Source organism: Methylobacterium sp. E-065 (assembly GCF_022829605.1).
Lineage (GTDB): Bacteria > Pseudomonadota > Alphaproteobacteria > Rhizobiales > Beijerinckiaceae > Methylobacterium.
In genome coordinates this window covers 1-47,566 of record NZ_JAKSYD010000290.1, presented here as the reverse complement: position 1 = coordinate 47,566, position 47,566 = coordinate 1, and the positions used below count along the sequence as shown (strand labels likewise).

The 47,566-nt window shown below is 67.7% G+C and carries 44 protein-coding genes and 1 pseudogene; 27 read left to right on the top strand and 18 right to left on the bottom strand.

Annotation, left to right across the window (positions count from 1 at the left end; all coding sequences use genetic code 11):
* The first annotated feature begins 642 nt into the window (after nucleotides 1-642).
* From MKK84_RS33180 to MKK84_RS33165, 4 genes are all read left to right on the top strand, one after another.
* Complete coding sequence (locus tag MKK84_RS33180; RefSeq protein ID WP_243926966.1) at nucleotides 643-1,320, top strand: response regulator transcription factor; 678 nt, start codon at nucleotides 643-645, stop codon at nucleotides 1,318-1,320.
* Nucleotides 1,313-2,677 carry an ATP-binding protein gene (locus tag MKK84_RS33175; protein ID WP_243926965.1) on the top strand — a complete coding sequence of 455 codons (1,365 nt, stop codon included), beginning with the start codon at nucleotides 1,313-1,315 and terminating at the stop codon, nucleotides 2,675-2,677. The genes MKK84_RS33180 and MKK84_RS33175 overlap by 8 nt, the downstream gene beginning before the upstream one ends.
* A gap of 231 nt (nucleotides 2,678-2,908) precedes the next feature.
* Nucleotides 2,909-3,694, top strand: coding sequence for a YfdX family protein (locus MKK84_RS33170; RefSeq protein WP_243926963.1), 786 nt, complete (start codon nucleotides 2,909-2,911; stop codon nucleotides 3,692-3,694).
* Nucleotides 3,695-3,794: 100 nt separating this feature from the next.
* On the top strand, nucleotides 3,795-3,998 hold the full coding sequence (locus MKK84_RS33165) for a hypothetical protein (protein WP_243926961.1): 204 nt from the start codon (nucleotides 3,795-3,797) through the stop codon (nucleotides 3,996-3,998).
* Nucleotides 3,999-4,089: 91 nt separating this feature from the next.
* On the opposite strand, the gene MKK84_RS33160 is transcribed toward MKK84_RS33165, so the two are convergent.
* Genes MKK84_RS33160 through MKK84_RS33115 form a run of 10 tightly spaced genes read right to left on the bottom strand, consistent with a single transcriptional unit; the run spans nucleotide 4,090 to nucleotide 12,854 of the window.
* On the bottom strand, nucleotides 4,090-4,434 hold the full coding sequence (locus tag MKK84_RS33160) for a RidA family protein (protein WP_243926958.1): 345 nt from the start codon (nucleotides 4,432-4,434) through the stop codon (nucleotides 4,090-4,092).
* 26 nt (nucleotides 4,435-4,460) lie between these two features.
* Nucleotides 4,461-5,621 (bottom strand): NAD(P)/FAD-dependent oxidoreductase, encoded by a 1,161-nt coding sequence (locus MKK84_RS33155; protein ID WP_243926956.1) that lies wholly within the window; start codon nucleotides 5,619-5,621, stop codon nucleotides 4,461-4,463.
* A complete protein-coding gene (locus tag MKK84_RS33150) occupies nucleotides 5,618-6,241 on the bottom strand; it encodes a hypothetical protein (protein ID WP_243926954.1) in 624 nt (207 codons plus the stop codon). Before MKK84_RS33150 ends, MKK84_RS33155 begins: the two co-directional genes overlap by 4 nt.
* Nucleotides 6,238-7,635, bottom strand: a complete 1,398-nt coding sequence (locus MKK84_RS33145; RefSeq protein WP_243926952.1) for an NAD(P)/FAD-dependent oxidoreductase — start codon at nucleotides 7,633-7,635, stop codon at nucleotides 6,238-6,240. The genes MKK84_RS33150 and MKK84_RS33145 overlap by 4 nt, the downstream gene beginning before the upstream one ends.
* Nucleotides 7,632-7,952: a (2Fe-2S)-binding protein gene (locus MKK84_RS33140; protein ID WP_243926950.1), complete on the bottom strand. Its 321-nt coding sequence runs from the start codon at nucleotides 7,950-7,952 to the stop codon at nucleotides 7,632-7,634. Before MKK84_RS33140 ends, MKK84_RS33145 begins: the two co-directional genes overlap by 4 nt.
* Nucleotides 7,933-9,066, bottom strand: a complete 1,134-nt coding sequence (locus MKK84_RS33135) for an NAD(P)/FAD-dependent oxidoreductase (RefSeq protein WP_243926948.1) — start codon at nucleotides 9,064-9,066, stop codon at nucleotides 7,933-7,935. Before MKK84_RS33135 ends, MKK84_RS33140 begins: the two co-directional genes overlap by 20 nt.
* On the bottom strand, nucleotides 9,063-9,878 hold the full coding sequence (locus tag MKK84_RS33130) for an ABC transporter permease (protein WP_243926946.1): 816 nt from the start codon (nucleotides 9,876-9,878) through the stop codon (nucleotides 9,063-9,065). The genes MKK84_RS33135 and MKK84_RS33130 overlap by 4 nt, the downstream gene beginning before the upstream one ends.
* Nucleotides 9,875-10,759, bottom strand: coding sequence for an ABC transporter permease (locus MKK84_RS33125; protein WP_243926945.1), 885 nt, complete (start codon nucleotides 10,757-10,759; stop codon nucleotides 9,875-9,877). The genes MKK84_RS33130 and MKK84_RS33125 overlap by 4 nt, the downstream gene beginning before the upstream one ends.
* Nucleotides 10,756-11,817: an ABC transporter ATP-binding protein gene (locus MKK84_RS33120; RefSeq protein ID WP_243926942.1), complete on the bottom strand. Its 1,062-nt coding sequence runs from the start codon at nucleotides 11,815-11,817 to the stop codon at nucleotides 10,756-10,758. The genes MKK84_RS33125 and MKK84_RS33120 overlap by 4 nt, the downstream gene beginning before the upstream one ends.
* Entirely contained in the window at nucleotides 11,817-12,854 is a 1,038-nt protein-coding gene (locus MKK84_RS33115) for an ABC transporter substrate-binding protein (protein ID WP_243926940.1), read from the bottom strand. The genes MKK84_RS33120 and MKK84_RS33115 overlap by 1 nt, the downstream gene beginning before the upstream one ends.
* A gap of 188 nt (nucleotides 12,855-13,042) precedes the next feature.
* Between MKK84_RS33115 and MKK84_RS33110 the strand changes: the two genes are divergently transcribed.
* Entirely contained in the window at nucleotides 13,043-13,927 is an 885-nt protein-coding gene (locus MKK84_RS33110; RefSeq protein WP_243926938.1) for a LysR family transcriptional regulator, read from the top strand.
* A gap of 78 nt (nucleotides 13,928-14,005) precedes the next feature.
* Here the strand turns inward: MKK84_RS33110 and MKK84_RS33105 are convergent, their stop codons facing one another.
* From MKK84_RS33105 to MKK84_RS33095, 3 genes are all read right to left on the bottom strand, one after another.
* Nucleotides 14,006-14,311 (bottom strand): GCG_CRPN prefix-to-repeats domain-containing protein, encoded by a 306-nt coding sequence (locus tag MKK84_RS33105; protein ID WP_313899389.1) that lies wholly within the window; start codon nucleotides 14,309-14,311, stop codon nucleotides 14,006-14,008.
* 589 nt (nucleotides 14,312-14,900) lie between these two features.
* Nucleotides 14,901-15,941 carry a sensor histidine kinase gene (locus MKK84_RS33100; RefSeq protein ID WP_243926936.1) on the bottom strand — a complete coding sequence of 347 codons (1,041 nt, stop codon included), beginning with the start codon at nucleotides 15,939-15,941 and terminating at the stop codon, nucleotides 14,901-14,903.
* On the bottom strand, nucleotides 15,941-17,431 hold the full coding sequence (locus MKK84_RS33095; RefSeq protein WP_243926934.1) for an ATPase domain-containing protein: 1,491 nt from the start codon (nucleotides 17,429-17,431) through the stop codon (nucleotides 15,941-15,943). Before MKK84_RS33095 ends, MKK84_RS33100 begins: the two co-directional genes overlap by 1 nt.
* Nucleotides 17,432-17,599: 168 nt before the next feature.
* On the opposite strand from MKK84_RS33095, the gene MKK84_RS33090 reads away from it, so the two are divergent.
* A complete protein-coding gene (locus tag MKK84_RS33090) occupies nucleotides 17,600-20,086 on the top strand; it encodes a PAS domain S-box protein (protein ID WP_243926933.1) in 2,487 nt (828 codons plus the stop codon).
* Nucleotides 20,087-20,477: 391 nt separating this feature from the next.
* Nucleotides 20,478-22,181 (top strand): DUF6538 domain-containing protein, encoded by a 1,704-nt coding sequence (locus MKK84_RS33085; RefSeq protein ID WP_243926931.1) that lies wholly within the window; start codon nucleotides 20,478-20,480, stop codon nucleotides 22,179-22,181.
* Between the two features lie 195 nt (nucleotides 22,182-22,376).
* On the opposite strand, the pseudogene MKK84_RS33080 reads toward MKK84_RS33085, so the two are convergent.
* The 3 genes and pseudogenes from MKK84_RS33080 to MKK84_RS33070 all read right to left on the bottom strand — a co-directional run.
* A pseudogene (locus MKK84_RS33080) lies at nucleotides 22,377-22,532 on the bottom strand (SDR family NAD(P)-dependent oxidoreductase); the annotation flags it as partial.
* A gap of 125 nt (nucleotides 22,533-22,657) precedes the next feature.
* Nucleotides 22,658-23,059 carry a DUF427 domain-containing protein gene (locus MKK84_RS33075; protein WP_243926929.1) on the bottom strand — a complete coding sequence of 134 codons (402 nt, stop codon included), beginning with the start codon at nucleotides 23,057-23,059 and terminating at the stop codon, nucleotides 22,658-22,660.
* A 35-nt stretch (nucleotides 23,060-23,094) separates the two neighbouring features.
* A complete protein-coding gene (locus MKK84_RS33070; protein ID WP_243926927.1) occupies nucleotides 23,095-23,841 on the bottom strand; it encodes an SDR family NAD(P)-dependent oxidoreductase in 747 nt (248 codons plus the stop codon).
* A gap of 164 nt (nucleotides 23,842-24,005) precedes the next feature.
* Between MKK84_RS33070 and MKK84_RS33065 the strand changes: the two genes are divergently transcribed.
* The gene (locus MKK84_RS33065) at nucleotides 24,006-24,911 is read left to right on the top strand and encodes a LysR family transcriptional regulator (protein WP_243926925.1); all 906 of its coding nucleotides are present in this window, start codon (nucleotides 24,006-24,008) and stop codon (nucleotides 24,909-24,911) included.
* Between the two features lie 999 nt (nucleotides 24,912-25,910).
* Here the strand turns inward: MKK84_RS33065 and MKK84_RS33060 are convergent.
* The gene (locus tag MKK84_RS33060; RefSeq protein ID WP_243926923.1) at nucleotides 25,911-26,381 is read right to left on the bottom strand and encodes a hypothetical protein; all 471 of its coding nucleotides are present in this window, start codon (nucleotides 26,379-26,381) and stop codon (nucleotides 25,911-25,913) included.
* A 122-nt stretch (nucleotides 26,382-26,503) separates the two neighbouring features.
* Between MKK84_RS33060 and MKK84_RS33055 the strand changes: the two genes are divergently transcribed.
* From MKK84_RS33055 to MKK84_RS35775, 5 genes are all read left to right on the top strand, one after another.
* Nucleotides 26,504-26,716 carry a hypothetical protein gene (locus tag MKK84_RS33055; RefSeq protein WP_243926921.1) on the top strand — a complete coding sequence of 71 codons (213 nt, stop codon included), beginning with the start codon at nucleotides 26,504-26,506 and terminating at the stop codon, nucleotides 26,714-26,716.
* Nucleotides 26,717-27,545: 829 nt separating this feature from the next.
* Nucleotides 27,546-27,893: a molybdopterin oxidoreductase gene (locus tag MKK84_RS33050; protein WP_243926919.1), complete on the top strand. Its 348-nt coding sequence runs from the start codon at nucleotides 27,546-27,548 to the stop codon at nucleotides 27,891-27,893.
* A 51-nt stretch (nucleotides 27,894-27,944) separates the two neighbouring features.
* A complete protein-coding gene (nirB, locus tag MKK84_RS33045; RefSeq protein ID WP_243926917.1) occupies nucleotides 27,945-30,392 on the top strand; it encodes a nitrite reductase large subunit NirB in 2,448 nt (815 codons plus the stop codon).
* Nucleotides 30,389-30,733, top strand: a complete 345-nt coding sequence (locus MKK84_RS33040) for a Rieske (2Fe-2S) protein (protein WP_243926916.1) — start codon at nucleotides 30,389-30,391, stop codon at nucleotides 30,731-30,733. Before nirB ends, MKK84_RS33040 begins: the two co-directional genes overlap by 4 nt.
* A 115-nt stretch (nucleotides 30,734-30,848) precedes the next feature.
* Nucleotides 30,849-31,145 (top strand): DUF6522 family protein, encoded by a 297-nt coding sequence (locus MKK84_RS35775; RefSeq protein ID WP_243926914.1) that lies wholly within the window; start codon nucleotides 30,849-30,851, stop codon nucleotides 31,143-31,145.
* 368 nt (nucleotides 31,146-31,513) lie between these two features.
* Here the strand turns inward: MKK84_RS35775 and MKK84_RS33030 are convergent, their stop codons facing one another.
* Nucleotides 31,514-31,921, bottom strand: coding sequence for a MarR family winged helix-turn-helix transcriptional regulator (locus tag MKK84_RS33030; RefSeq protein WP_409566572.1), 408 nt, complete (start codon nucleotides 31,919-31,921; stop codon nucleotides 31,514-31,516).
* Nucleotides 31,922-32,152: 231 nt separating this feature from the next.
* Between MKK84_RS33030 and MKK84_RS33025 the strand changes: the two genes are divergently transcribed.
* From MKK84_RS33025 to MKK84_RS32960, 14 genes are all read left to right on the top strand, one after another.
* Nucleotides 32,153-33,436, top strand: a complete 1,284-nt coding sequence (locus tag MKK84_RS33025) for an amidohydrolase/deacetylase family metallohydrolase (protein ID WP_243926912.1) — start codon at nucleotides 32,153-32,155, stop codon at nucleotides 33,434-33,436.
* 10 nt (nucleotides 33,437-33,446) lie between these two features.
* A complete protein-coding gene (locus MKK84_RS33020) occupies nucleotides 33,447-34,316 on the top strand; it encodes an alpha/beta hydrolase (RefSeq protein ID WP_243926910.1) in 870 nt (289 codons plus the stop codon).
* The gene (locus MKK84_RS33015) at nucleotides 34,313-36,667 is read left to right on the top strand and encodes a xanthine dehydrogenase family protein molybdopterin-binding subunit (RefSeq protein ID WP_243926909.1); all 2,355 of its coding nucleotides are present in this window, start codon (nucleotides 34,313-34,315) and stop codon (nucleotides 36,665-36,667) included. Before MKK84_RS33020 ends, MKK84_RS33015 begins: the two co-directional genes overlap by 4 nt.
* A complete protein-coding gene (locus MKK84_RS33010) occupies nucleotides 36,664-37,536 on the top strand; it encodes an FAD binding domain-containing protein (protein ID WP_243926907.1) in 873 nt (290 codons plus the stop codon). The genes MKK84_RS33015 and MKK84_RS33010 overlap by 4 nt, the downstream gene beginning before the upstream one ends.
* Nucleotides 37,533-38,732: a xanthine dehydrogenase family Fe-S subunit gene (locus tag MKK84_RS33005; RefSeq protein ID WP_243926905.1), complete on the top strand. Its 1,200-nt coding sequence runs from the start codon at nucleotides 37,533-37,535 to the stop codon at nucleotides 38,730-38,732. Before MKK84_RS33010 ends, MKK84_RS33005 begins: the two co-directional genes overlap by 4 nt.
* Nucleotides 38,733-38,766: 34 nt before the next feature.
* Complete coding sequence (locus MKK84_RS33000) at nucleotides 38,767-39,915, top strand: ABC transporter substrate-binding protein (protein WP_243926903.1); 1,149 nt, start codon at nucleotides 38,767-38,769, stop codon at nucleotides 39,913-39,915.
* Nucleotides 39,916-39,997: 82 nt separating this feature from the next.
* Nucleotides 39,998-40,870: a branched-chain amino acid ABC transporter permease gene (locus MKK84_RS32995; RefSeq protein WP_243926901.1), complete on the top strand. Its 873-nt coding sequence runs from the start codon at nucleotides 39,998-40,000 to the stop codon at nucleotides 40,868-40,870.
* Nucleotides 40,867-41,901: a branched-chain amino acid ABC transporter permease gene (locus MKK84_RS32990; protein ID WP_243926899.1), complete on the top strand. Its 1,035-nt coding sequence runs from the start codon at nucleotides 40,867-40,869 to the stop codon at nucleotides 41,899-41,901. The genes MKK84_RS32995 and MKK84_RS32990 overlap by 4 nt, the downstream gene beginning before the upstream one ends.
* Complete coding sequence (locus MKK84_RS32985; RefSeq protein ID WP_243926897.1) at nucleotides 41,898-42,713, top strand: ABC transporter ATP-binding protein; 816 nt, start codon at nucleotides 41,898-41,900, stop codon at nucleotides 42,711-42,713. The genes MKK84_RS32990 and MKK84_RS32985 overlap by 4 nt, the downstream gene beginning before the upstream one ends.
* Complete coding sequence (locus tag MKK84_RS32980) at nucleotides 42,706-43,410, top strand: ABC transporter ATP-binding protein (RefSeq protein ID WP_243926894.1); 705 nt, start codon at nucleotides 42,706-42,708, stop codon at nucleotides 43,408-43,410. The genes MKK84_RS32985 and MKK84_RS32980 overlap by 8 nt, the downstream gene beginning before the upstream one ends.
* Nucleotides 43,382-43,729 (top strand): Rieske (2Fe-2S) protein, encoded by a 348-nt coding sequence (locus tag MKK84_RS32975; protein ID WP_243926892.1) that lies wholly within the window; start codon nucleotides 43,382-43,384, stop codon nucleotides 43,727-43,729. Before MKK84_RS32980 ends, MKK84_RS32975 begins: the two co-directional genes overlap by 29 nt.
* A 459-nt stretch (nucleotides 43,730-44,188) precedes the next feature.
* On the top strand, nucleotides 44,189-45,460 hold the full coding sequence (gene oxlT / locus MKK84_RS32970; protein ID WP_243926890.1) for an oxalate/formate MFS antiporter: 1,272 nt from the start codon (nucleotides 44,189-44,191) through the stop codon (nucleotides 45,458-45,460).
* A 421-nt stretch (nucleotides 45,461-45,881) separates the two neighbouring features.
* Nucleotides 45,882-47,000, top strand: a complete 1,119-nt coding sequence (locus MKK84_RS32965) for a branched-chain amino acid ABC transporter substrate-binding protein (RefSeq protein ID WP_243926888.1) — start codon at nucleotides 45,882-45,884, stop codon at nucleotides 46,998-47,000.
* A gap of 40 nt (nucleotides 47,001-47,040) precedes the next feature.
* On the top strand, nucleotides 47,041-47,566 hold a 526-nt coding region (locus tag MKK84_RS32960; protein ID WP_243926886.1), incomplete at its 3' end, for an ABC transporter substrate-binding protein.

Sequence of the window (47,566 nt, the reverse complement as noted above, 5' to 3'; positions counted from 1 at the left end):
ACCCCGCCCCGCCGAATGCGTGCGCCCCGATGGGCTCGCTGTGCGGATCCAGGCCTCGCCGTTCGAGGGGAAGAGCTGAGAATTCCGCAACCCTCTCTCGCATCCTCGCCGGATCCAGAGGTCGCGGCCGCCGCTGAAGCCGGCGGGAGAGCGCGACAGGCCCCCTCTCCCGTGCGGGAGTGGGTCGGGGTGAGGGATGAGAAGCGTCAGAACCGAGCGCGCCAAGACCGCGCGTGAAGAACGAGCCTTTTCCTGAACGTTCTCGACCCTCACCCTGCCCCTCTCCGGATCGGGAGAGGGGACCCGCGCGCCATCCTGCCGCCGCAGCGGCGGCCGCGACCTCTGGATCCGGCGAGGATGCGAGAGAGGGTTGCGGAATTCTCAGCTCTTCCCCTCGAACGGCGAGGCCTGGATCCGCACAGCGAGCCCATCGGGGCGCACGCATTCGGCGGGGCGGGGTCTGCATCGCGGCAATCCGGTCAAACAAATGGGTCCGTGAAACCGGCGCCGGTACGCACTAGAGTCATTCTAATAAGTTTGGCGAAGCCGATGCCGCGCCACTAAATTCGGGTTCACACTCGGACCGCGCCGGGACCAACGAACCGAAATGCGGCACACAGGAAACTGGCCGGAGGTGCGGGCGTGGCGAGGGTGCTGCTGATCGAGGATGACGCGGAGACGGCAGCCGTCGTGCTCGACGACCTGCGCGGGCGCGGTCATGCGGTCACCTGGGCGGCGACCGGGCCCGACGGCGCCCGGACGGCCCGGGGCGGCACCTGGGGCGCGATCATCCTCGACCGGATGCTGCCCGGCCAGGACGGGCTCAGCGTCCTGCAGGATCTCCGCCGGGACGGGGACCGGACCCCCGCGCTGGTGCTGAGCGCGCTGGGCGACGTAGACGAGCGGATTCGCGGCCTGCGGGCGGGCGGAGACGACTACCTCGCCAAGCCCTTCGCCCTGGGGGAACTCGCCGCCCGGATCGAGGCTCTGCTCCGGCGTCCGGTGGACAGCCGCGAGACCCTGCTGCGCGTCGGCAGCCTGGAGATCGACCTGATCGCGGGGACCGGCCGGCGCGGCGCGCGCAATCTCGAATTGCTGCCGCGCGAACTTAAGCTCCTCGCCTATCTGATGCGCGCGCCCGGCCAGATCGTCACCCGGGCGATGCTGTTCGAGGAGGTCTGGAACTACCGATTCACTCCCAAGTCGAACCTGATCGACGTGCATCTCGGGCGTCTGCGCCGGAAGCTCGAGGCCTGCGGAGGACCACCCCTGATCCAGAACGTGCGTGGCCTCGGCTTCACCTTCACGCCCGATGACTGAGTTCCTGCGCTCCACCACCCTGCGCTGGGCGCTGGGGATCGCCCTCTGGTCGGTGCTGCTCGCGCTGACGATGTTTGCCTTCATCTACTGGCAGACGGCCGCCTACCTGCGCGAGGAACTGGCCGAGACGCTGCAGCTCGAAGTCCGCGCCGTCGCCGCCGATCCCGCCTCCGCGGCTTTGCGGGTCGACACCTGGACCGCCATGGACCTGCACGCCAATCACTACGGCGGCCTGTTCGGTCCCGATGGCGCGCGCCGCGCCGGCAACCTCGACGCGATCCCCGATCAACTCGCCCGCGACGGGGACGCCGATCGCGTGAGCGCCGTCGTGCAGGTCGCGGGGCGCCGGCTCGGCGACGAGATCTGGGCGGCCGCCCTGCCGCTGCCCGACGGCAGCACCGTGGTGATCGCCCACGATTCCGACGAGATCGACCGCGTGCGGGGGACGACCCTGCGGGCGCTCGGACTCGGATTGGTGCCGACGCTGGCTCTATCGGGGCTCGGCGGACTCCTGCTGGCGCGGAGGGGCCGCCGGCGGCTGGCCGCCACCGAGGCGGCTTTGGCCGAGGTGATGCGCGGCGACCTGCGCCGGCGCCTGCCGGTCGGCACCCGGGGCGACGAGTTCGACCGGCTGGCCGCGAACGTGAACCGGATGCTCGACGAGATCGAGCACCTGATGGGCGAGGTCCGCAGCGTCGGCGACGCGGTCGCCCACGATCTGCGCACGCCGTTGACCCGGCTGCGCGCCCGGCTGGAACGCAGCCGGACCCAGGCCCGGACGGTGGCGGAGTTCCACGAGACGATCGATCAGGGCCTCGCCTGGATCGACCAGACGCTCGCCATGGTCACGGCGGTGCTGCGGATCGGTGCGATGGAAGAGGGACGCCGGACCGCCTTCGCACCGGTCGATCTCGGCGAATTGGCGGCGGCGGCGGTGGACCTCTTCGAGCCGTCGGCCGAGGAGAAGGGTGTGCGCCTCACCCTCGCGGTCGCGGACGGGCTTCCCACCATCCGGGGCGACCGAGACCTGTGCTTCGAGGCCCTGTCGAACCTCCTCGACAACGCCCTGAAGTTCACGCCGCAGGGCGGGGCCGTGTCCGTGCGCCTGACCCACCTGGGCGGCGCGGTCAGCCTCGCCGTCGAGGATACGGGACCGGGCCTGCCCGCGACGGAGCGCGACAAGATCTTCCAGCGCTTCTACCGCTCGGAGGTGGCCCGCCAGACCCAGGGCAACGGCCTCGGACTGAGCTTGGTGGCCGCGATCGCCAAGCTCCACGCCGCGAGCGTGAGCGTCCACCCCGCCGCGACCGGGGGTTGTCGCTTCGACCTGATGTTTCCCGCCGCAGCGGCCACCTGAGGCGGGTCCTGGCCGAAGAGATCCGATGGAAGTTCAGCGGGCATCCGGCACCGATCGCGAGACTGTGACATCGCCATTCCCACTCTTTACGGGGCGCCAGCACCGACATGTCCGAATTTTAATCCAGTGGACATGCGACCAACACGGCCGATGAATATTATATGAACACGCGAAGAACGAGGCCGATACATAAAAAGGTCTTTGTTCAAGCGCTCAGATGGAGTTATCACAATGGCTTATCGCAAATCCATGGCTGCGGCGCTCGTGCTCACCACCATCCTCGGCGGGACCGCTTTCGCCGCGGAACAGGCTGCTCAGCAGCCCGCCGCGCAGCAGACGGCGATCGACAAGGATGTGGGCAAGCTGTCGAAGGATGGCGCACAGGCGTTCCGTGATCTTCAACTCACGCGTCTCGCCATCTTCGAGGCGGCTCCCGCTCAGGCCAAGGCTCTGATCGGCAAGACACAGGCGGCCTTCACGAAGGCCAAGACCGATGATGCCGTGTTCACCAAGGCCGAGGCCGAGCTCAAGACACCCGCCGACATGGCCGGCCACAAGGCGATGACCCCTGCCGCGACCGCCCAGCCCGCGACGACCGACGCGAAGCCGTCCAAGGAGCAGGTTGCCTGGGTTCCGGTGGACGCGCAGCTGACGCTCGGCGACGACTTCGTGGCCACCCCCGAGAAGGCCTCGGCCGTGACCGAGGCGAACAAGAACCTCGCCCACGGCGACCAGAACGGCGCGATCGAGAAGCTCAAGCTCGCCCATGTCGACGTGAACTTCACGATGGCGGTGCTGCCACTCGACAAGACCATCGCCGACGTCGATCAGGCCGCGACGCTGATCGGACAGGGCAAGTATTACGAGGCCAACGCGGTGCTGAAGACCGCCCAGGACGGGATGCGCTTCGACATGATCGACGCGGTCGCCCTGCCGCAGAAGGGCAAGGCCGCAACGGCGAACACCGCGTCGCCGATGGCGACCGGCACGGCCTCAGGCGCCAAGGCCGGCAAGTAATCGACGGCTGAGTGGTCGGGAGCAGTCCCGGCCACCCAGACTGATCGGACGGACGATATCGTCAAGACTTCGCGCCAAGCCAAATCAGTGGAGGCCAATCATGATCAAGACAACGGTGAGCGCCGCCTTGTGTACGGCCTTTCTCCTGGCCACCGTCCCCGCCATGGCGGCACCGAACGAGATGCCGCAGGGCAAGCGGGATGAGATGTCGATGAAGGATACGAAGCACACCATCGCCGCACAGCGGAAGGAGAACAAGGAGGCCGACAAGAACGTCGACAGCCTGATCAAGAACAGAAAGTGATACGTCCGGCCGGTCCGCGCCCCGGCGACACCGGCCGCTCTCATCAGGCGATCGGTGGCGCCGCAGCCGAGCCCTGCCGCTCAACCGACGCTCATTTCGCCGCGGTGATCACGGCCTCGATCAGGACATTGGGTCCCAGTTCGGCGACGCCGATGGTGGAGCGGCTCGGCAGGGTCTCGGGGCTGAACCAGGCCGTCCAGGCGGCGTTCATCTCGTCCTTGAGTGCCATGTCGGTGATGTAGAGCGTCGCCGTCAGGATCTTGCTCCGGTCGCTGCCCACTTCGGCGAGCAGCGCGTCGATCCGCGCCAGGATCTGCTCGGTCTGGCCCCGCATCGGCGCGGAGCGATCCTCCGCCACGAGGCCGCCGAAGTAGAGGACGCCACCATGCTCCACCACGCGGTGCATGATGGGCGTGCGGATATGGCGTTCGATCATCGAAACAAATCCTTGTCTGGGTCGCATCAACCGGCCGGCTGAAGCAGGGCCGAGCGGGTCTCGGGGGCGGGGCCGCCGAGGGTGAAGCGGTCCGGCGCGAACGCCGCGAGGGCGTGCGCTTCCGGTCCGTCGAGCAGCAGGCTGGCGACGACCGCACCGACGATGGGCGCGAGCGCGAAGCCGTGCCCGGAGAAGCCGAAAGCATGGACCAGCCCGTCCGCCACGGCGGATCGGCCGATCACCGGCAGTTCGTCCGGCGTGACACCCTCGATGCCGGCCCAGGCGTGGACGATCCGCGCCCCGCGCAGGGCCGGGAACAGATCGAGCGCCGTGCGGGCCGAATAGGCGAGCCGCGGGACGTCGAGGCGGATCTCTCCGGTGTCGAGGTCGGCTTGTCCCTTGTGGCCGCCGCCGATCATCACGTGGCCGCTGTCGGACTGCTTGAACGACAGGGGCCGCCCGGCCGCCCCCACCACGGGCGTCAGGAGTGGCGGCAGCGCGTCGGTGAGCAGCATCTGAAAGGCGTTGAAGCCAAGCGGGATCGACTCTCCGGCCGCACGGGCAATGCGACCGCCCCAGGCGCCCGCGGCGTTGAGCAGGCGCGGCGCGGCATGGGTCTCGCCCCCATCTGTCCGGAGGCGCCAGAGGCCGGCCCGGCGCTCCACCGAGGCAACATGGGCGCCCTCGATCACCGTGGCACCGGCGGCCATGGCGGCGCGGCCGAAGGCACGGGTCGTGCGCAAGGGCGACGCGAAGCCGTCACGGCGGGCGACGATGCCGCCGACCACGTGCGGGGCGACCGCCGGGAGCAGCCGGCGCACCGTCTCGGCATCCGCCAGCGCCTCGTGCGTCCAGCCGGCGGCACGCAGGCGCTCGACGCGCTTGGCCAGCTGCGCGAGTTCGGCCTCGGTTTCGGCCACCCGGACCTGCCCGACGGGGCGGAAGCCGCAATCGTCGCCGACGAGCTTGGCGATGTCGTGCCAGCGCTCGATCGCCTCCAGGGCGAGCGGTACCTCGGCGGGATGGCGGCCCAGGGTGCGCACGCCACCAGCGGAATAGCCCGAGGCCTGGGCGCCGACCTGCCGGGCCTCCAGCACGCGCACGCGTCGGCCGGCCCGGGCCAGATGCAGGGCAGCCGATAGCCCGTGCAGGCCGCCGCCGACGATCAGGATGTCGGGATCGGTCATGCCAGCGCGCCCGTATCCGTCTGCGGGGGAACCGCCTCCGGCATCGCGGCCACGAGGCTGGCCAGCGCCGCGAGGCTGACGGGACGCACTGGCACAACCGCACCCAGGATTGCGCGCTGCGCGAGCGCGGCCCGGTCACGCTCGGGGCCGGCGGGCTGCTCCAGCAAAGCCGCGATATCCACCGGATCGAGCCGCAGCACGGGCGCGGTCTCGGCGGGCGGGATCCCCGGCGCATCCGTGTCCAACGGCCCGGCGGCTAGGGCGCACGCGGCGATGGTCGCCTGACGCTCCGCCTCCTGCGAATCTGCTGCCCCCGCGACACGGCCGGCTACCGAGACGCCCGGCAGGCTGGTCCGGCCATCGGCATCAGCCACGACCCGGCCGTCCCGGATGGCGCAGCCGAGGGCGGCCAGCAGCAGCGGCTCGTCGGCGCAGACCAGCAGGGCGTCGAACGGCTCGGCCCAGACCTGCCCGTCGCCCTCGACCCAGAGGCGGCCGGGCTCGGCGTGCCAGGCCGTGGCCTCGGGCCGGGCGATCTGGACGGCGCCTGGCAGCGCAGCCAGGGCGGCGCGGCCAGCCGGACCGCCGCCGACGATCACGATGCGAGGTTTCGCCGTCATGCGGTCAACTCCGGGATTGCGTCCGGCCGTTCGTTCGCGAGCTCGCCCACCGTCATCGGCTTGAACGGGGCCCGCGGCCGCAGGGCCCCGACCGTTTCCATGGAGGCCCCGCGGGTCTCGGCGATCAGCCCGGCGACGACGGTGCCGCACATGCGCCCCTGGCAGGGACCCATGCCAGCCCGCAGGAAGGCCTTGACCTGGTTCGGGCCGGCGGCGCCAAGGCGGGCGGCCCCGCGGATCTGCCCGGCGGTGATTTCCTCGCAGCGGCAGACGATGGTTTCGTCGGCGGGGGTGAGGATCGCCGAGGCGGGGCGATAGAGCCGGTCGAGGAAGGGCCGGAGCGCCAGGGCGGCGCGCTGCACCTTGCGGATCCCCGCGGCGCGGGCGTCGCGGGCGACCGCATCGAACTGACCAAGCCGGTGGGCTGCGTCGATCGCAGCCAACCGCCCATCCGCGGCGGCGGCTTCCCAGCCGCCGATGCCGCCGCCATCGCCCGCCACCGCCACGGTCTGATGGCTCGTGGCGCCCCAGGGGTCGAGGCGGGGGCGCCAGCAGAGCTGCCTGTCGTCCCAGTCGTGATCGAGTCCCAGCGCCCGAGTGATGTGGGTCGATGGAATCACCCCTTCGTGCAGGAGGAGCGTGTCGCAGGCGATCGCGTGGTCGCGGCCTCCCTGGTGCCAGCGCACGGTCGAGACCCGTCCATCCCCCTCTGCCCGGAGGTCGCGGACGTTGCGCACTACGGTGAGGCCCCGCGCCCGGGTCTCGCGCATCAGGGCCACGCCCTTCGCGAGGAGCTTGCGGCCGGTCCAGAGGCCGCCCGCCCGCAGCGCGTCCCGGAGGCCACCACCGGCACCAGTCTCCAGCAGCGTCAGCCGCTCCACGCCGGCGCGCAAGAGCTGCACGGCGAGCAGCCAGCAGAGCGGCCCCTGCCCGGCGATCACCACGGATCCCTCCGGCACGGCGCCGGCCGTCTTGAGCAGGATCTGGGCGGCGCCCGCGCTCATGACGCCCGGCAGCGTCCAGCCGGGAATCGGCACGGGCCGCTCCTGGGCGCCGGTCGCCAGCAGGACGCGCCGCGCCTCGATCTCCGCGGTGGCGCCATCCGCGGCGACGGACAGCAGGCCCGCATCGGGGTCGAGGTGCCAGAGCGTGGTCCTGGGCCGGTAGGCGATCCCCTTCGTGGCGCGGAACGCGCCCGCCAGGGCGCCGCCGGCATCGAGGAACTCGCCGGCGAGCGCCGGGTCGCTGGCGGCGGCTTCCACCGCGCGGAAAACCTGTCCGCCCGGGGCGGGCTGCTCGTCCAGCACGGTGACGGAGAGCCCGAGGGACGCGGCCTCAATGGCGGCGGCCATGCCGGCCGGGCCTGCGCCGACGATGGCGAGATCGTAGCTCATGCGGCGTCCTCGATCCGCGCCGCGCGGGCGCCGAGCTGCGGCTCGATCCGCATGCCGGGGGCGACCGGCACGAGGCAGGATTGCCGGTTGGCCACGCCGTCGATCTCGGCGAGGCAGTCGAAGCAGATGCCGATCATGCAATAGGGCAAGCGCGGCGCCCCGTTGACCGGCGTCGTGCGGATCGCCGGCGTGCCCGACAGCAGGACGGCGGCAGCCGCCGAGGCGCCCTCTGGCACGCGGACGGGCTGGCCCGCGACGAAGACCTCCACCAGTTGGTCCCCGGCGGCCGGACGGGCCTCAGGCCGCCTTCTGAACATCGAACCGTCTCGCGCTGAAGGGGGACATCTCCGGCGCCAGCGCGCCAGTCGCGATCATCGGGGCGAGCAGGCTCGCATGCGCGCCGGCCAGGGTGACGCCGGAATGGCAATTGGCGATGGTGGCGCCCGGATAACGCTCGGATTCGTCGTAGATCGGCTTGCCGTCCGGCGACATCACGCGCAGCGCCGCCCAGGCCCGGACGATGTTCAGCTCGGCGATCCACGGGAAGGTCCGGACCGCCTTGTTGGCGATGGCCCGCATGATCGCGGGGGTCTGTGTCAGGGTGTCGAAGCCCATATCCTCCTTGCTGTCGCCCAGCAGCAGCGAGCCCTCCTCGGTCTGGCGGACGACATGGGTCGGCAGACCCAGCACCTGCCGGGTGCGCTCCGTGACGAGGATCTGCCCGCGCTCGGGCCGCAGGGGCGCCGACAGGCCGACCAAGGGCGCGAGGTCGGCGTTGCCGAGGCCCGAAGCTAGGACGAGCCGCGGCGCCCGGACAGTCTCGGACCCGATCGCGACGGTGAAGTCGCGTGGGGCCGCCTTGATGGCGGTGACCTTGGCGTTCGGCCGGTAGAGGCCGCCGAGATCCTGAAACGCCGCATGAAGCGCGCGCAGGAGGTGCAGCGGGCTCGCATGGCCATCGTAGGGTGTCCACGAGGCGCCCACGACCTGGGGGCCGAGGCCTGGAACCATGTCGCGCAGCTCCGCGGCCGGGATCATGCGGTACGCGTAACCGGCATTACCGGCCTCCCGGCGCAGCTGACCCATCAGCGCGTCGCGCTGGGCCATCTCGTCATCCGAGAAGCAGAAATGCAGGCCTCCCGGCTGGTGCAGCCCGACGCCGATGCCGGTCGTCGCGAGGAGGTCGGCGGCGAGTTCCGGCCAAGCCTGGGCCGAGGCGTGGGTCCAGTGCTGGTAATGCGGCGCGCCGAGCCCCTTCGACTGCACCCAGACCAGCCCGAAATTGCCCCGGCTCGCCCGGTGGGCGACGTCGCCCTCGTCGAGCATCACGGTCGACAGGCCCTGTCGCTGGAGGCCGTAGGCGATGGCCGCGCCCACGAGCCCGCCGCCGACCACGATGGCGTCGCGCGTGTCTTGTCCGGTCGCTGTCATGCGCGGCGCTCCCCGGTGAGCAGGCGGTCGATCGGGTAGAAGCGATCGAGCCCCAAGAGGACCAGGGCGGTGACGAGGATCAGCGCCGCCGAGACCGAGGCGACCAGCGGATCGGTCATCTGGTCGATGTAGTTGAACAGCTGCACCGGCAGCGGGTTGGCGGCCGGCGAAGCCAGGAACAGGCTCACCGTCAGCTCGTCGAAGCTGGTCACGAAGGCCAGGATCCAGCCGCCCGCGAGGCCCGGCGCGATCAGCGGCAGGGTCACGCGCCGGAACACCGTGAACCGGTCGGCGCCGAGGCTCTCGGCGGCGCGCTCGATGCGCGGATCGAGCCCCGACAGGCCGGCGCCGACGAGGCGCAGCATGTAGGGCGTGATCACGATGACATGAGCCGCCACGAGGCCGGCGAAGCTGCCGGACAGGCCGAAGCCGGAGAAGAAGCGCAGCAGCGCCACGCCCAGCACCACGTGCGGGATCATCAGCGGCGAGGCCAGGATCGCCACGAGGGCCCCCCGGCCGGGGAAGCGCCAGCGGGCGATCGCCAGGGCGGCCGGGACGGCGATCAGGGCGGAGATCGTCGCGGCCGTCACCCCGAGGCGCGTGCTGTACCAGAAGCTCTCCAGGAAGCGCGGGTTGTCGCCGATTGCCCGCCACCAGCGCAGCGACAGGCCGTCGAACGGCAAGGCGAGGTAGCCCTGGCCGGTGAACGAGACGGCGATCACCACGACGAGCGGCGCCAGGATGAAGGCGATGAACAGGGCGTGGAAGGCCAGCGCCAGGGGGCCGTTGCGGCTGGAGCTATCACCGCTCATGCCGGGCCTCCCTGCGCGACTTCGCCGAGGCGCCGCAGCGCCCGCTTTTCGACGAGCCGCGTCCAGAGGAGCGTGGCGAGCAGGATCGCCGCCATCAGCACGGTGGCGAGCGCCGCGCCGAGCGGCCAGTTCAGGGTGTTGAGGAACTCGTTGTAGGTCATGCTGGAGACGACCTTCAGACGCTTGCCCCCAAGCATGGCGGGCGTCGCGAAGGCCGAGGCCGAGAGGCAGAACACCATCAGCGCCCCGGCCATGACCCCCGGCATGACGTTGGGCAACACGATGCGGGTGAACACCGTGAACCGCCCCGCGCCGAGGCTGGTGGCGGCGCGCTCCAGCACCGGATCGAGCCGCCCGAGGCTCGCCCAGACGGACAGCACCACGAGCGGCACCATCACGTGGACGAGGCCGATCACCACCGCGAGTTCCGTGAACATCAGCCGGTAGGGAGCGCCCGGCAGGTGGAGGGCGGTGAGCGTCTGGTTCACGAGGCCGTTCGTGCCGAGCAGCACCATCCAGCCGAAATTGCGCACCACCACCGAGACCAGCAGCGGACCGACCACGACGAGGAGCATCGGCCCGCGCCAGCGCGGATCCATGCGGTGGATGATCCAGGCCTCCGGCACCCCGACGAGGAGGCAGATCAGGGTGGTCAGCCCGGCGATGCGGAAGGTCCGCGCCAGGGCCTCGCCGAACAGCGGATCGGTGAAGAGATCCTGGTAGTTGGCGAGCCCCCAGCCGGGCAGCACGCCCTTTTCGAAGTCGAAGCCGTGCAGGCTTAAGGCCAGCACGCCGGCGAGCGGGACCAGCAGCGCCGCGGCATACACGAGGGCGGAGGGCGCCGTGAGAAGCGCCGGGGTGAGGCGATCGAGGCGGGTCATGCCGGCTCTAGCCGCCGCAGGCTGTGGGCGTCCCAGTCCAGCGTCACGGCGGCGCCCTCATCGAGAGGCGTCGCGCCGGTGTTCTGCGCCATGACGGCGAAGGCGCCCAAGGCCGTCGCCACCGTGTAGAGCCAGTAGCCGCCGAGGAAGAGCCGGGCCTGCACGCGGCCCTCGAGTCCGGGTGGCCCCTCGGGCGCCTGCTCGCAGCGGATGCGCATGCGCTCTGGCCGGATCGTCAGAAGGATGTCGCCCTGGCGGTCGGCGAGTTCCGGCGGCAGGGAGAAGCGGTGGCCCGCCGCCTCCGCCTCGCCGGAGGCGGCCCGCGCCGGCAGCCGGTTGCTGCGGCCCAGGAAGTCGGCGACGAACGCGTCCGCCGGGATGTCGTAGGCCTGCCAGGGGGCGTCGATCTGCACGACCCGACCGCCCTGCATGATCGCCACCCGATCGCACAGGGCCATCGCCTCGGCCTGATCGTGGGTGACCAGCACCGTGGTGACGCCGATCCGGCGCTGCAATTCGCGCAGCTCGACCTGCATCTCCTCGCGCAGCTTGGCGTCGAGGTTCGAGAGTGGCTCGTCGAGGAGCAGCAGCCGCGGCTCGACCACCAGCGCCCGCGCCAGGGCGACCCGCTGCTGCTGGCCGCCCGACATGTTGCGGGGAAAGCGCTCGGCGAGGTGGCCGAGGCGGACCTGGGCCAAAGCCTCGGCGACGCGCTTGGCCCGCTCCGCCTTCGGCACGCCGCGCATCTCCAGGCCGAAAGCGACGTTCTCGGCCGCATTCATGTGCGGGAATAGCGCGTAGGACTGGAACACGAGGCCGATGCCGCGCTTGGCCGGCGGGGTCCCGGTCAGGTCGCGCCCCTCCATCAGGATGCGGCCGCGGCTCGGCGTCTCGAAGCCGGCGATCATCTGCAGCGTCGTGGTCTTGCCGCAGCCGGAGGGTCCGAGCAGGCCAAGGAACTCGCCGGGCGCGACCGTGAGGCTGACGTCGCGCACGGCGGTGACCGTGCCGTAATCCTTGCCCAGACCGTCGAGGGTGAGGAAGGCGGGCGCGGACATCAGCGCTCGACCTGCCGCTGCCACTGCCGGGTCCAGTCGGCGCGGTTGCGATTGACCACGTCCCAGTCGAGGCCGATCAGCGACCGCACCTGATCCTCGCCATAGATCACGCGGCTCGCGACCTCCGGCGGCAGCTTCGCCGTGCGGTTGGTCGGGCCCGCCCCGTACTGCGTGGCGAAAATCTCCTGGACCTTCGGCGAGACGAGATAGGCGAGGAACTTGTCGGCCAGCGCCGGCTCCGGGCTGCCGGTGATCGCGCAGCCCGCCGTCATCAGGACGACGGCCCCCTCTTTCGGCCGGGCGATGGCCAGCGGAAAGCCCGCCTGCTGCATGGCGGCGACCCGGGACGAGCCCCAAACGGCGAGCCAGATCTCGCCCGACTGGAACATCTCGCTCATCTTGCCGGGCGAGCTTTCGTAGGCCAGCACGTTCGGGTTGATCTGCTGACGCATGACCTTCAGCCCGGGCGCGATGTCGCCGTCGCCGCCGCCGTGGATGCGGGCCATCATCGCCAGGGTGTGAACGCCGTAGGTGTTGTCGATACCGGGGATCGCGATCCGCTGCCGGTACTCCGGCCGGGCCAGATCCATCCAGGAGGTCGGCGCCGGGAAGCCGCGCTCTGCGAACAACTTCGTGTTGTAGGCGATACCGGTGTAGCCGAAGCCGGTGCCGACGGCGTGGTCGTCACCCAGGACCGCGATCGGGTAGACCGCGTCCCGCACCGCATCGGGCAGGTTCCGGCACAGGCCGAGCGATACCGCCTGGACCATCGGCCCGTCGTCCAGCACCGCGACGCCGACCGTCTGATTGCCGCGCTGCGCCTGCATCCGGGCGAGGTTGTCGGAGGAATTGCCGGTCAGATAGTCGATCCGGACGCCGTTCTCGCGCTCGAACGTCGGAATGACGCTCGTGCGCATGATCTGCTCGTAGCTGCCGCCGTAGCCCGCGACGGTGAAGCGCTGCTCAGACAAGGCCGGAGCCTGCACTGCAACCAGCGCGACGGTCGCCGCTGCGAAAAGCCCCAGTAACGACCGCATTATCGCTTGCCTCCGTGAGCAATCGGAAAGCCGTTCTTGCGTGCTGAACAGGCAAGACGCTTGTCCGATAAGCATATCCCGCGCCTATTGGCTCGCGAATGCTGTGTAACGTGCGCAGTCTTGACGGGAGACGCAAATTCATAATTTTTGCGGTTCCATTCCTTTTGGTCGCCAATCAGGGGGTCCGGATGACGCCGAGCCGGCTTCGGCAGCTGGAAGCATTCCGGGCCGTGATGCAGAGCGGCTCGGTCAGCCGGGCAGCGCAGCGAATGCTGCTCACGCAGCCCGCGGTCACGAAGCTGCTGCGCAGCCTGGAGGACGAGACCGGGCTGCCGCTGTTCGACCGGTCGCGGCGGCATCTGCAGCCGACGCCGGAGGCCGTGAAGCTGGAAGGCGCGGTCGCGACCCTGTTCGCGGCGGCGGACAGCCTGGATCGCGTCATCGACGACATGCGCGGTGTCGGCAGCGGCGAGTTGCGCGTCGCGGCCATGCCGCTGATGGGCCTGTCGCTCATCCCGCGGTTGCTGGCACGCTTCGCCATGGAGGTGCAGCCGGTGCGGATCTCGCACGTGGTGGCCAGCTCACGGGAGGTCCACGATCTGGTGCAGGCCGGCAATGCCGATCTCGGCTTCGCCCTGCCGGTCGGCCGCAGCGCCCTCGTCGCCGCGCCGCCGATCGAATTGCCCGGGCTGGTGGTGCTGCCGCCCGGCCATCGTTTGGCGCGGCACAGGTCCGTCCCGCTCTCCGAACTCCAAGACGAACCCTACATCTCGCTCGGTCGGCAGTACCGCCTGCGCGATCAGGTCGACGAGCTCTTCACCGTCAACGGCGTGACGCCACGCCTCGTCGCGGAGACGCAGAACGCGGCAGCGGCCTGCGCGATGGTCGCGGCGGGGCTCGGCTTCGCCATCGCGGAGGCCGTGACCGTGAGCGGCCTCAAGGGGCAGGTCATCGTGCGCCGCCTGCAGCCGACGGTGACGTTCGCGATCACCATTCTGGGGAGCCCGGGGCGTCCGCTCTCGAGCGCCGCCCTGGCGTTCCTCAAGCTGGTCCGCAACGAAGTCGGCGGATGACGCGCGCTCCGCTGCGGCCGCGCTTCGAGCGCGACGGGCCGGCGACCCGGGCCGGCGCCGGAGCGCCGGCCCACGCGCTCACCACCCGTAGTGCCAAGCGGCCCGGTGCCAACCGCCATGATGGTGCCAGCCCCAGGGGCGATGCCAGCCGGCGTGGCGCCAACCCCAGTGACGCCGGTAGCCCCAGGGGCGGTGCCAGCCATAGACCACCGGCCGGGCGTAATAGACCGGGCGGTAGGCGTAGGGTCGCCAGTTGGGCTTGCACCAGCCATAATAGCCCCGGTGGAACCCGGGACCGCAGCCCTGTGCGGCCTCAGCCGTCCCCACGGATGCGGTGAGGGTGCCGAGCGCGAGGAGTGCCGCGCCTGCAAGTTTCATTCGCATTGTTGCCTCCTTTCGAACGCGAGGTCTTCGAAGCCGGCCTCGATCCAAGACGATCCCGACTTGGCATGGTCGGATTCCCGAGCCTCGCCAGGAACCGGCATGAAACAGCCATGCCCAGGAAAGCGTTTCTTCACAAAAAGGTGCGTGCGTTGAAGCACAGGGGCGATGCCGGCATCCCCAAGGACAGACCCACGACCTGACCGACTGCACGCCTCGACTTTGAACAACGCGCGCTTTGCGACCTGGAGGGCGGACAGGATCGGTCAGCAGTGCCGATGGCGGGCATGGGCAGATCGATCCAGGCCATGCCGCTTCGACACGGACCGCAGAGCTGCCGCTGAGGCCCCCACGAAGCGCCGTCCAGAATCCAATACGCGGCGAACGGCCCGCCGATACCAGTATTATCCTGCGGCCAGACCTGCGACAGCGGCGGACTGTTTGCCCACCTGTTGAACACGCGTGATCACGGTAAAAGCAATGATCGATCCGTAATCCCCCGAAGCGCGGGTCCACCTTCGCCCGCCCGGTTCGCCGGTGCGGGCATTTTCATGCGCGCATGCCAGCGGGTCCGGGCCGTCCCGGCAACGCATCAGTAGGCAGGGACGACCCGATTTTCCGGCAGCGGCGCGCGCATGGTGAAGCGCAGACCGGTGGGCTGATAATCGAAGGCCAGATCGGCTTCGCACTGCACCTTCAGCACGCGCTGAAGCAGGGTCGACCCGAACCCCTTCCGGGTCGGCGGCTTCGTCAACGGGCCGCCGGTTTCCGTCCAGTCGAGGCACAGGACCTGGCGATCGGCCTCCGCCTCGACCGACCACGTGATCCGGATCCGCCCCTCGGGAACGGACAGCGCCCCGTGCTTGGCCGCATTCGTGGTCAACTCGTGGATCGCCATCCCGGTCGGGACCGCGAGATCGCCGATCAGATCGACCCGCGGGCCATCCAAGACGATGCGGGATCCCTCACTGTCGTTGTAGGGACCCAGCTCGTTCATCAGCATGTCGCGCAGCGGGGCCTGCTGCCAATAATCCTCGGTCAGCAGATTGTGCGTCTTCGCGAGCGAGATCACCCGCGCCGAGAACGCGGTGTAGAACGCCTCGACGCTGGTCGCCGAGCGGGACGAGGCTCCCAGCAGGGCCTGGACCGTCGCAAGCGTGTTCTTCACGCGGTGATGCAGTTCACGGATCAGGAGCGTCTGCCGTTCCGCCGTCCGCTCGCGCTCCTCCAGGTAGGCACGCGCCTCGAGTTGCCGACGCCGCGCGCGATAGGCGGAGCGCGCCGCCATCACCAATGTCGCCGGATGGAACGGCCGCTCCAGCACGCTGACATTGCCCAGGAGGTCCGTGAGCTGGACTTTGGGTTCAGCGCCCCGCTGGGTCAGCAGGATGAACGGAAAGTCCGACCACGGCGGCTGGGCAGCGATCCACGCGGCCAAGATCTGACGATTGGAGGACAGCAACGCTTCCTCGGTGATGACGGCGCAGGCCGCCGTATCGAGCCCGTCCATCACCTCCGCGAGGTCGGCGCAGATGCGCGACGCGATCCGCTCCTCACCCAGGATGGTCGCCGCCACACGCGCGTCGCGCCCCGTCGGAGCGAAGACGAGGACCGGCGGTTCGGCGTCGGTCATCAGGCGTCGCGCGTCTGCAACAGCGAAGACCGCTCACTTTCGTATGTCGGGACGCCGGTCATGACCCCTCGGAACAGGCTCAGAGGCTCGCCAACGCAGATCCCCCGGGAGTCGATCCGGAACTCGCGGATCGTGTCCTCATGGCTACCGGTGCGCTTTTTCACCACCGAGATGGCGCGGCGCAGACGCCCTTCGGCCTCGAACGCACGGAACAGCAGGACGGTGTCGCTGAGATAGGTGAGATCGACGCTCGCGCTCATCGTACCGATCATACCGTGCTGAGCCAGGATCAAGAGCGTCAGCACGCCTTGCTGGTTCAGGTAGGTCAGCAACTCGTGCATCTGCAGGAGCAGGTAATTCTCCTCCGGCATGGCGTTGTGATAGCCGGTGAGGGAGTCGATCACCACCATGGTGACGCCGCGGTGCTCGACCGCGTTCTGAACCATGTCGGAGAGTTCGCCCGGTGACACTTCCGCCGGATCGATCTGCTCGACGTGAAGGGCGCCGGACGCGATCGCGTCATCGATCGGCATCGACAGGCCACCGGCCCGCCGCCGAAGCACGCCCGTCGTCTCGTCGAAGCTGAGCATCAGCACCTTCTCGCCACGGGCGATCGCCGCGGTGACGCTCGTGAGGGCCACCGTCGACTTGCCGACGCCGGACGGGCCGATCAGCATCGTGCTGGTCCCGCGATCGATGCCGCCCCCGAGCAGCTGGTCGAGCTCGGCGTTGCCCGTGCTGCAGCGGTCATCCGAAAACGTCGCGCAATGCTCGGCCGCTACCAGCCGCGGGAACACCGTCAAACCGCCACGCCGAATGACGTAATCATGGTACCCGCCACGGAACGGCGTGCCGCGCATCTTGATCACGCGCAGCCGCCGCCGCTCGCCGCCATAGAGCGGCGCGAGCTGTTCGAGCCGGATCACGGCATGGCTCAGAGAATGCAAATTCAGATCGTCCGCCTCGGCGGTGAGATCGTCGAGGAGCAGCGCGGTGATGTTCTGGATGAGCAGGAAGCTGCGCAGCGCGTAGACCTGCCGGCGGTAGCGCAGCGAGCCCTGCGAGAGCAGCCGGATCTCGGACAGGCTGTCGAACACGAGGCGCTGCGGCTTTTCGCGTTCGATCTCCGCGATCGCCATCCGGACGGTCTCGCCGAGTTCGAGATCGGACGTATGGACGAGAGTCTGCTGCTGGCTCGGATCGAGGCTGAGTTCCGGTGCGACGAGTTCACAGATCGTGATGCCGTCGAGCGACCAACCATGGCGCTCCGCGACGTTCGTAAGCTCGCGCCGGCTCTCCGAGAGCGTGATGTACAGGCACCGCTCACCGCGCCGCGCGCCATCGAGCAGGAACTGCATCGCCAGCGTCGTCTTGCCGGATCCAGGCCGCCCCTCGATGAGATGCGAGCGGTGCGACGCGTAGCCGCCATCCAGGATATGGTCGAGACCGACCAATCCGGTGGAAACCGCCGCTGCATCGTGTTCGGGCACTGGCGCTCCAGACTGTGCGCCGTCGTCGGTCGACGGCGTCCGCTCCTACACGAATTCGCGGTGGGCACGAAACGCTTCCAGGCCGGCCCGGGGCCATCGCTCGGCGATGAACCGTCGGCCGGCAGAGATGTTCAGCCTTTGGCCGTGTCTGATACAGCCAGCCGCATCATGCAGAGCGACCGCCCAGCCTCGACGCCGACGACCTCAGAGACGGTCCGTCGTGACACCAGCCGTATCCTCACGGAGGTCGCTGGTGGCGTCGACGTCACCGACCCCTTCGCCGCGGCCGTGCGGGCCACACGCATGCCGATGCTGATCACCGATCCGCGCCAGCACGACAACCCGATCATCTTCGTCAACGAAGCATTCTGCCAGCTGACCGGGTTCGACCGCACGGAGATCATCGGACGGAATTGCCGCTTTCTGCAGGGGCCGGGAACCGACGCGGCCGATGTGGACCGCATCCGCGCGGCGGTTGCGGCCCTCGAGACGATCGAGATCGCGATCTACAACTATCGCAAGGACGGCACGCCCTTCTGGAACCAGCTGCTCCTGGCTCCGGTCAAGGACGCGAAGGGCGAGGTCGCCTACTTCTTTGCAAGTCAGTACGACGTCAGCGCAGACTTCGCGCAGCTGACCAAACTGAAGGGTGAGAACCGCGCTCTGGCGGCCAAGAGCGAAGCCAGCGCAGAACGCCTGCACGTCAGCCAAGAACGCTTCAGCGCAGTCCTCCAGGCCGTCGATACGGCCTACGCCATCGTCGAGGTCCGGTTCGACGCCGAGGACCGCCCGGTCGACTACCGCTTCCTCGAAGCCAACCCGGCGTTCGAACGCCAGGCCGGGGTCAACCTCCGCGGCAAGTGGGTGACCGAGTTCGCGCCCGATCTGGAGCGTTTCTGGTTCGAGACCTACGGTCACGTCGCGCGCACCGGAGAACCGGCGAACTTCGAAAACTACGCCGAGGCGTTCGGGCGCTGGTTCGACGTGAAGGCGATCCGCGTCGGTGCCCCCGAAGACCGACAGATCGCGATCTTCTTCAACGACGTCACGGCGCGCAAAACCGCGGAAGAGAATCTGCGCGCGCTGAACGAGACCCTGGAACTCCAGGTTCAGGAACGCACCCAGGAGCGTGACCACCTCTGGCGCAACACGCAGGACATCCAGGTCATCATCGACGGCCAGGGCATCTTCAAAGCCGTCAACCCGGCCTTCACGACGATCCTCGGCTGGTCGGCCGAAGACGTGCTCGGCAAGGCGGTGTTCGCGTTCGTTCTGGCCGAGGACGAGGCGCTGACCGATCGCGCGCTGCAGCACGCGCGGGAGACGACGCTGCCGACCGTCGAGAACCGCTATCGCCACAAGGATGGAGGCTTTCGCTGGATCTCCTGGGTGGCCGCACCGGAGGGGGAGCTCATCTACGCGAGCGGGCGCCACATCACCGCCGAGAAGGATCAGGCCGAAGCCCTACGGCAGGCTGAGGAGGCGCTCCGCCAATCCCAGAAGATGGAGGCGGTCGGCCAGCTGACAGGGGGTTTGGCGCACGACTTCAACAACCTGTTGGCCGGCATCACCGGTTCGCTGGAACTGATGCAGACCCGCATGCAGCAGGGCCGCCTCACGGATGTCGACCGCTACATGACCGCGGCCCAGGGTGCAGCCAAGCGCGCCGCCGCTCTCACCCATCGCCTTCTCGCGTTCTCGCGTCGCCAGACGCTCGACCCCAAGCCGACCCATGTGACCCGGCTCGCCTCGGGCATGCAGGAGTTGATCCAGCGCACCGTCGGGCCGGCGATTCAGGTCGAGGTCATCGGGATCTCCGGCGGCTGGCCGGCCCTCGTCGATCCGTCGCAGCTCGAGAATGCTCTGCTCAATCTCTGCATCAACGCGCGCGATGCGATGCCCGACGGCGGCAAGATCATCATCGAAACCGCCAACAAATGGCTCGATGACCGGGCCGCCCGCCAACACGACATTCCGGAAGGGCAGTACCTGTCGCTGTGCGTAAGCGACACCGGCACCGGCATGCCGCCCGAGGTCATCGCGCGCGTCTTCGAGCCGTTCTTCACGACCAAGCCCATCGGCGAGGGCACCGGCCTCGGCCTCTCGATGATCTACGGCTTCGCACAGCAATCGGGCGGGCAGGTGCGGATCTACTCGGAGGTCGGCCAGGGTACGACGGTGTGCATCTACCTGCCCCGCCACTACGGGGAAGTCGCCGACGACGAGACGGCTTTCCCCGTCACGGACCTGCCACGCTCCGAGCAGGGCGAGACCGTGCTGATCGTCGATGACGAGCCGACCGTGCGCATGCTCGTCAGCGATATCCTGGAGGACCTCGGCTACACGGCGATCGAGGCCGGCGATAGCGCGGCGGGCCTCAAGGTTCTGCAATCGGATGTCCGCATCGACCTGCTGGTAACCGATGTCGGGCTTCCGGGCGGCATGAACGGACGGCAGATGGCCGACGCCGCACGCGTGGCGCGCCCCGACCTCAAGGTGCTGTTCATCACTGGCTATGCCGAGAACGCCATCCTCGGAAACGGGCGTCTCGCGCCCGGCATGGCCGTGCTGACCAAGCCCTTCGCGATCGAGACGATGGCGGCGCGGATCCGATCGATGATCGAGAGCAGCCGGGAGCAGGCGGAGCGACCGTGAGCCGCCGCGCGCATGTCTGCGTGGGTTGTCTTGCTGGCACGCCGATGGTTCACGGGCGGTTGCAGGTGAGGAAAGACGTCCGCTTTCAGAACCGTCAGACCAACAGGTGCGAGGCGATCGGCGGCCGACGTCGATGAACGTGCCCAGAGTGGAGTTCGAACCGGCCGCTGAAGGAGGTCAGCCTCCTGCTCGGCGCGCCAAGCCGAGGGCGGCTTCTTATGATGACTGGCGGAGAGGGGGGACTCTTCCCACCGCTTCAAAATTGCCAACGAAACCAATATTTTGTCGCAAGTCTGCTTCGATTTGTGTACCACCCCCGTGCCTCGGACGCAAGGAGCCGCACCTCCACTTCGGTGATATCAATCCTTCCAAAAGGAGTCGATTGCATTCCATGGTGCCTGCCGTCGCCGGAGCCGCAGCACTGTCCAAGCCGTCGAGACATCCGAAGACCGGAATCTTCCAGTACCGCAAGCGCGTGCCCGAACACCTCCGCGCCATCGTCGGCAGACGCGAAGAGAAGCGCAGTCTTGGAACCCGGGACCCGGATGAAGCCCGGATCAGACACGCCGTCGCCGAACGCGAATGCTTGAAGCGGTGGCGGAGCCTGGGGCATGGGCAGGTCGATCTCAACGTCCGTCAATGCCGAGCGATCGCCGGTGAACTATGCCTGCGACGGATCGCCGAGTTCGAGGACGACGTCGAAGACCCGATGCCCTGGCGGGATGAGCTCCTCAGGCTTCAGTGCGAAAGAAAGGCACTGACGGAAGGCCCGTCTCCATCCGCGGAGACGCTCGAAGGGTTGCTGCGCGCGAAAGCGGTCCGGGATTTTCTCGAGAATCGCGGGCTCGCCGCGAGCGCGGCGACGCGCCTCAGGCTTCTGAGACTGACGACCGATACGTTCGAGAAGGCGGCCTCCTACCTCGAAAAGGCGGCGAGCGGAAACTACGGGGATACGACGGCATTCGGCTTTCCGCCCATCTCCGCTCTCGAGGCGGCGGATCCGGCAGTGCCGATGCTCGAAGCATGGGGAAGCTATGTGAAGCAGCGAGGCACCGGAAATGCCACGCAGAAACGCTGGCTGCCGGTACTGACGAAGTTCGTTGCCTTCGCTGGCACCGACGACCTTGCCCGGATCACCCGCAAGGACGTGCTTGCATGGAAGGCCCATCTCCTCGAGACGGAGCTCGATCCACGAACGATATCGGATGTCTACCTGGCCTCGGTGAAGGCAGTTCTCGGCCAAGCCTCCGTGGACGGCCACATCGGTTCGAACCCGGCCGAACGGATCCGGGTGGCCTACCGCAAGAAGCCCCGTACGCGGGAGCAGGGCTTTACACGGGATGAAGCCTATTTCGTTCTGGACCACTGCAGCCGTATCGATCCCACGGGCATGAGTCGTGATCGGGCTGCCGCACTGCGCTGGGTCCCCTGGCTCTGCGCCTACAGCGGAGCCCGGGTCGGCGAGATCACTCAGATGCGCCCTTGCGACATCTATCGCACGGGACGCGATCTCGTAATGATGAGGATCACCCCGGAAGCGGGCACGCAGAAGGGTGGAAGCTTTCGCGACTTGGCGATCCACTCCCATCTCATCGCCCAAGGCTTCCTGGGATACGTGCTTGCATGCGGACAGAAGCCGTTGTTCTACGATCCGGCACGGGCGCGGAAGGATCCGGACCCGGTCAAACTCTCGGCCAAGGCGGGCGAGCGGCTTGCCGCTTGGATCCGGAGCATCGGCATCAGCGACCCACGCGTGCAGCCGAACCACGCATGGCGTCATCGCTTCGCGAGCCTGACCCGCGACATCGGAATGAGGCTGGACTTCGCCGAACTTGCGATGGGGCATGCCCCGAATGGTGCGTCGAAAGCCTACGGCAATCACTGGCCGGTATTCGTCAAGAAGCAGATCGAGCTCATCGAGCCCTATGAGATGCCGAACCTACCCCTGCTGGACGCTGCCGAGATTTCACTTCAGATCGCCGAACTCTCCAATTGCCCGAGGAGTACGGGTCAGCCGGCAGCCGACGCAGCAGCCATCTTCGGATGGAAGAAGGGTTTTCGAGTTCCGGAACCGAAGTCGCAACGGGCTCCGTGATCGTTGTGGCCTGCCTCCTGAAAAGTGGTCCTCCCTAGGTATGGCTCCGAGCCATGTGGAGGATGTCGTCATGGGACGGAATGCAGGCAGCTTCACCCGGGCCGCCGCGCGACTCGGGGTCTCGAAGTCGGCGCTGTGGGCGCCCTTCGGGTCCGAGAGGTCCGCACCGATTTTCTCGGCCCGGCCGCCGGCGGCACGGATCTCGGCGACCACTGCGTCGGCCTCGTCTGCGGCTCGGCCATAGTGGACGAGTACCTGCGCACCGGCCTTGGCAAGGGCGAGGGCGGCGGCACGGCCGATGCCGCGCGAGCCGCCGGTGACGAGGGAGGTCTTTCCGGTGAGGTTGGTCATGACGGGTCTCCGATCAGGCAGGGGATGAGCGCAGCCGATCGCCTTCGCCGACGCGGAGGCGTCGGCGGCGGGGTGTCGGTGTTCTGGGCTGTTCGTTGCGGTGGAAAGTGAGAGGGGTGGAAGGTCTACGACCCCGGTCGCTCCTCGATGGCGTCGATGCGGTCGGGATAGAAGGCGACGTGGTCCTTGATCGCCTCGACCGCCTCGTAAGGATCCTTGTAGGACCAGACGGCGTTCACCGAGCGCTCGCCGCCGAGCGGAATGCTGAGGTAGGAGCAGTCGCCCTTATAGGGGCAGTAGGTGGCTTGCTCGGTGCTCGTGAGCAGCGCCATATCGACGTCCTTGCGTGGGATGTACTGCATGGGCGGATAGGACGCCTCGCGCAGGGTCAGGGCTTCCCGGGTGTCTGCCACGATCCGGCCGGCGACCGTCACCACCACGCGGTTGGGATTGGGTGTGATGTCGATGGGGTGGCCGGGGCCGGGAACCTTGATTGGCTTGCCGTCGGTGTTGAGCGTCTGTTCCATGATTGCCTTCTGAGCTTCGCGGTGCCGGGCCTTGGTCAGGCGGCGGACTTGCCGCCGTCCACGGACAGGATCTGTCCGGTCGTGAACGAGGAGCGGTCCGAGGCCAGGAACACGATGGCGTTCGCGACCTCGTCGGGGTCGCCCACACGACGCAGCGGGACGCCGGAGACGAGGCCGGCCTTGCGCTCGGCGCCGCCGGTGAAGCGGTCGAGCATGCCGGTGTCGGTCGGCCCCGGAGCCACGGCGTTCACGCGCACGCCCGAGCCCGCAGCCTCCAGGGCGGCGGACTTAGTCAAGCCTTCCACCGCGTGCTTGCTGGCCGCGTAGATCGAAGCGCCGGCTGCCCCGCCGTGGCCATAGGTCGACGAGATGTTGATGATACTGCCTGCCCCTTGCGGCTGCATGACGCGCAGTTCGTGCTTCATGCTCAGCAGCGTGCCGAGCACGTTGGTGTCGAAGGTCGCCGCGTAGCTCTCCGCGCTCTGCTCGATCACGGGTCCCGGCCACCCCTCGGTGCCGGCGTTGTTGACCGCCGCGTCCAGGCGCCCGAAGCGCTCGACCACTCGGTCGACGAGGCGGGCGACCTCCTCCTCGTGGCGTACGTCGGCCCGGATGAAGGCCGCGTCCGAACCGGTCTCTCGCAGTTCGGCGGCGAGAGCCTGCCCAGCCTCTTCATGCCGGCCGGAGATGACGACGGTGTTCCCGGCCTTGGCGAAGCCCTGGGCGGCGGCGCGACCGATGCCAGTCAGGGCGCCGGTGATCAGTACGACTTGCTTGGTCATGATCCGTCTCCATCGGACCGGCAGACGCGTTGTGCTGCAAGCACTTCGTTCCGGTCCTGGCAGCGCAGGAGCGCCGCTGTTGAAGACTTAACTAAGCGTCGCTGGTGGGTACGAAAAAGACTTTGTAGGCTGGGGGGCATATCTCGCGGGCATGGAGCGTCGGCGTGGAACTGCGGCACTTGCGCTACTTCGTGGCCGTGGCCGAGGAAGGTAGCCTGACGCTGGCCGCCGAGCGGCGCCTGCACACGGCCCAACCGTCCCTCAGCCGGCAGATCCGGGACCTTGAGTACGAGGTCGGCGTGCCGCTGCTCAGCCGGTCGGTGCGCGGCGTGGAACTGACCGAAGCCGGCCGCGCCTTCCTGGAGCACGCGCGCCTGGCGCTCGGGCAAGTGCAGGCTGCCACGGAGGCGGCCCGCCGGGCGGCGCGGCCGGCCAAGGCCACGTTCGTGCTTGGCTTCCTGACCGGCTACGAGGTCGACTGGCTGGCCGGGGCGATGTGCGTTCTCCGGGACGTCTTACCGGACGTGGACGTCACCATCTCCAGCCAGACCTCGCCGGATCTGGCCGCCGCCCTGATGCAGGGCACAGTGGACGCCGCGTTCATGCGGCACGAGCCGGACCTGCCCGACCTCGCCTTCGTGCTGCTCACGCGGGACCCGCTGGTGGTCATCCTGCCCAGCGACCATCGGCTGGTGTCACGGGAAACGGTCCGCCTCCAAGACTTGACCGAAGACCCGTTCATCATCGTCTCCCGAACGGCTCCGACCCTGCGGCTGGTCATCGACGAGGTCCTCGCCCGGTCGGGCGTGGGCATTACGCCAGCGCACGAGGTGGACAACCTGTCGATGGCGATGTCGCTGGTCTCGTCGACCCGGGGCGTCTCCCTGCTGCCGGCCTACGCCCGCAACTTCCTGCCCTGGTCGGTCGTGAGCCGCCCTCTGACCATGGATGGGGAACCTCCGGGGATCGACCTCGTGCTCGGCTACCGGAAGGAACACGCGCCCGAGCTTCTCCGGCTGTTCCTATCGCGCGTGGATGACCTTATCGTCAGAGCAACGAGGCCCACGTAGATGTGGCCTTGGTGCAGCAGACTGCAAACCGCTCCATCTCAACGTCGAGCGACAGCCCGCATGAGCCGATTAGACCACCTGGATGCGGACGTTCCCAGCTTCCGCAAAGGGGCGTGAGCGGGCGGGACTGCGACGTCCGCTCTGATGCCTCTGCCGCTCGGAAGCGGACGGGCAGGAAACCACCCTCAGCAGCCATTCCGGATCCGACCCAACCCGGTCGCCTAAATCACCCAACTCACGTCCCCAAAGCCGCCAATCGTGGGGCTTCCGGCAGCAACTAAACGCCCTGGAACGACTGCAGCGCACAATTGTTGCTGCGCTGCACGTCTCAACCCGTGCAGCCCCTCGTGGGCGTTTCCTCCCATGACTGGCCGCTCCTTCGGGAGCGGCCTTCTTTCGTTCAAGCACTGATCGAGCGTCGGCTGCTTGCGACCGAGGCTGTGTCGAAGCTCGGATGTGCTGGGAAACCGTAGAACAAATGTCTCCGCAGCGGCCGGGAGGGATCTCTGGCGCAACTGACTGATGGCATTGAGAGGCCCCTCAGGCCGATGCCACCCTGCTTCGAGAGAACGTTTTTCTACGAGGGCCGATAGCGTTCGAGTTTTGACACAGCCTCGACCCAACTCGGTCGTTCACGACCAACGCTACCGCTCCTATATGCAGACGCAAGAGAAGCCCGGAGGCCACATGCTCGGCAATATCGTGATCGACGACAACGTCAATCCGGTCCCGGAGAGCCGAGAGGATTGGTGGGACGTGGCGCCGGGATGCGGTGCACCTGAAGGAGGTTCTGGCGGGGGTATTGGGAAAGCTCGCTGCGGTCGGGTTGTGGGTAGTTTAGAGCAAAGCGGGGAGCAAGGTCGGAAAAATGGAACGTGTGCAGGCTCGGATTAGAACGACGTTTCTCCAGACTAAAATCCCGTCATCTCCTTGATAAATCCAGTATTCGAAAATTTACAATATAACTATAAATCAATATTACAATGATTTTTGGGAATATTATTTTGATACTTTGTATCGATAGAAAGGTCCTCTTGTGATATATTCGCATGTAGTTAGCCGTATGATTGGTGTCAGTTTTTCAGCTATTTCGGAAAAAGACCAATAAAACTGCCTATAAAAGAAGAGACGGTCGCTTTCATCTGTATAGATAATTACAAGACATTTGCTTTCTTTTCCGAAGAATTGCAATACATACAACCCCTCATTTTGATGAACTAGATCGACAACATCGCCAAATCCAAGGACGTTTTCATTGATTCCATATTTATCAGAATGTCTATATATGCTTATAAAATCCCAGCCGTCATTTTTCCAATTGCCGATAATATCATTGGGATTAGATATAGGACGCGCTGAAATAAAATCGATCTTATAAGATAAATATTTCGATAATAACTTCATGCCAATAATGGCAATTATGATGGTGGTGAATGTTCTATAGGGTTGGGAGCCCAGTATTCTGATCATCGACGGCTCCATCTAGAGTTTTATTCCTTAAATACCCCGTAGGCCCCGGCGAACGGATCCCCGTGCCTAAGAGGGATTTGGCCGCTGCGCTCAGGAAGCAGTTGAGGACGACCGAGGTCCGCATGGCAATTATCAGCCATATCATCCCCGAAACCAGACAGGCCGGAAACCACCCAACCCAGCCGTTCAAAGGCGACCGCCAATTTAGCTGGGCCCTGGCCGAAACCAAACGGTCGGTTTCGGAGCAGCTGACCGGAAAAGAGGATGGCCTCATATCGACTGGCTTTATCTTTGCTCCGCGGAAATCGCGTGGCCGTCCGCGCGATGAGATGTGAAGCTGCCCGTGAGTGATGACGTCGAATGGGCGTTTGTGCCCGAGTACATGAAGCCTGGCGCCCCTTTTGATGGCGTGCCTGTGCTCCTGCGGCTGACTGTCAGCCGCGCCGAGTTCGAGGCTAGCTTTACACAGCCCAGCGCCGCTTCGACCGACCCTAGCAACACGCAGATAATCCAACAAAGCTGGGCGCGATCCGATGGGCAGCTCATGCCAGAGCACGATCCGCCGCGGTTCTGGAGGTCAATCTGAGCCGCCTACTCCCTTATATACCAGCCTGACCATAATGTGATTGCGCAGGAACCTCATAGAATTTGCTATTACGTGCATGTTACTGATGCCGGCAAAGTGAGCAAATGTCTCTCGTGGAAGGCAGTTGGCTTAAAATTGTTGCTCGACGATAGCCAAATATAGATTAGCGTTCCAACTTGGAACGGTACCAAACAGTCGTTTCTTACAGCCAGGTTCTGGCTGGTCGCCGACATTTTGCGATCGGCTCATACAATTCCCGGTCCGGGGATAGTTCAGACATGGGCATCCCGTGCAAGCTGTGCGGGCGAGCCATGGATGACGCTCAACTACGGATGTGGCGCATGTCGTATGAGAGGCCTTGAGATGCAAATACTGTTGGACGAATTGACTGGGATATTGAGGAATTCACCCCAAAAAACTGTTGTAAAATATCGCTAGATACGCCCACACGATGCACTCGACCTCTCGACAACTGCTGCTTCGCTTCAGCGATCAGCCCCTACTCTTCAGTGTGACGTCCCTGCATCGCAGGGATGACACGAGGTTACGGCTCTGAGCCTCAGCCAAGGAACAGCATCATGGAATCCATCCCGAAGTTCCTTCAGGGCGTATTCGATTACTCGGGTGCCGGACTCGACCGATCAGCCCTCCTGGCCTCGACGCTGATCTACACGGTTCCGAGCACCAAGCGCGCGCAGTTCGTCTATCTGCGTGCCGGCAATTCAGGGTCGGAATTGGTCTGCCTCTCGCTCGTCATCGCTGGAAAGGCCGCCCGCTACCTGCCGGTCGGCGCCAAGGCCGGCATGAACGTGCCTTTGACCATCGTCGAAGACTTGCCGCCGGACACGAAGGTCGAGATCCACCTGTCCGCCCCCGAGGGAGCAACGGGTCAGGTCGTGATCGACGTCGGTCTCCTCGAAATCTGAGCGCTAGCAAACAGACGGATCGTCATCCGAGCGGCGGAGCAGGACGGACCTATGAGCAAACAAAAACTAGTGGTCGTCGGTAACGGCATGGCCGGCGCGCGCGCCGTCGAGGAGGTGCTGGCGCGGGGCGGCGCCGAGATGTTCGACATCGTGATGTTCGGCGAGGAGCCCTACGGCAATTACAACCGTATCCTGCTCTCCGAGATCCTGAACGGGATCCAGGACGCCGACGGGATCACCATGAATCCGCTGTCCTGGTATGCCGAGAACGGCATCACGCTCCATGCCGGTCACCGCGTCGAGAAGATCGACCGCGCGGCCAAGATAGTGATCTCGAATGGAGGCGTGCGGGCGCGCTACGACAAGCTGATGATCGCTACCGGCAGCCGCGCCTTCATCCCGCCCATGCAGGGCGTGCGGATGGAGGACGGCAGCCTCAAGCCCGGCGTTTTCGGCTACCGGACCATCGCGGATTGCCAGCAGATCGTCGACTACGCCCGACGCAGCAAGATCGCTGTCACAATCGGCGGCGGCCTTCTCGGCCTTGAGGCCGCCCGCAGCATGACCGTGCTGGGCTGCGAGTCGCACGTGGTCCATCTTGCCGGTCACCTCATGGAAATGCAGCTCGACGTGGCCGCAGGCGGCATCCTGAAGAAGACCATTGAGGGCATGGACATCCGGGTCCACACGTCGAAGCTCACCACTGAAGTTCTGGGCACCGACAAGGTCGAAGGGCTACGGTTCAAGGACGGCACTGAACTGCCGTGCGACCTCGTCCTCGTCGCGGCCGGGATTCGGCCGAACTCTGAGATTGGCCAATTATCGGGGCTGACCGTCGAACGAGCCATCGTCGTCAACGACCATATGCAGTCTCTCGACGACCGCGACATCTACGTGGTCGGGGAGTGCGCGCAGCACCGCGGGCGCCTCTACGGCTTGGTAGCGCCTCTCTACGAGCAGGCAAAGGTTTTCGCCGAGCACGTCACCCGAACCAATGTTAACGCGGCTTATCACGGCTCCAAGCTCGCCACGAAACTAAAGGTGATGGGTGTCGAGCTGGCCTCGATGGGCATCACCGATCCCACGGACGACAACGACGAGGTCGTGCAGTTTACCGAGCCGAAGCGCGGTACCTACAAGAAGCTGATCGTGCGCGACGGCCGGCTCGTCGGCGGCATCCTGATGGGCGACATCGGCAAGGCGCCGTTTCTGATGCAGGCCTTCGCGCAGGACGCGCCGCTCCCTGAGGAGCGGCTGTCGCTGATGTTCGACCTCGGCACGCCCTCCGCCAAAGTCACCTACGACGAGATGCCGGCTGAGACCCAGGTCTGCAACTGCAACGGCGTGACCAAGGCGGGTATCGCCGCTTCTGTTGTGGCCGGCGCCAGCAGCTCCAAGGCAGTGATGGCCCAGACTCGCGCCGGCATGGGTTGCGGCGCCTGTAAGGGCGAGGTGACCGAACTCGTCTCGTGGCTCCTGGGCGGTGAGGTCGAGGAGGATCCGTCCGTCCACTACTACGTGCCGACGATCCCAATGCGGAAGCCCGAGCTGATGCGGGAGGTGGTCGCCCGCGGCCTCAAGTCGGTCTCCTCGGTGTTCCGCGAGCTGGGGAATGGCGAGGTGGATCCCAGCGCGAAGCCTGCGCTCGCCTCCTTGCTGATCACCGTCTGGAAGGGCGAGTACGAGGATGAGCGCGACGCGCGCTTCATCAACGACCGCGTTCACGCCAACATCCAAAAGGACGGCACATTCTCCGTGATCCCGGAGATGCCCGGGGGCGTCTGCACGCCGGACGAACTGGTGCGCATCGGGCAGGTCGCACAAAAGTACAACGTCCCGTTGGTGAAGCTGACCGGCGGGCAGCGCGTCGACCTCGTGGGCCTCAAGAAGGATGATCTGCCCAAGATCTGGAGCGATCTCGGCTTCAAAGCGGGCTACGCCTGGGGCAAAAGCTATCGAACCTGCAAGAGCTGCATCGGCACCGACTTCTGCCGCTTTGGCTTGGGCGACTCCATGGGCTTCGCCCAGCGCATCGAGCGCCGCTACCGCGGCATCGACAGTCCGGCCAAGCTGAAGCTCGCGACCGCCGGCTGCCCGCGCAACTGCTCCGAGGCCTACGTGAAAGACGTCGGCTTCGTCGCGGTCGGCGACGGCAAGTGGGAGATCTACGTCGGCGGGGCCGCCGGGGCCCACATCCGCAAAGGCGACCTGCTGTTCACCGCAAAAGATGAGACTGAGGCGATGCTGATCGGCAGCCGCTTCATGCAATTTTACCGCGAGAACGCGAAGTGGAAGGAGCGGACCTACACCTTCATGGAGCGGATTGGCCTGGAGCGCGTCCGTGCCGTCGTGGTGGAGGACAGCGAAGGCATCTGCGCCGATCTCGACGCGGCCATGGAGGCCTCGATCGCCGCCACGGTCGATCCGTGGCTCGAAGCGGTCGCGCCGAAGACCGCCAACCAGTTCACATCCGTCATCCCCGCCAAGGAGGACGTATGATGGCCTCCACCGAAGTGCTGCTCGGTTTTATCGACCAGATCCCCGTGGGTGAGGGACGCACATTCCGGGTCGCCGACCTGGAGATTGCCGTGTTCCACACGGCCGAAGGCGCAGTGTACGCAACCCAGGCTTTCTGCCCCCATCGGCAGGGGCCCCTGGCTGATGGGCTGCTCGGCGGGACCACACTGATGTGCCCGCTGCATGACCGGACCTTCGATCTGAGGTCCGGCTGCGGCACGAGCCACGAGCAACTCGGCCTCGCCACGTACCCGACCCGGGTCAGCGATGGCGAGATCTGGCTGCATCCGGTGCCATCGCCGGCCCGGGAGGCGGCTGAATGAAGGCTGGGGCCGGAGCCGAGCGGCTGCTCGGATACGACGAGAGCAGCTCGAGCACGCACATCACCGTGCGTGGGCTGTCATAGGAAACTATTGTTCCGGATGTGGAGAGCAATGCGTGCGCCTCGATCTCGACGAGCAGGGTGGTTGGCTCGTTGCGCCTGCGGAGTTGGCGCACCGCCTCGGCATCAGCGAGTGGGCCTTGCGGCGTCAGGCAGGTCTTGGCCGCATCGACAGCCGTCTTGATCGTGGCTACGGCCGAGACGCGGGACGCTCGCGTGTGACGGTCATCGTCGGCAAGTGCGGTTGGCAGGGCATCTTTCGCGCCGATGGCTGCTTAGTCTCCGAATTCCGATGGGAGCCGCAGCCGAGCGAGGCAGCGAACAACAGGTGCAGACCGTCACAGGCGGTCTGAGCGAGCCTAGACCTATCGTCCCGGCCGGCGGACTGAACGACCCGAGCCCTCCTACCCGTCGCCTGGGCTCGTCGGCAGCGACTATCGAGGCCGGCCGACGCCGCCAGCTGCTGCACCGACCCCACCCTTGCCGGTCGTGCCCGCACCACCCTATCCGATCCGGGCAGGCTTCGCCGTGTGCGAGAGCTTTGCCCGCTCGGATCGAGGATGCCATTCACGTCCAGTGTTCGAATGTTGCCGAGCTCGCCTGAACGGTGCGAACGGGCGCATAGCGGCCGACTGACGTTGGCCGAAAGCGGCATGTCCGCTTCGGAAAATCTGCCGAGATAGTAGACGAGCTACTGGCCTGACCCCGCACTAGACGCATCTCACTCGATGATGGCCTGTCCTCGCCGGTGCTCGTGTCCGTTGATGACACGTCTCAGCAGCTTGGTCAGATGGTCCTGTTCCGCCGGCGTGAGCGCCTCGACCGTCACAGCGTGCGCTAGCCGCGCTGCCGGCTCCATCAAGCCATGGAGAGCCGCGCCCTCCGATGTCAGTCGACAGATCTGGGCGCGGCGATCCATGGGTGACGTCGAGCGGCTGACGAATCCGCGCGCCGCAAGCCGTTTGAGGGCGCCGGTCGTCGTCGTTCGGTCGAGGGCGACCGCACCCGCCAGCGTCGTCTGATCGGCCTCCCCCAAGTCACGCAGGATCGAGAGTAGGCTGTACTGCAACGGAGTGACGCCGAAGACAGCACATCGCTCAGCGAACAGGCTGACGTGGATCTGATGCATGCGGCGCGCGAGGAAACCCGGACGGTCAATCAGAGGCCAATGCTGCGGACCTACCGGTGCCCCCGCTGCAGTCGCCTCATCTGCGAGGCAGACTTGCGGACACTCATCCATCACCCATCTCCGCAGATCAGTTCCAGCCTTGGCACATTCTATGCTGCGCCAATTACGAAGCATGCTTCGCATTTGGCAAGAACGGGGCCTGCACGAGCTGGCCAGGATCACGAGGTCGAGATGGACAATCGCCGCTACGATCTGGTTCTGCGGGGCGGGCGGGTGATCTGCCCGGCCTCCGGCGTCGACGGCATCCGCGATGTGGCGGTGCAGGACGGGCGCATCGCGGCCGTGGAGGAGACCATCCTGCCATCGGCCGCCGCCGAGGTGGTCGACGTCTCGGGCAAGCTCGTCCTACCGGGCATGATCGACACGCACGCCCACGTCTACCAGTACGTCACCGGCCGCTTCGGCCTAAACCCCGACATGGTCGGCGTGCGCTCGGGCGTCACCACGGTGGTCGACCAGGGCGGCCCCTCCTGCATGACCCTTCCAGGGTTCCGGCATTTCATCGCCGAGCGCTCCGAGACGCAGGTACTCGCCTTCCTGTCGGCCTACCTCGTCGGCGGTCTCGAGGGCCATTTCTATCCGAATCTTTACAGTCCGGACGGCGTCGACATCGACGCGACGGTGAAGTCGGCCACCGAGAACCGCGACCTCGTCCGCGGCATCAAGGGTCACGCCGAGATCGGCGGTTTCGCCCGCTGGGGCATCAAAGTCATGGAGATGGCCGCCGAGATCAGCCGCCGCTCCGACATGCCGCTCTACGTGCATTTCGGCCAGCTCTGGGGCCTGCCGGAAGCCGGCGCCAACGGCGAGGATGCCGACACCATCGTCGAGCGGGTCATCCCACTGCTGCGGCCGGGCGACGTGCTGGCCCACCCCTTCACCCGGCACCCTGGCGGCTTCATCAACGAGCAGGGCGAGGTGCACCACATCATCCGCCGGGCGATGGATGCCGGGCTGAAGGTCGATGTCGGCCACGGGAGCCATTTCTCCTACCGCGTGGCCCGGGCCTCCCTTCCGGCTGGCGTGATCCCCTACACGCTCGGCGCCGACATGCACGGCTACAACACCGAGGTGCCCGAGGTGAGGAAGCCCGCCGGCACCCCGGACGAGCACCACGACGACGAGAACCACCCCTTCCTCGGGCAGGCCCGCTTCAGCCTGACCCAGGCGATGAGCTCGATGATGGCCCTTGGCATCCCGCTGGAGGACGTGGTGCCGATGGTGACCTCGCACCCGGCCGAGATGCTGCGCATGAGCGACCGGATCGGCGCCCTCAAGATCGGCTATGCGGCCGACATCTCGGTGCTGCACGACGATCGCGGCCGCTTCCTGCTGCGCGACAACGAGGACACGCGGGTGATCGCCGAGCGCCTGCTGCGCCCCGCTTTCTGCCTGCGCGCAGGCCGGCGCTTCGAGGCCGACTCGCCGATCCTGCCTCAGGCGATCGCAGCCTGAGGTGGTGCCTGTGCCTGCCTTTGTCCTCGACGACCCGACACCGCCAGACCCGCGCCGCCGCTGGGACGACCTAGACCCGGCGGCCCGCGGCGCCTGCTATGATAACAATGCGGCCGTCCCCGACAGCGCGGCCCAGGTCGCGGCCCGCAACGCGGCCTCGGCGATGTACCGAGCCGCGCATCCGGCCGGGCTCGACATCCCCTACGCCGCAGGGGAGCGCGCGGCCTTCGACTTCTACCCTGCGGCGGACGCGCAGGCCCCCTGCCTCGTCTTCGTCCACGGCGGCTACTGGCAGCGCAACGCGAGAGCCGATTTCGCATGCTTCGCGGAGGGGCTGAACGCCGCTGGCTGGGCGGTGGCGATGCCGGGCTACACCCTGGCGCCCGAGGCGAGCCTCGCCGGCATCGTCGCCGAGATCGGAGCCGCCCTCGACTGGCTCGGCGAGCACGGAGCGGCACGCGGGATCGGCGGCCCAATCGTCCTCGCCGGCTGGTCCGCGGGCGCGCAGCTCGCCGCCCTCCAGCTCGGGCATTCCGCCGTGACCGGCGTCCTGGCGATCTCCGGCGTCTACGACCTGGCTCCGATCCGCGAGACGTACCTGAACGAGAAGCTCGAGCTGACCGTTGACGAGATCGAGACCCTATCGCCCCTGCGGCTTCCCGTGACGGCCAAGCCCATGACGCTGGCCTACGGCAGCCGGGAACTTCCCGCCCTCGTCCACGACGCCCGCAATCTCCACGCCCTCCGCAGCGCCGCTCATGCGCCGGGTGCCCTGCTGCCGGTGCCGGGCGCCGATCACTTCTCGATCCTTGACGGATTCCGCCGGCCCGACGGCATCCTGGTCCGCGCGGCACGGGACCTTCTCGGAGGTACCCGATGAGCCACGAGGGCGTCGGGGCGTCCCTGCCCCGCAAGGAGGACGACCGCCTGATGCGCGGGCGCGGTCAGTACGTCGGCGATCTCCGCCTGCCGGGGATGCAGGATGTCGCCTTCGTGCGAAGCCCGTTGGCCCACGCTCGCATCCGCGCCCTCCACGTCCCGGAGGCGTATCGCGACCGCGTCTTCACCGCCGCCGACCTCGACGGCGTGCTGCCGATCCGCGCCGTTTCGGGGTTGCCGGGCTTCAAAGTCTCCGAGCAGCCTGTGCTGGCCACCGGCAAGGTCCGGCAGGTCGGCGAGCTCGTCGCGATGTGCGTCGCGCCGACCCGCGCCGAGGCCGAGGACATCGCCGCCGCCGTGGTCCTCGACCTGGAGGAGCTGCCCGCCGTCCACGACATGCTGGCCGCGCGCGCGCCGGGCTCCGCCCTCGTTCACGAGCACTGGGGCGACAACGTCTTCCTGGAGACCCTGGTCGACATCGGAATCGAGAGCGCCCTCGACGCGCCGATCAAGGTCAGCCGCACCATCTCGACGGGGCGCCAGTGCATGGCGCCGATCGAGGGCCGCGGCACTGTGGTGCAGCTCGATCATCGCCTCGATCAGCTCGTTGTCCATACCGCGAGCCAGATGCCGCACATCGTGCGCAACGGCCTCTCGGAATGTCTCGGACTCGAGCAGGGGCGCATCCGCATCGTCTCGCCGGATGTCGGCGGTGGGTTCGGCTATAAGGCCATCCTGCTCGCCGAGGACGTGGCGCTCGCCTGGCTGGCGCTCCGCCGCGGCCACCCGGTCCGCTGGCTGGAGGACCGGCGCGAGCATCTGACCGCCAACGCCAATTGCCGCGAGCACCATTACCGCATCACCGCCTACGCGGAGCGGGACGGAACCCTGCGCGGAATCGATTGCGAGGCCACCGTCGATTCCGGCGCGTACTCGGCCTACCCGTTCTCGGCCTGCCTGGAGGCTGCGCAGGTCGCCAGCATCCTGCCCGGTCCCTACGACTTCCCGGCCTATCGCTGCCGAACATGGTCGGTGGCGACCAACAAGTGCCCGATCCTGCCCTATCGCGGGGTGGCCCGCACCGGCGTCTGCTTCGCCCTGGAACTGGTGCTTGACGCCGTCGCCCGCACGGCGGGGATCGCGCCCGAGGCGATGCGCGAGAAGAACCTCGTGCGGCCCGAGCAGATGCCGTTCGAGAACATTACGAAGAAGCATTTCGACAGCGGCGACTACCCGGAGGCCCTGGCCCGCGCACTGAAGGCCATCGACGTGGAGGCAGTCCGCGCCCGCCAGCGGCAGGGCGAACCGGATGGCCGCCGGATCGGTCTGGGTCTCTCGATCTACTGCGAGCAGGCCGCGCACGGCACCTCGGTCTATTCCGGCTGGGGCATACCAATGGTGCCCGGCCACGAACAGGCCAGTGCACGCCTGACCCCGGACGGCGGCTTGGAGCTGCGGATCGGCGCGCACTCACATGGTCAGGGACTGGAGACGACCCTCGCTCAGGTCGCCTACGAGATCCTGGGTGTGCCGGTGGCGCGCACCCGCTTGGTCCACGGCGACACGGCGATGACGCCCTATTCCACAGGCTCCTGGGGCTCCCGGGTGATGGTGATGGCCGGCGGCGCGGTTGCCGCGGCCTGCGACGAGCTGCGCGCCCGCGCCGTCAGGATTGGCGCCCACCTGCTCCAGGCGCGGCCGGAGGATTGCAGCTTCGAGGGCGGCCACGTCGTCGGCCCCTCCGGCGACGTCCCGCTCGAGGCGATCGCCCGCACGTGGTACCGGCGCCCGCAGGATCTCGCGCCCGACACCGATCCCGGCGGCCTCGAAGTCACCGCCGGCTACAAGCCGGTGCGCGATTCCGGCACCTTCTCCTATGCGGCGCACGCGGCCGTGGTGGCGGTCGACCCCGATCTCGGGGCGGTCGAGATCCTCGATTACGTCATCGTCGAGGACGGCGGGACGCTGGTGAACCCCCTCGTGGTCGACGGCCAGATCTACGGCGGCCTCGCCCAGGGGATCGGCACGGCCCTGTTCGAGGAGATGCGCTTCGACGCCCGCGGCCAGCCGCTGGCCTCGACGTTGGCCGACTACCTCCTGCCGGGCGCCGCCGACGTGCCGATGGCGCGTATCGACCACATGGAAACGCCCTCGCCCTACACGCGCTTCGGCCAGAAGGGCATCGGCGAGGGTGGCGCCATCGCGCCCCCGGCGGCGCTCGCCAACGCCGTCAACGATGCGCTGGCGCCGCTCGGCGTCGAGCTGCTGCATTCGCCCATCACCCCCCGGCGGATCGTGGAGGCGGTGCTCGCCGCCGGGACCACCGCCGTGACCGCGCGGGAGGCCGCATGAAGCCAGCTGCCTTCGCCTGGGAGCGCCCCGACAGCCTGCCCGCGCTGCTGGCGCGCCTCGCCGAGGCCCCCGCGGGCGTGAAGCTGATCGCGGGCGGCCAGTCCCTCGGGCCGATGCTGAACCTGCGCCTCGTCGAGCCCAGTCTGATCCTCGACATCACGGGCGTGCCCGAACTCCGGGAAGCCCGGGTCGAGGGCGACACGCTCGTCCTCGGGGCCTGCGTGACCCATGCCGACCTCGAGGACGGGCGCGTCCCGGACCTCACCGGCGGCGCGCTGCGGCGGGTCGCGGCCGCGATCGCCTACCGGCCGGTGCGCAACCGCGGCACGATCGGCGGCAGCCTCGCCCACGCCGACCCAGCCGCCGACTGGGTCAGCGCCCTGACGGCCCTCGGCGCCGAGGTCGAGATTGCGGGGCGGACCGGCCGCCGCGCCCTGCCGGTGGAGCGCTTTGTGACCGGCGCCCTCACAGTCGCCCTTGGCCCGGACGAGATCCTGCTCGCCGTGCGCGTGCCGGCGCTGCCGGCGGGCGCGGCCTGGGGCTACGTCAAGCATTGCACGAAGATCGGTGAGTTCGCCCACGCCATCGGGGCAGTGCGCCTCGAACCCGGCGCGGGCCGGGGCCGTGCCGTGATCGGCGCGGTCGAGGGGCCGCCCGTGCTCCTGGCCGATGCCCGCCCGCTCTTCGGCGGCCGGATTGGCCCCGACTTCGCCGCGCGCTTCGACCCCCGGGCTGCCGACCTCGCGCTGCGGGAGGCCGGCATGGCCGACGCGGTCGAACGGCATATCCACGTCACCGTCCTGGGCCGCGCGGTGGCCGCGGCGGCCGACCCCGATCCCCGAGCCGACACCCTTCCGGAGGCCGCATGAGCGCCGCGCTGGCCGAACCCGGGCCCTCCCGCATGGCCCTCGCGCTGACGGTGAACGGCCGCGCCGTGCGGGTCGCGGCGGAGCCACGCAGCCATCTCGGCGACGTGCTGCGCGACGGGCTCGACCTCACCGGCACGCATCTGGGCTGCGAGCACGGCGTCTGCGGCGCCTGCACCGTACTCCTCGACGGCGAGCCGGTGCGCGCCTGCCTGACCTTCGCGGGCGCCTGCGCGGGGGCCGCGGTCACGACGATCGAGGGTCTCGATACGGATGCCATTGCGGGCGAGCTGCGGGCCGCCTTCAACCGCGAGCACGCGCTCCAGTGCGGCTACTGCACGCCCGGGATGCTGGTGGCCGCCCGCGATCTGGTCCTGCGGTTGCCCGAGGCCGACGAGCGCCGGATCCGGGTCGGCCTCTCGGGCAACCTCTGCCGCTGCACCGGCTATGCCGGCATCGTCCGGGCGGTAATGGCGGTGATCGCGGACCGGCGCGGGCGCGGCATCCCGTCCGAGACCGGCGCGGAGCGCGCCCTCGGCCCAGTCGGCGCCGGGGTCGGCGCGGCGCTGGTCGCGCCCCTGCACCCGCCGGCGGATCCTGTCGCCCCGGCGGCGCCCGCCGCGGTGGCAGACCTGTCCGACGCGTTCGCGCCGGCCCAGGGCTTCACGCAGGTGCTCGACCTTGCCCACCCGCCGGAGGCCGTCTTTGCCCTGCTGGGCGATATCGCGGCGGTCGCCGCCTGTCTGCCGGGTGCTGTGCTGACGGCCCGGCCCACCCCCGACACGGTCGAGGGCGGCCTGCAGGTCCGGATCGGGCCGATCGCCACGACGTTCCGCGGCCGCGCCCGCATCGGGCGGGACGAGGTCGCGCGAACCGGCGCGGTCCACGGCGCCGGAACCGACGCGGGCGGCCGCTCGGCCACCGAGGGGCGGATCCGCTATCGGGTCGGCGCCGGGCCGACGCCCGGCACCACCCGGGTCGAGCTCGATGTCGGCTACACCCTGACCGGGCCGCTCGCGCAGTTCGGCCGGCCCGGCCTCGTGCGCGACCTCGCCGGCCGCATCGCGGCGGAGTTCTGCCGCAACCTCGATGCCCGGCTCTCGGGCGTCGAGGCGCCGGCGCCCGCCGGCCTCAACCCGCTCCGCCTGCTCCTCGGCCTCGCCCGCGCGCGCCTCGCCGCGTGGCTCGGCCGCGCCTGACCCCCTCCCGCCTCAATCCACCGGAGACACGCGAATGCTTGGCAGGTTCACCCTCACGACCGCGATCCTGCTGGCGCTGCCGGCGACGGGCGCCCGGGCGGACGCGATCCGCATCGGCGTCAACGAGCCCCTGACCGGGCCGTTCGCGGCGTCCGGCACCTACGTGGTGAACGGCGCCAAGATCGCCGCCGACGAGATCAACGCCGAGGGCGGCGTCCTCGGCAAGAAGCTCGAACTCGTGATCGAGGACAACAAGAGCAACCCGACCGAGGCCGCCGCGGTCGCCGAGAAGCTGATCACCAGCGACAAGACCCCGGTGATGATGGGCGCCTGGGGCTCCAGCCTGACGCTCGCCGTCATGCCCAAGCTCGCGGATTACGAGACCCCGATGCTGGTGGAGACCTCCTCGTCCGGCAAGATCACGACCTCCGGCAACCCCTACGTGTTCCGGATCTCGCCGCCCTCGTCGCTGGAGGCCGAGACCTTTGCGCCGATGGTGTCTCGCCTCGGGCTGAAGAAGGTCGACTTCCTGGTCCTCAACAACGATTTCGGCCGCGGCGCGGCGACCGATTTCGGGAAGATGCTCAAGGACAAGGGCGTCACGGTCGGCCTCGTCGAGACCATGGACCAGGGCGCGCAGGACATGAGCGCCCAACTCGCCAAGCTGAAGGCGTCGGATTCCGACACGATCATGATCACGAGCTCGGTCGATCAGCTCGTGCTGCTGTTCAAGCAGATGGCGGCGCTCGGCCTGAAGAAGCGGGTCATCACCACCGGCGGCTCCCAGAACCCGGACCAGATCATCGCCCAGGCGGGCGCGGCGGCCGACGGCACGATGCACCTCACGACCTTCCTGCCCTGGTCGCCCGATAAGACGCCGGACCCGAAGGCCACCGAGGCCTTCATCGCCGCGTGGAAGAAGCGCGGCTTCGACTTCGCCGGCGTCACCGAGAGCTTCCGCGGGTACGACGGCATCCGCGCGATCGCCCACGCCATCGAGAAGGCCGGCTCGGCCGATCCGGCGGCGATCACCAAGGCGTTCTGGTCGGTCGACTTCGTCGGGCTCAACGGGCCGATCCGCTTCACCAAGGCCGGCCCCGCCGGGAAGGAGAGCGGCCAGAGCAAGCCCGACGTCTACCTCATCGAGATCAAGGACGGGACGGTGATCGTACCGACGCTGTGAGCGCCCCGAACCGGCGGCCTGACGCCGGTCCCTTCACCCGTCCACCGGCCTCCGGGCCGGGGCGTACCCTCGGAGGCCGCCCGTGAACGAACTGATCCAGCACCTCGTCAACGCGCTGATCCTCGGCGGCACCTACGCGCTGCTGGGGATCGGCCTGACGCTAATCTTCGGGATCATGAACGTCGTGAACTTCACCCATGGCGCGCTCTACACGGTAGGCGCCTACGTCATGTACCTCGCGGTCGCCGCGCTGGGGCTGAACTTCTTCCTGGCGCTGCCGGTGGCAATCCTCGGGGGGCTTCTGCTCGGGGTCGCGATCGAGCTGGTGCTGCTGCGCCCGTTCCGGGGCTCAGACATCGACACCACCATGCTGGTGATGATCGGCGCCGGGATCATCCTGCAATCGGGTACGCTCTGGACCTTCGGCGGCGTCGCCAAGGCGATCCCGTCGCCGTTCCCCGAGGCGCCGCTCCAGATCGGCCCGGTGTCGGTGTCGTGGCTGCGGCTGTTCGTGCTAGGGGCGGCCCTGACCCTGATCGCGCTGACCTACGCGTTGATCAACCGGACCAAGCTCGGGCTCGCCATGCGGGCCGCCTTCCAGGATTCCGACACGGCGGCGCTGATGGGCGTCGACGTCCGCCGGATCTACACCGCGACCTTCGCGCTGGGCTCGTCGCTCGCGGCGGCGGCCGGCGCGCTCCTCGGTCCCGTCTACGTGGTGTTCCCGCAGATGGGCGGCCTCGCCGAGCTCAAGGCCTTCGCCATCGTCATCCTGGGCGGCCTCGGCAACGTCACCGGCGCGGCGATCGGCGGCTTCATCCTGGCGCTCGCCGAGGAATTTGGCGCCGGCTACGTCTCCTCCGGCTACCGGGATGCGATGGGGTTCCTGATCATCATCGCGGTGCTGCTCTACCGGCCCACCGGGCTGTTCGCGAAGGCGGAGCGCATTGGATGAACCGGCTCCTCCCCCTTGCCCTGCTGGCCGGCCTCGTCGCCATGCCCCTGGGGCTCGGCACCAACCCCTACCTCCTCAACGCACTGATCGTGACGGGCATCCTGACGATCGGCGCCATGAGCCTGAACCTGCTCCTCGGCTTCACCGGGCAGCTCAGCCTCGGCCATATCGCGTTCTTCGGGATCGGCGCCTATGTCAGCGCACTGACGAGCCTCGGCTTCGACGTGGATCTCGGATTGGGCCTCCGCGTGGTCCACGAGCCCTGGCCGGCCTGGGTCGGCTTCCTGCTGGCGACGGTCGCGGCGGGCGGCTGCGGCTACCTGATCGGGCGGCTCTCCTTCCGGGTGCGGGGCGCCTATTTCGTCATCGTGACGATCTCCTTCGCCGAGGTCGTGCGGCTGGTGGCCCTCAACTGGGTGGAGCTGACGCAGGGGCCGCTGGCACTGACCAACATCCCGCCCATCACCCTCGGCCTGCCGGGCCTCGGGATGTGGACCCTGAAGACCAAGCTCCAGAACTACTATCTCGTGCTGACTGTGGGCACGCTCTGCTACGGCGTGATCGCCCGTCTGGTCGGCGGGCGCTTCGGCCGGGCGATGCGGGGCCTCAAGGAGAACGAGTCGCTGGCGCTGTCGGTCGGCATCAACGCCACCCGCACGCTGACGGTCGCGGCGGTGATCTCGGCCGCGATGGCGGGCGCGGCCGGCAGCCTCTACGCCCATTACCTGCGGATCATCGATCCCGACGTGTTCCTGTTCGCCACCACGGTGACCATGGTCATCATGGTGGTGGCGGGCGGCAAGAGCACCCTGATGGGGCCCGTCGTCGGCGGCCTAATCTTCGGCCTGCTGCCGGTGGCGCTCCGCCCGGTGATGGCACCGGAGGCGCAGTGGATCGTCTACGGCCTCGTGCTGATCGTGATCCTGTTCGTGATGCCGCAGGGCATCGTGCCGGGCCTCTCGGCCCTGCTCAGCCGCCGGCAGGCCCGGCCGGCCCCGGTCCTCGAGGTCAATCCGGCGGTGCAGCGATGAGCGCGATCCTCTCGATCGAGCATGTCGGGGTCCGCTTCGGCGGCCTCGTCGCCATCGCCGACCTGCATTTCGACGTCCACGAAGGCGAGATCGTCAGTCTGATCGGTCCGAACGGGGCCGGCAAGACTACTGCCTTCAACGTGATGACCGGCTTTCTGAAGCCCAGCCAAGGCGAAGTCCGCTTCCGCGGCACATCCCTGAGAGACCTGCCGCCGCACGCAATCACGCGGCTCGGCCTCGCCCGCACCTTCCAGCGCACCAGCGTCTTTCCGGACGACACGGTGTTCGACAACGTGATGATCGGCCTGCACCGGATGGGCGCTGCGGCCGGCCGCGTGCCGGTTATCGACGCGCTCCTCGGCCGCGCGGCGGCTGGCGAGCGAGTAGTGCGGGCCCGCGCCGAGGCGCTCCTGGAATGGGTCGGACTCGCCGGCCGGGCGCACGAGAAGGCCGGCGCCCTGGCCTATGGCGAGCAGCGTCTCGTCGGCGTGGCCCTGGCGCTCGCTACCGAGCCCACGATGCTGCTCCTCGACGAGCCGGTCTCGGGAATGAATGCCTCCGAGACGCGTGTCTTCGTGCGCCTGATCCGGCAGATCCGCGAGCGGGGCGTCACCATCCTCCTCGTCGAGCACGACATGCCGATGGTCATGGAGGTCTCCGACCGCATCGTCGTCCTCAACTACGGCCGCCTGATTGCCGAGGGGCCGCCGGACAGGATCCGCACCGACCCGGCGGTGATCAAGGCCTATCTCGGCCAGGGCAGTGCCGCCCGGCAGGCCGCCGCGGCAATCAAGGAGGCAGCCCATGCTTGAGATCCGCGACGTCGTCTGCGGCTACGGCCAGGTCACCGCGCTCAAAGGGCTCACGATCGACGTGCGCGCGGGCCAGCTCGTGGCCCTCGTCGGGGCGAACGGGGCCGGCAAATCCACGACGCTCCGGGCGATCTCCGGTCTCGTGTCACCGCGCTCCGGCGCAATCCGGTTCGCCGGGCGTGACATCGCGGGCGCGGAGCCCCGCCGTATATTGGCTGCGGGCATCGCTCATTGCCCGGAGGGCCGGCGCGTCTTCCCGCAGATGACCGTTTCCGAGAATCTCGCCATGGGCGCTTATCTGCGGCGCGACCGAGCGGCGGTCGCGGCGGATCTGGATCGCATCTACGGGGAATTCCCCCGCCTCGCGGAGCGCCGCGACCAGGCGGCCGGCACGCTCTCGGGCGGCGAGCAGCAGATGTTGGCGATCGGCCGCGCGCTGATGGGGCGCCCGAAGTTAGTGCTGTTCGACGAGCCCTCCTTGGGCCTCGCCCCCAACATCGTCGAGCGGATGTTCGCAGTGATCCGGGCGATCCGCGACACCGGCACGACCGTTCTACTCGTGGAGCAGAACGCGTTCGCGGCCCTCGAACTCTGCGACTACGCCTACCTTCTTGAGACCGGCCGCATCGTGCGCGAGGGAACGGGGCCTGCCCTCATTGCGGACCCGCATGTGCGGGAAGCCTATCTCGGTGGCTGAGAGGGAACGGCCAGAGCGGATTCACCTCGGCCCGCACGACCTTCTCGCCGGCCGGACTCGGGTGCCGATCACCGTGGGAGGACACCATCTCCTTCTCGTGCGAGACGGCGAGCGGATCGTAGCCGCCGAGCGGGCCTGCCCACACGAGGGGGCAGACCTGTTTCTCGGCAGGTGCGTGGGTGGAAGGCTGCTCTGCCCAAGGCATCTCGCCTCGTTCGACCTCCGTGATGGCTCCGTCTCGGCGGGCTGGTCGTTTCGTGCCCTTCGCCTGTTTGAGGTCGAGGCAGCCTCTGATGGACTATGGCTCCGGACGATATGAAGCTTCCTGAGATACGCGTCTTAGCAACTCCCATCGTTGTCCGCTTTCCGGCAAGGACGAGAGCTTCCTGAATGGCTGGAATGGGCGCAAAGCCGAACGTCCGGTTCTGCGCGCCATGGCGCTCCGGCGTGACGTAGCCTGGCCGAAAGCAGCCAGTCCGCTTCGGAGCAGGCTCGCCACAAAAGCGGACGGCCTCCTATCGACCCAAACCGGCTGTCGGGAACGCCGTCAACGCTTGCCGAAAGCGGACGTTAGGCCATCGTTGATATGCTGGCACAGCGGCCGTCTTCGTCTGACCTGAAGAAACGAATTGTATACGATGTCCGCTTGGGAACTGTGGCTAGCAACGTTGCCCCGCCACCCATCTCAACCGCAACGCGGTCGCACTCGGACCGCATGACAGCACGGCAGAGCGGATGCGCATGGATCTTGCGGGCATTCCCGAACAGGGAGTGGGTTATGGACACGCTTAGTCGGCACCGCTGGTGGCAGCTCGGCCTCGGGCTGATCGTCATGATGACGATCTCGAGCCCACAGTACGTCTGGACGCTGTTTGCCAAGCCGTTTCAGGAGGTGACCAACGCCTCGCTCGCTGCCGTGCAGGTGACGTTTACACTGGTGATCGTCCTGCAGACCTTCTTCTCACCGGTGCAGGGGTACCTGATCGACCGCTTCAGCCCCAAGGTGATGATCGCGCTGGGCGCCGCGCTGTCCGGCCTCGGGTGGGTTGCTGCGTCCTATGCCCAGACGCTGCTCGGTCTCTACGCTACCTATGGCCTGCTCTGTGGCTTGGGGACCGGCATCGTCTACGTCGGAATCGTCGGACTGATGGTGCGCTGGTTTCCGGATCGGCGCGGCTTCGCGGCCGGTCTGGTCGCCGCCGGCTACGGCATGGGGGCGATGATTACCACGTTCCCGATCTCCGTCATGATGGAGGCCGCCGGTTTCCGGGCGACCCTATTCGTCTTCGGCCTCATCCTCGGCGGCGTCGGCATCCTGGCAGCGTTGGGGCTGCGGGCGCCTCGGCCCGATGAGATCCCCGCCGCGGAGGCCGCCCACATCACGACTGCGGCGGCGGACACCGCGCCGGGTGCGATGCTGCGCATGCCCCTGTTCTGGCTGATGTTCGTCATGATGACGATGATGTCGACCGGCGGCCTCATGGTCACCGCCAACTTCGCCGCCTTCGCGCGGGAGTTCGGGGTCGCGGACGCGCTGGTGTTCGGTTTTGCGGCGCTACCGTTCGCGCTGACCTTCGACCGGGTGACCAACGGCGTGACGCGGCCCTTCTTCGGCTGGGTGTCGGACCATATCGGCCGCGAACTGACGATGACCCTGGCATTCACGGGTGAGGCGCTGGCGATCTGTCTGCTGCTCTACTATCGACAGAACGCCTATGCGTTCGCCCTGCTGTCAGGGGTGGTGTTCTTCGCGTGGGGCGAGATCTTCTCCCTGTTCCCATCGCTTCTCACCGACACCTTCGGCACCAAGTACGCCACGACGAACTACGGCTTCCTGTACATGGCGCAGGGCGTGGGCTCTCTGCTCGGCGGCCCGATCGCGGCCCTGATCCACGATGCGGCCGGCAACTGGGTGCCGGTGTTCAGCATCGCGATCGGCTTCGATTTGCTGACAGCCGGCCTGGCCCTGCTGGTCCTGCGGCCCATGCGGCGGGACTGGGTAGGCATACGTCGAACGCAACCGATCATCCCGGGGGCCGCGACAGCCTAATAACGAATCCTGGTTGTTGCCAGTCGCAGATCAAGCCGAGAGGGTGCGGTACGCCTTCAGCCAGCAATGCCGCCTGCGGCCGAGTTGCGCGTGTTGGTTCAGCCAGTCAGCCCGTCGAGGTCTCCAAATACGGCTTCCGGGGCGCCCGTCGAGGTAGATCGCGGCGCCGCGGCCCCTGGCGCGCCAGGCGTAGGAGCGGGCGGCGCAGCCGGGGGCGCCCAGTGAAGTTCAGCTCCGGACCAGAGCGCGCGCGGAACTGCTGCCGTATGGAGCGAGGACATCCCCCGGGACGAGCGGGCGACGTTGTCGTGCGCGGGAGGAAGATGGCCTGGGCTTCCAGCTCTCCGAGCTTTCTCCCCGTCGGCCGCAATCTTGCAGGCTGACCCAAGTGACGTCTGCCGGCGATACCTGGAGGATCGAAATGCGCGCTTCCATACTGGCCGGTATCCTCAGCATCCTGATAGCCAGCTCAGCGCAGGCTCAGGTCAAGATCGGCATCGTCGGTGCGATCACGGGTGCCAATGCGGCATTCGGTGCCCAGATCAAGAATGGCGCCAGTCAGGCGGTCGACGACATCAACAAGGCGGGCGGAATCAATGGTCAGAAGCTCATAGCCGTCATCGGCGATGATGCGGGCGATCCCAAGCAGGGCGTCTCGGTGGCCAACAAGTTCGCCAGCGACGGCGTGCAGATGGTGGTCGGCCACTTCAACTCAGGCGTCTCGATCCCGGCCTCCGACGTATATCTCGACGCCGGCATCATCCAGGTCACCCCCGCCTCCACGAACGTGAAGTTCACCGAGCGCGGCATGTGGAACACCTTCCGCACCTGCGGTCGTGACGACCAGCAGGGCGCGGTGGCCGGCGCCTACCTGGCCAAGCACTTCAAGGGCAAGAAGATCGCCTTCGTCCACGACAAGACCCCCTACGGCAAGGGTCTTGCCGATGAGACCCTGAAGGTGCTCAAGGCCAAGGGCGGCAAGGACGTGATGTACGAGGGTATCAACCCGGGCGAGAAGGATTACTCGGCGCTCGTCTCCAAGCTGAAGTCGGCCGACATCGATGTCGTGTACTATGGAGGCCTGCACACCGAGGCCGGCCTGATCATCCGGCAGATGCGAGACCAGGGCCTGAAGGCGCCGATGATGAGCGGTGACGGCATCACCGACAAGGAGTTCGTCCAGATCGCCGGGCCAGGCGCCGCAGGTACGCTGATGACCTTCTCGCCGGACGCGCGCAAGAACCCCAATGCGAAGGACGCGGTGGCCGCGTTCAAGGCCAAGGGCATCGATCCCGAGGCCTACACGCTCTACTCCTACGCGGCCGTGCAGGTGCTGGCGAAGGCGATGACCGAGACCGGCTCGAGCGACGGCAAGAAGCTCGCGGACTGGCTGCATCAGGGCAAGCCGACGCAGACGGTGATCGGCGAGATCGCCTACGACAAGAAAGGCGACATCACTCGGCCCGACTACATCATGTACGAGTGGACGAAGGGGACAGACGGCAGGATCGACTACACGGGGCACGAACTGACGCAGTGATCCCACGACGCGCGGTGCGGCGAGGGTTGAGGGTGAACGCATGGACGAGCGGGATCTACGCGGCCTTATCGGACGTGTGAAGGACGGCCGCCTGTCGCGGCGTACCTTCGTGCAGCGGATCGTGGCTTTGGGCCTCACCGCGCCGATGGCCGGGTTGATGCTCGCCGGCAACGGGGTCGCGATGGCGGCCGATATCAGGGTCGGCTACAAGCCGACCAAGGCCGGCGACGGCGGCCTTCTGCGACTCCTCTGGTGGCAGGCGCCGACACTGATCAACCCGCATTTCGCGATCGGTACCAAGGACCAGGAAGCCTCGCGGATCTTCTACGAGCCGCTCGCCGCCTGGGACCTGGACGGCAGTCTCGCGCCGGTGCTCGCCGCCTCGATCCCGTCCCGGGAGAACGGGGCGCTGGCCGCCGATGGCCGTTCGGTGGTCTGGACGCTCAAGCCCGGGGTGAAGTGGCACGACGGCAAGCCGCTCACCGCCGACGACCTCGTGTTCACCTGGGCGTATGCCCGCGATCCCGCCACCGCGGCGGTGACGGCCGGGTCCTACAAGGATTGCA

Bases quoted from the DNA above. Each gene is read 5' to 3' on its own strand.
- MKK84_RS33175 (WP_243926965.1), top strand. From the start codon at position 1,313: ATGACTGAGTTCCTGCGCTCCACCACCCTGCGCTGGGCGCTGGGGATC.
- MKK84_RS33170 (WP_243926963.1), top strand. From the start codon at position 2,909: ATGGCTTATCGCAAATCCATGGCTGCGGCGCTCGTGCTCACCACCATC.
- MKK84_RS33165 (WP_243926961.1), top strand. From the start codon at position 3,795: ATGATCAAGACAACGGTGAGCGCCGCCTTGTGTACGGCCTTTCTCCTG.
- MKK84_RS33160 (WP_243926958.1), bottom strand. From the start codon at position 4,434: ATGATCGAACGCCATATCCGCACGCCCATCATGCACCGCGTGGTGGAG.
- MKK84_RS33155 (WP_243926956.1), bottom strand. From the start codon at position 5,621: ATGACCGATCCCGACATCCTGATCGTCGGCGGCGGCCTGCACGGGCTA.
- MKK84_RS33150 (WP_243926954.1), bottom strand. From the start codon at position 6,241: ATGACGGCGAAACCTCGCATCGTGATCGTCGGCGGCGGTCCGGCTGGC.
- MKK84_RS33145 (WP_243926952.1), bottom strand. From the start codon at position 7,635: ATGAGCTACGATCTCGCCATCGTCGGCGCAGGCCCGGCCGGCATGGCC.
- MKK84_RS33140 (WP_243926950.1), bottom strand. From the start codon at position 7,952: ATGTTCAGAAGGCGGCCTGAGGCCCGTCCGGCCGCCGGGGACCAACTG.
- MKK84_RS33135 (WP_243926948.1), bottom strand. From the start codon at position 9,066: ATGACAGCGACCGGACAAGACACGCGCGACGCCATCGTGGTCGGCGGC.
- MKK84_RS33130 (WP_243926946.1), bottom strand. From the start codon at position 9,878: ATGAGCGGTGATAGCTCCAGCCGCAACGGCCCCCTGGCGCTGGCCTTC.
- MKK84_RS33125 (WP_243926945.1), bottom strand. From the start codon at position 10,759: ATGACCCGCCTCGATCGCCTCACCCCGGCGCTTCTCACGGCGCCCTCC.
- MKK84_RS33120 (WP_243926942.1), bottom strand. From the start codon at position 11,817: ATGTCCGCGCCCGCCTTCCTCACCCTCGACGGTCTGGGCAAGGATTAC.
- MKK84_RS33115 (WP_243926940.1), bottom strand. From the start codon at position 12,854: ATGCGGTCGTTACTGGGGCTTTTCGCAGCGGCGACCGTCGCGCTGGTT.
- MKK84_RS33110 (WP_243926938.1), top strand. From the start codon at position 13,043: ATGACGCCGAGCCGGCTTCGGCAGCTGGAAGCATTCCGGGCCGTGATG.
- MKK84_RS33105 (WP_313899389.1), bottom strand. From the start codon at position 14,311: ATGCGAATGAAACTTGCAGGCGCGGCACTCCTCGCGCTCGGCACCCTC.
- MKK84_RS33100 (WP_243926936.1), bottom strand. From the start codon at position 15,941: ATGACCGACGCCGAACCGCCGGTCCTCGTCTTCGCTCCGACGGGGCGC.
- MKK84_RS33090 (WP_243926933.1), top strand. From the start codon at position 17,600: ATGCAGAGCGACCGCCCAGCCTCGACGCCGACGACCTCAGAGACGGTC.
- MKK84_RS33085 (WP_243926931.1), top strand. From the start codon at position 20,478: ATGGTGCCTGCCGTCGCCGGAGCCGCAGCACTGTCCAAGCCGTCGAGA.
- MKK84_RS33075 (WP_243926929.1), bottom strand. From the start codon at position 23,059: ATGGAACAGACGCTCAACACCGACGGCAAGCCAATCAAGGTTCCCGGC.
- MKK84_RS33070 (WP_243926927.1), bottom strand. From the start codon at position 23,841: ATGACCAAGCAAGTCGTACTGATCACCGGCGCCCTGACTGGCATCGGT.
- MKK84_RS33060 (WP_243926923.1), bottom strand. From the start codon at position 26,381: ATGATCAGAATACTGGGCTCCCAACCCTATAGAACATTCACCACCATC.
- MKK84_RS33055 (WP_243926921.1), top strand. From the start codon at position 26,504: ATGGCAATTATCAGCCATATCATCCCCGAAACCAGACAGGCCGGAAAC.
- MKK84_RS33050 (WP_243926919.1), top strand. From the start codon at position 27,546: ATGGAATCCATCCCGAAGTTCCTTCAGGGCGTATTCGATTACTCGGGT.
- nirB (WP_243926917.1), top strand. From the start codon at position 27,945: ATGAGCAAACAAAAACTAGTGGTCGTCGGTAACGGCATGGCCGGCGCG.
- MKK84_RS33040 (WP_243926916.1), top strand. From the start codon at position 30,389: ATGATGGCCTCCACCGAAGTGCTGCTCGGTTTTATCGACCAGATCCCC.
- MKK84_RS33030 (WP_409566572.1), bottom strand. From the start codon at position 31,921: ATGCATCAGATCCACGTCAGCCTGTTCGCTGAGCGATGTGCTGTCTTC.
- MKK84_RS33025 (WP_243926912.1), top strand. From the start codon at position 32,153: ATGGACAATCGCCGCTACGATCTGGTTCTGCGGGGCGGGCGGGTGATC.
- MKK84_RS33015 (WP_243926909.1), top strand. From the start codon at position 34,313: ATGAGCCACGAGGGCGTCGGGGCGTCCCTGCCCCGCAAGGAGGACGAC.
- MKK84_RS33010 (WP_243926907.1), top strand. From the start codon at position 36,664: ATGAAGCCAGCTGCCTTCGCCTGGGAGCGCCCCGACAGCCTGCCCGCG.
- MKK84_RS33005 (WP_243926905.1), top strand. From the start codon at position 37,533: ATGAGCGCCGCGCTGGCCGAACCCGGGCCCTCCCGCATGGCCCTCGCG.
- MKK84_RS33000 (WP_243926903.1), top strand. From the start codon at position 38,767: ATGCTTGGCAGGTTCACCCTCACGACCGCGATCCTGCTGGCGCTGCCG.
- MKK84_RS32990 (WP_243926899.1), top strand. From the start codon at position 40,867: ATGAACCGGCTCCTCCCCCTTGCCCTGCTGGCCGGCCTCGTCGCCATG.
- MKK84_RS32985 (WP_243926897.1), top strand. From the start codon at position 41,898: ATGAGCGCGATCCTCTCGATCGAGCATGTCGGGGTCCGCTTCGGCGGC.
- MKK84_RS32980 (WP_243926894.1), top strand. From the start codon at position 42,706: ATGCTTGAGATCCGCGACGTCGTCTGCGGCTACGGCCAGGTCACCGCG.
- MKK84_RS32975 (WP_243926892.1), top strand. From the start codon at position 43,382: ATGTGCGGGAAGCCTATCTCGGTGGCTGAGAGGGAACGGCCAGAGCGG.
- oxlT (WP_243926890.1), top strand. From the start codon at position 44,189: ATGGACACGCTTAGTCGGCACCGCTGGTGGCAGCTCGGCCTCGGGCTG.
- MKK84_RS32965 (WP_243926888.1), top strand. From the start codon at position 45,882: ATGCGCGCTTCCATACTGGCCGGTATCCTCAGCATCCTGATAGCCAGC.